At 63.0% G+C, this 57,671-nt stretch carries 49 protein-coding genes and 1 riboswitch (1 of these 50 cut by a window edge); of the genes, 24 read left to right on the forward strand and 25 right to left on the reverse strand.

Annotated elements, in window-relative coordinates; all coding sequences use genetic code 11:
• Window positions 1–121: 121 nt before the first annotated feature.
• On the reverse strand, window positions 122–910 hold the full coding sequence (locus B071_RS18190) for a competence/damage-inducible protein A (RefSeq protein ID WP_018525769.1): 789 nt from the start codon (window positions 908–910) through the stop codon (window positions 122–124).
• A gap of 74 nt (window positions 911–984) precedes the next feature.
• Here B071_RS18190 and B071_RS0103765 point away from each other — a divergent pair, with 74 nt between their 5' ends.
• The 3 genes from B071_RS0103765 (at window position 985) to B071_RS0103775 (ending at window position 4,437) form a co-directional block, all read left to right on the forward strand.
• Window positions 985–1,560, forward strand: a complete 576-nt coding sequence (locus B071_RS0103765; RefSeq protein ID WP_018525770.1) for a tetratricopeptide repeat protein — start codon at window positions 985–987, stop codon at window positions 1,558–1,560.
• Window positions 1,561–2,425: 865 nt separating this feature from the next.
• Window positions 2,426–3,901, forward strand: a complete 1,476-nt coding sequence (locus B071_RS0103770) for a cyclic nucleotide-binding domain-containing protein (RefSeq protein ID WP_438829553.1) — start codon at window positions 2,426–2,428, stop codon at window positions 3,899–3,901.
• Window positions 3,898–4,437 carry a gamma carbonic anhydrase family protein gene (locus B071_RS0103775; RefSeq protein ID WP_018525772.1) on the forward strand — a complete coding sequence of 180 codons (540 nt, stop codon included), beginning with the start codon at window positions 3,898–3,900 and terminating at the stop codon, window positions 4,435–4,437. Before B071_RS0103770 ends, B071_RS0103775 begins: the two co-directional genes overlap by 4 nt.
• Here the strand turns inward: B071_RS0103775 and B071_RS0103780 are convergent.
• Window positions 4,424–5,227: a class I SAM-dependent methyltransferase gene (locus B071_RS0103780; RefSeq protein WP_083914460.1), complete on the reverse strand. Its 804-nt coding sequence runs from the start codon at window positions 5,225–5,227 to the stop codon at window positions 4,424–4,426. The two genes, B071_RS0103775 and B071_RS0103780, sit on opposite strands and share 14 nt — an antisense overlap.
• Between B071_RS0103780 and zwf the strand changes: the two genes are divergently transcribed.
• Window positions 5,178–7,496, forward strand: a complete 2,319-nt coding sequence (zwf, locus tag B071_RS18195; RefSeq protein WP_215730274.1) for a glucose-6-phosphate dehydrogenase — start codon at window positions 5,178–5,180, stop codon at window positions 7,494–7,496. The two genes, B071_RS0103780 and zwf, sit on opposite strands and share 50 nt — an antisense overlap.
• 82 nt (window positions 7,497–7,578) lie before the next feature.
• Window positions 7,579–8,850: an NAD(P)-dependent malic enzyme gene (locus B071_RS0103790; protein ID WP_438829554.1), complete on the forward strand. Its 1,272-nt coding sequence runs from the start codon at window positions 7,579–7,581 to the stop codon at window positions 8,848–8,850.
• A gap of 26 nt (window positions 8,851–8,876) precedes the next feature.
• Here B071_RS0103790 and B071_RS15785 read toward each other — a convergent pair whose 3' ends face one another.
• Together B071_RS15785 and B071_RS0103800 are read right to left on the reverse strand one after the other, a co-directional pair.
• Entirely contained in the window at window positions 8,877–10,304 is a 1,428-nt protein-coding gene (locus tag B071_RS15785) for a sensor histidine kinase (protein ID WP_018525776.1), read from the reverse strand.
• Window positions 10,301–11,011: a winged helix-turn-helix domain-containing protein gene (locus tag B071_RS0103800; RefSeq protein WP_026244950.1), complete on the reverse strand. Its 711-nt coding sequence runs from the start codon at window positions 11,009–11,011 to the stop codon at window positions 10,301–10,303. The genes B071_RS15785 and B071_RS0103800 overlap by 4 nt, the downstream gene beginning before the upstream one ends.
• Before the next feature lie 24 nt (window positions 11,012–11,035).
• Here B071_RS0103800 and bcp point away from each other — a divergent pair, with 24 nt between their 5' ends.
• The 3 genes from bcp (at window position 11,036) to B071_RS0103820 (ending at window position 14,665) form a co-directional block, all read left to right on the forward strand.
• Window positions 11,036–11,503, forward strand: coding sequence for a thioredoxin-dependent thiol peroxidase (gene bcp, locus B071_RS0103805; RefSeq protein WP_040587275.1), 468 nt, complete (start codon window positions 11,036–11,038; stop codon window positions 11,501–11,503).
• Window positions 11,504–11,516: 13 nt separating this feature from the next.
• Window positions 11,517–12,674: an oxidoreductase gene (locus tag B071_RS15790; protein ID WP_018525779.1), complete on the forward strand. Its 1,158-nt coding sequence runs from the start codon at window positions 11,517–11,519 to the stop codon at window positions 12,672–12,674.
• Between the two features lie 146 nt (window positions 12,675–12,820).
• Window positions 12,821–14,665 carry an ATP-binding cassette domain-containing protein gene (locus B071_RS0103820; RefSeq protein ID WP_018525781.1) on the forward strand — a complete coding sequence of 615 codons (1,845 nt, stop codon included), beginning with the start codon at window positions 12,821–12,823 and terminating at the stop codon, window positions 14,663–14,665.
• Between the two features lie 18 nt (window positions 14,666–14,683).
• On the opposite strand, the gene B071_RS0103825 is transcribed toward B071_RS0103820, so the two are convergent.
• Window positions 14,684–15,061, reverse strand: coding sequence for an ArsR/SmtB family transcription factor (locus B071_RS0103825; RefSeq protein WP_018525782.1), 378 nt, complete (start codon window positions 15,059–15,061; stop codon window positions 14,684–14,686).
• A 71-nt stretch (window positions 15,062–15,132) separates the two neighbouring features.
• Entirely contained in the window at window positions 15,133–15,756 is a 624-nt protein-coding gene (locus B071_RS0103830; protein WP_018525783.1) for a Crp/Fnr family transcriptional regulator, read from the reverse strand.
• Window positions 15,757–15,888: 132 nt separating this feature from the next.
• Between B071_RS0103830 and hcp the strand changes: the two genes are divergently transcribed.
• A complete protein-coding gene (gene hcp, locus B071_RS0103835) occupies window positions 15,889–17,550 on the forward strand; it encodes a hydroxylamine reductase (RefSeq protein ID WP_018525784.1) in 1,662 nt (553 codons plus the stop codon).
• 98 nt (window positions 17,551–17,648) lie between these two features.
• On the opposite strand, the gene mmsB is transcribed toward hcp, so the two are convergent.
• From mmsB to B071_RS0103870, 7 genes are all read right to left on the reverse strand, one after another.
• Window positions 17,649–18,845, reverse strand: a complete 1,197-nt coding sequence (gene mmsB / locus B071_RS0103840; protein ID WP_026244954.1) for a multiple monosaccharide ABC transporter permease — start codon at window positions 18,843–18,845, stop codon at window positions 17,649–17,651.
• Between the two features lie 31 nt (window positions 18,846–18,876).
• A complete protein-coding gene (locus tag B071_RS0103845) occupies window positions 18,877–20,400 on the reverse strand; it encodes an ATP-binding cassette domain-containing protein (protein WP_018525786.1) in 1,524 nt (507 codons plus the stop codon).
• A gap of 153 nt (window positions 20,401–20,553) precedes the next feature.
• Window positions 20,554–21,654 carry a substrate-binding domain-containing protein gene (locus B071_RS0103850; RefSeq protein WP_018525787.1) on the reverse strand — a complete coding sequence of 367 codons (1,101 nt, stop codon included), beginning with the start codon at window positions 21,652–21,654 and terminating at the stop codon, window positions 20,554–20,556.
• Window positions 21,655–21,789: 135 nt separating this feature from the next.
• A complete protein-coding gene (locus tag B071_RS0103855) occupies window positions 21,790–22,965 on the reverse strand; it encodes a substrate-binding domain-containing protein (protein WP_018525788.1) in 1,176 nt (391 codons plus the stop codon).
• Complete coding sequence (locus B071_RS0103860) at window positions 22,962–24,500, reverse strand: response regulator transcription factor (protein ID WP_018525789.1); 1,539 nt, start codon at window positions 24,498–24,500, stop codon at window positions 22,962–22,964. The genes B071_RS0103855 and B071_RS0103860 overlap by 4 nt, the downstream gene beginning before the upstream one ends.
• A complete protein-coding gene (locus B071_RS0103865; protein WP_438829555.1) occupies window positions 24,479–25,897 on the reverse strand; it encodes a sensor histidine kinase in 1,419 nt (472 codons plus the stop codon). Before B071_RS0103865 ends, B071_RS0103860 begins: the two co-directional genes overlap by 22 nt.
• Before the next feature lie 74 nt (window positions 25,898–25,971).
• Window positions 25,972–26,925, reverse strand: coding sequence for a sugar ABC transporter substrate-binding protein (locus B071_RS0103870; protein ID WP_018525791.1), 954 nt, complete (start codon window positions 26,923–26,925; stop codon window positions 25,972–25,974).
• Between the two features lie 194 nt (window positions 26,926–27,119).
• Window positions 27,120–27,235: riboswitch (TPP riboswitch) on the forward strand.
• Window positions 27,236–27,366: 131 nt separating this feature from the next.
• On the opposite strand from B071_RS0103870, the gene B071_RS0103875 reads away from it, so the two are divergent.
• The 3 genes from B071_RS0103875 (at window position 27,367) to B071_RS0103885 (ending at window position 31,048) form a co-directional block, all read left to right on the forward strand.
• Window positions 27,367–28,485, forward strand: coding sequence for a thiamine ABC transporter substrate-binding protein (locus B071_RS0103875; protein ID WP_018525792.1), 1,119 nt, complete (start codon window positions 27,367–27,369; stop codon window positions 28,483–28,485).
• Window positions 28,464–30,095 (forward strand): ABC transporter permease, encoded by a 1,632-nt coding sequence (locus B071_RS0103880; RefSeq protein WP_018525793.1) that lies wholly within the window; start codon window positions 28,464–28,466, stop codon window positions 30,093–30,095. Before B071_RS0103875 ends, B071_RS0103880 begins: the two co-directional genes overlap by 22 nt.
• 59 nt (window positions 30,096–30,154) lie before the next feature.
• On the forward strand, window positions 30,155–31,048 hold the full coding sequence (locus B071_RS0103885; RefSeq protein WP_438829556.1) for an ABC transporter ATP-binding protein: 894 nt from the start codon (window positions 30,155–30,157) through the stop codon (window positions 31,046–31,048).
• Here the strand turns inward: B071_RS0103885 and B071_RS18200 are convergent.
• Window positions 30,990–31,724 carry a GNAT family N-acetyltransferase gene (locus tag B071_RS18200; RefSeq protein WP_438829557.1) on the reverse strand — a complete coding sequence of 245 codons (735 nt, stop codon included), beginning with the start codon at window positions 31,722–31,724 and terminating at the stop codon, window positions 30,990–30,992. The two genes, B071_RS0103885 and B071_RS18200, sit on opposite strands and share 59 nt — an antisense overlap.
• Window positions 31,725–31,878: 154 nt before the next feature.
• On the opposite strand from B071_RS18200, the gene B071_RS0103895 reads away from it, so the two are divergent.
• The 3 genes from B071_RS0103895 to B071_RS0103905 all read left to right on the forward strand — a co-directional run bounded on the left by B071_RS0103895 (window position 31,879) and on the right by B071_RS0103905 (window position 35,960).
• Window positions 31,879–32,358, forward strand: coding sequence for a protease complex subunit PrcB family protein (locus B071_RS0103895; RefSeq protein WP_026244956.1), 480 nt, complete (start codon window positions 31,879–31,881; stop codon window positions 32,356–32,358).
• 519 nt (window positions 32,359–32,877) lie between these two features.
• Window positions 32,878–34,260 carry a magnesium transporter gene (gene mgtE / locus B071_RS0103900; protein ID WP_018525797.1) on the forward strand — a complete coding sequence of 461 codons (1,383 nt, stop codon included), beginning with the start codon at window positions 32,878–32,880 and terminating at the stop codon, window positions 34,258–34,260.
• Window positions 34,261–34,373: 113 nt separating this feature from the next.
• A complete protein-coding gene (locus B071_RS0103905) occupies window positions 34,374–35,960 on the forward strand; it encodes a peptide chain release factor 3 (protein WP_018525798.1) in 1,587 nt (528 codons plus the stop codon).
• 8 nt (window positions 35,961–35,968) lie between these two features.
• On the opposite strand, the gene B071_RS15800 is transcribed toward B071_RS0103905, so the two are convergent.
• Window positions 35,969–36,814: an ATP-binding cassette domain-containing protein gene (locus B071_RS15800; protein ID WP_018525799.1), complete on the reverse strand. Its 846-nt coding sequence runs from the start codon at window positions 36,812–36,814 to the stop codon at window positions 35,969–35,971.
• Between the two features lie 160 nt (window positions 36,815–36,974).
• Between B071_RS15800 and B071_RS0103915 the strand changes: the two genes are divergently transcribed.
• Window positions 36,975–37,985, forward strand: a complete 1,011-nt coding sequence (locus B071_RS0103915; RefSeq protein WP_018525800.1) for a dihydroorotate dehydrogenase-like protein — start codon at window positions 36,975–36,977, stop codon at window positions 37,983–37,985.
• Between the two features lie 10 nt (window positions 37,986–37,995).
• Window positions 37,996–39,057 (forward strand): aldose epimerase family protein, encoded by a 1,062-nt coding sequence (locus B071_RS15805; RefSeq protein ID WP_018525801.1) that lies wholly within the window; start codon window positions 37,996–37,998, stop codon window positions 39,055–39,057.
• Here B071_RS15805 and B071_RS18205 read toward each other — a convergent pair whose 3' ends face one another.
• The 4 genes from B071_RS18205 to mnmA form a co-directional block, all read right to left on the reverse strand.
• A complete protein-coding gene (locus tag B071_RS18205; protein ID WP_018525802.1) occupies window positions 39,058–39,579 on the reverse strand; it encodes a hypothetical protein in 522 nt (173 codons plus the stop codon).
• A gap of 1 nt (window position 39,580) precedes the next feature.
• On the reverse strand, window positions 39,581–41,347 hold the full coding sequence (locus tag B071_RS15815) for a methyl-accepting chemotaxis protein (protein ID WP_438829558.1): 1,767 nt from the start codon (window positions 41,345–41,347) through the stop codon (window positions 39,581–39,583).
• Between the two features lie 232 nt (window positions 41,348–41,579).
• Entirely contained in the window at window positions 41,580–42,611 is a 1,032-nt protein-coding gene (gene dusA / locus B071_RS0103935; protein ID WP_438829552.1) for a tRNA dihydrouridine(20/20a) synthase DusA, read from the reverse strand.
• Window positions 42,566–43,651, reverse strand: a complete 1,086-nt coding sequence (gene mnmA / locus B071_RS0103940) for a tRNA 2-thiouridine(34) synthase MnmA (RefSeq protein ID WP_018525805.1) — start codon at window positions 43,649–43,651, stop codon at window positions 42,566–42,568. The genes dusA and mnmA overlap by 46 nt, the downstream gene beginning before the upstream one ends.
• A gap of 272 nt (window positions 43,652–43,923) precedes the next feature.
• On the opposite strand from mnmA, the gene B071_RS0103945 reads away from it, so the two are divergent.
• From B071_RS0103945 to mvk, 7 genes are all read left to right on the forward strand, one after another.
• Window positions 43,924–44,433, forward strand: coding sequence for a type 1 glutamine amidotransferase domain-containing protein (locus tag B071_RS0103945; RefSeq protein ID WP_018525806.1), 510 nt, complete (start codon window positions 43,924–43,926; stop codon window positions 44,431–44,433).
• Between the two features lie 103 nt (window positions 44,434–44,536).
• Window positions 44,537–45,811, forward strand: coding sequence for a hydroxymethylglutaryl-CoA synthase family protein (locus tag B071_RS0103950; protein WP_018525807.1), 1,275 nt, complete (start codon window positions 44,537–44,539; stop codon window positions 45,809–45,811).
• Entirely contained in the window at window positions 45,796–46,956 is a 1,161-nt protein-coding gene (gene fni, locus B071_RS15820) for a type 2 isopentenyl-diphosphate Delta-isomerase (RefSeq protein ID WP_018525808.1), read from the forward strand. The genes B071_RS0103950 and fni overlap by 16 nt, the downstream gene beginning before the upstream one ends.
• Window positions 46,957–46,977: 21 nt before the next feature.
• A complete protein-coding gene (locus B071_RS15825) occupies window positions 46,978–48,372 on the forward strand; it encodes a hydroxymethylglutaryl-CoA reductase, degradative (protein WP_018525809.1) in 1,395 nt (464 codons plus the stop codon).
• Window positions 48,362–49,456, forward strand: a complete 1,095-nt coding sequence (mvaD, locus tag B071_RS15830; RefSeq protein WP_018525810.1) for a diphosphomevalonate decarboxylase — start codon at window positions 48,362–48,364, stop codon at window positions 49,454–49,456. Before B071_RS15825 ends, mvaD begins: the two co-directional genes overlap by 11 nt.
• 486 nt (window positions 49,457–49,942) lie before the next feature.
• Window positions 49,943–50,689: a GHMP family kinase ATP-binding protein gene (locus tag B071_RS0103970; RefSeq protein ID WP_018525811.1), complete on the forward strand. Its 747-nt coding sequence runs from the start codon at window positions 49,943–49,945 to the stop codon at window positions 50,687–50,689.
• Window positions 50,677–51,687 (forward strand): mevalonate kinase, encoded by a 1,011-nt coding sequence (gene mvk / locus B071_RS0103975; protein WP_018525812.1) that lies wholly within the window; start codon window positions 50,677–50,679, stop codon window positions 51,685–51,687. Before B071_RS0103970 ends, mvk begins: the two co-directional genes overlap by 13 nt.
• On the opposite strand, the gene B071_RS0103980 is transcribed toward mvk, so the two are convergent.
• The 6 genes from B071_RS0103980 to B071_RS0104005 all read right to left on the reverse strand — a co-directional run.
• Window positions 51,684–52,367 (reverse strand): DUF6320 domain-containing protein, encoded by a 684-nt coding sequence (locus B071_RS0103980; protein ID WP_018525813.1) that lies wholly within the window; start codon window positions 52,365–52,367, stop codon window positions 51,684–51,686. The two genes, mvk and B071_RS0103980, sit on opposite strands and share 4 nt — an antisense overlap.
• Window positions 52,368–52,373: 6 nt before the next feature.
• Entirely contained in the window at window positions 52,374–53,696 is a 1,323-nt protein-coding gene (locus B071_RS0103985; RefSeq protein WP_018525814.1) for a hypothetical protein, read from the reverse strand.
• Between the two features lie 12 nt (window positions 53,697–53,708).
• Window positions 53,709–54,788, reverse strand: a complete 1,080-nt coding sequence (fbaA, locus tag B071_RS0103990; RefSeq protein ID WP_026244959.1) for a class II fructose-bisphosphate aldolase — start codon at window positions 54,786–54,788, stop codon at window positions 53,709–53,711.
• A gap of 199 nt (window positions 54,789–54,987) precedes the next feature.
• Window positions 54,988–55,779, reverse strand: a complete 792-nt coding sequence (locus tag B071_RS15835) for an SDR family NAD(P)-dependent oxidoreductase (RefSeq protein WP_018525816.1) — start codon at window positions 55,777–55,779, stop codon at window positions 54,988–54,990.
• Window positions 55,776–56,915: a toxic anion resistance protein gene (locus B071_RS15840; RefSeq protein WP_018525817.1), complete on the reverse strand. Its 1,140-nt coding sequence runs from the start codon at window positions 56,913–56,915 to the stop codon at window positions 55,776–55,778. Before B071_RS15840 ends, B071_RS15835 begins: the two co-directional genes overlap by 4 nt.
• Before the next feature lie 248 nt (window positions 56,916–57,163).
• A protein-coding gene (locus B071_RS0104005; protein ID WP_018525818.1) for a 5-bromo-4-chloroindolyl phosphate hydrolysis family protein crosses the window boundary here: on the reverse strand, window positions 57,164–57,671 show its 3' portion. 176 nt of this gene lie beyond the right edge of the window; only the last 508 of its 684 coding nucleotides appear in the window; its start codon lies off the right edge, out of view; the stop codon is at window positions 57,164–57,166.

The raw sequence follows: 57,671 nt of genomic DNA on the forward strand, positions 1-57,671 counted from the left end.
TTCTCCCGGCGCACCCTGTTGTACTGTGTTCTCTGTTGTATTTTCTCCGGTCATGATCATCCCTCCCGGGGTGTGGTATTGTACGGTATAGTTCCGGAGCGAGCCGCTCCTGAGCCCCGGCTCAACTCCCTGTAATCTCTCCGGCGTCGCCGCCCGTCCGAACCAGCCACCCCTGGTGCTGCATCCAGCGGGCGATCTCCCGGGCCTCCTCGAGAACATCTTCCCGGAGCACCCCCCGCAGGACCAGCCTCACCCGNTAGTCCTGGTCGTCGGCCACGGGATAGCTTCCGATGGAGACGGCCGGGCAGCGGTCCTGCCTGGCAGCCAGCCACCGGGCGAAGAGGCTCTCGTCGGCCCCCAGGAAGATTTCTGCAGTCCAGAGCCGATCCCGGGGCGGAAGNAGCGCCAGCATGCGCTCGATCTTGTCTTCCAGNGCCCGGGGCAGACCGGGGAGAACAAAGAGATTCCCCCGCCGGACAAGGGGCCACCACCCCTGNTCACAGCCCAGTACTTCCGCCCCCCGGGGAAGGAGAGCCATTTTTGCCACGGCGGGAGAGAANCGGTCCCGGTAACGNTCTTTCAGAAAGGCTANCATGCGATCGTTCTGCTCCAGGGGAACCGCGAGAGCCTGCGCCAGNGCTTCCAGGGTTATGTCATCGTGGGTGGGTCCAACACCCCCCACCGTTACCAGATATTCCGAACGCTCCTGAAGATCGCGCACAGCCCCAACGATCGCGGGAATCTGGTCGGGCACGATGCGAACCTCCCCGACCTGATAACCAACCCTGCGAAACCCCGAGAGGAGCGGGTGGAGATTACGCTCCTGCACNTGGGCCGAGAGGATTTCGTCACCGATCAGGACAATCGATACCGTGGGCTCCNGTAATGCCGTGGGCGCCAGTAATGCCATGGGGGCCAGTATAGGACAGGACTGGTTCGGGGAACAAGATTGACGATCCGCTCCTTCCTTCGTACATTCACGACATGGACCTGAAAAACCTGATCGAGGAATCGGAATCACTCATCCGGTCGGGAGATTATGACGAAGCGATCACGACTCTCACGGGTGTCCTGGCCGAAGAGCCCGANAACAGGGCCGCTCTTCTGGCCCTGGGTATCGCCTACACCGAGAGTGGCTCCAGCCAGAAGGCGCTGAAGACGCTTCACTTTTATCTGACCCGCGATCAGGAGAGCGACCTTGCCTGGGAAGCNTTGGGGTGCGCCCTTCTGAGGCTGAACCGGAACGCCGAAGCCGAAGAGGCTCTCATGAAGGCACGGGNGCTGAACCCCCAGAACGCCACGGTCCTGCGAAATCTGAGCGTTCTCATGAGCAAGACCAATCGGGGCCACGAAGCCTACAAACTCCTGAAACGGTCCTACGAGATCGACAACGAAGACTATCTCACCATGTACGCCATGGCCTGCGCCTACCGGCAGCTGGGGCGTTTTGACAAGGCCCTTCCTCTTTTCGGGACGCTCCGGGCGATCCCCTCCCTTCCGGGAGAACTCCGGGAGGATTCGGCCCTGCAGCACCTGGAGCTCTCCCTGGGCTGGGGATAGGTCCCGATCTGCCCGGTTCGGGCGCCTCCCTCCCCGCAAGGGGGCCCGAAGACAACGCTCTGTATCGAGGGTTTTAAATCGGAGGGTGTAAAAAAGTGGAAAACTCGGGACCCACCGGATACATTGTAGTATGGAGGGTCGTCTCTTGAAAAAAACACGCGTTTCCAGTGGTGTCTTCTGGGTCGAGATACCGGAACATGATCTCCGCATCCTNTGTGGGTGCCCGGCAGACACAGTGAAGCACCTGATGCAGCGTGGCTTCATCAACACCCTGGAAGAGGGGGGCGTCACCTTCGAGTCAGGGCCCAACGCGATTCTCCTCTCCGATGTGAGTGTCCAGAACGGGGAGTTTGCAAACCTCTCGGAGTTTCCTGTGCTGCAGATGCTCTACCGCCAGGGAATGATCATCCAGGGGCACCCCAACAACAAGGGGCAGAAACCGCTGATCATGGGGACCGCCGAGCAGGTGGCAGCCCAGCGGGAGTATATCTACCGGGGAAACTACGGCCTTATATCGGAAGAAGAGATGATCGCCGCAGGGCTCGCCCCCGAGACCGCCGCCGAGTATATGCGGATCAAGAAGATCTTCGCCTTCGGCACGATCAGGAGCCCCGAAGAACTGATCGATTTCCGCGTGATCCCCACAGGGCCTNCGCCGATCGTGGAAGGGGTGGAAATAGAGCGGGTGAATACCAACTCCTACCGGATCTCCTGCGATGGGGAGTCCCTGGAGGTTTCCCTGAACNTGGGGAGCTCCGACCAGTACACGCCGCCCTATCTCCTGAGCCCCCACAAGATAAAGCCCGCCTATTTTTCCGTAGTCCATACCGGAGAGGGCGACGGGTGGGATCCCAGCCGTCCCTGCATGGCCAGCATCATCACTTTCCAGAGAGATATCTACCTGATCGACGCGGGCCCGGGGGTCCTGCATTCCCTGAACGCCCTGGGAATCAGCGTGAACGAGATCGCCGGTATCTTTCACACCCACGCCCACGACGATCACTTTGCGGGGCTCACCTCGCTCGTTCGGGCCGATCACCGGTTGCGCTACTACGCGACTCCCCTGGTCCGCGCCTCGGTCACAAAAAAACTGGCCGCCCTGATGTCCTTCCCCGAGGAAGATTTCAGCAATTACTTCGACCCCTGCGACCTGAAGGAGGGGGAGTGGAACTCGATCGGGGGACTCGAGGTCCGCCCTGTTTTCTCGCCCCACCCCGTGGAGACGACGGTTATGTTTTTCCGGGCGCTCTGGGANGAGGGGTACCGGAGCTACGCCCACTTTGCCGATATCTGTTCAATGAAACGCCTGGAGACTTTTCATGAGGGAGCTTCCCCCGAGGGAACGGCCCTGGCAGAGCGGGTACGGAGGGAATACCTCACCCCGGTGAACGTGAAGAAGCTCGATATCGGNGGAGGGCTCATCCATGGCGAGGCCGAAGACTTNCGGGATGATCTCTCGGAACGTCTCGTCCTGGCCCACAANACAGGCCCCCTGACGGACCGGGAGAAGGAGATAGGGACCGACACATCCTTCGGAATGCAGGATATTCTGATTCCNGCTTCGGAAAACGCCGACGAACGGCGCATCAGGAAACAGCTGCGCCATAACTTCCCCGGGGCCTGCGAGCACGACCTGGCGATGCTCGCCAACTGTCCAGCCAGAACCCTCAGCATCGGGTCCATTCTCTACCGCAAGGAGAACCATCCCGAACAGATCTACCTTCTTCTGGACGGTCTTGTGGAGATTCTTGGCCCCGAGGATCAGCCGAACAACATTCTGACGCCCGGATCCATGATCGGCGAGATCAACTGCCTCACCAACACCTGTCTGGAACAGACCTACCGCGCAGCCAGTTTTATCTACGTTCTGGAAATTCGTCCTGCCATGTACCTCCACGTGATCGAACAGAACAACCTTCGCCACTCCATACGGNATTATCTGGAGCGGAAGCAGTTCCTCATGCGGACCGATCTCCTGGGTGACCGTATATCGGGGGTGACGCTGAACGAAATAGCCCGGACCATGGAGGAGGTNCAGCTTTCACGGGGAGAAACGGCCTGTCTGGACCAGGCGATGCTTCTGGTCGCTGCGGGAGAACTGGAGGTCCGCTGCGGTGACCGCACCATCGACAGGGTCATGCCGGGCGGCCCGGCAATTTCCTTCGCCTCGCCCTTGACCGAGAAACACCCCCTGAAGTACGTTGCCGTCGGCGACGTGGTGGCCTACGGGATTCCCCGGCAGACCATCGACGCGATCCCCATTGCACGATGGAAGTTACTGGAGCGGTTTAACCGTCTCTGCAGAAACTGCTGCACCCTTTTTCAGGAGGATTCCCCGTGAGCCCCCATACCGGAACAACTATCCGTCCCTACCGGGACAAGCATCCCCGGATCGACCGAACCGCTATCGTACTGGACGGGGTGCGCATCATCGGCGATGTCACCCTCGGACCGGGATCATCGCTCTGGTACAATACCGTTGTGCGGGGCGACGTTCACTGGGTACGGATCGGCAGCGACACCAACGTCCAGGACGGATCAATCCTCCACGTGACTCGCGAAGATTTTCCTCTCTCCCTGGGCTCACGGGTCACCGTTGGCCACGGCGTGTGCCTCCACGGCTGCACCATCCACGACGAAGCACTGATTGGCATGGGGTCCACCGTTCTGGATGGGGCCGTGGTCGAATCCAGGTCCATGGTCGCTGCCGGAGCACTGGTGCCCCCCGGCATGGTAGTAAGAGAAGGAACCCTCGTGGGAGGCGTTCCCGCCAGGGTCCTCCGCCCTCTGCGGGAAGAGGAGATTCTGGATCTGCCCGAGAGCGCCCGCCGCTACTGCGGCTACGCCCGGGATCACGCAGCGGTCATGCCCTGGTAGCCACCAGGATCTGCGTTCCGCTCTCCCCGGTCAGGGGTGCACCGTCGTACCAGCCAAAGCGATCCCGAATGCAGAACCCCGCGGACTCGAGAAGTACCATCAGCTCTTCGGGGAAAAACATCCGCAGGGAAAAGTCAAAGGGCTCGAGACTGTCCTCCCCCTCGGCCCACCACCGTACCGAAAGAACCTGAGCCAGGGGATCGTAGCGGCTGCTCTCGAAAATTGGCACCTCCTGGCCGGCCATGGTCACCGGNAAAAGCCCCTCGGGGTCTCTGGCGAGCAGAGCCGGGTCGGGGACATGCACCGCCAGCGCCAGCGCCCCTCCCGGAGAGAGGGCCCCCTGGATGTTCTCCAGGCACCGGCGAACCCGGGCCGTCTCCGTGAGGTGCGAGAGGCTGTGGAGAGGAACGATCACCAGGGAGAAGGTTCCCGGCAGGGGATCGCTCATGTCACCCGTANAAAAGGAGGGGTTCCCCNGACCGAGCCCCGCCCGGGNAGCGCGGAGCCGGGCTGCCTCGATCATGGCGGGCTCCAGGTCGATCCCGGTAACGGTCACGCCCGCCTCTGCCAGGGGAACGGTGANACGGCCGCTCCCGCAGGCCAGCTCGCAGACCGGCCCCTCCGATTCCCGGGCCAGCTTCAGGTAGAAGGGAATATCCTCAGTAAAATTGTCGTATAATTCATCGTAGATGCGGGGATGGCTGTACAACATTGGTTCACCTCGTTCTGTAGCCCGTGGTATGATCGGTACTGTGAACAGACCAACCACTCCCACAAGCATTGTAATCATCGGCGCCTCGGGAGACCTGGCGCGCAAGAAGTTGATCCCCGCGCTCTTTCATCTCTTCTGCAACGGCTTTCTGCCGGAACGGTTCCGGGTGGTGGGGTTTGCCAGATCCCCCCTGGATGATGAGAGCTTCCGCCGGGAGGTGGCCGAGACACTCACGACCCGGTTCCAGCCGGAACCGGAGGAGTGCGATCTCGCCGTGGGGCACTTTCTCAAGCGCTGCCACTATCACCAGGGCCAGTATACCAGGGCCGATGATTTTCGGACACTGGGTCGACGGATCGAGGGACTCACCGGCCCCCGGTCGGGGCTTCTCCTGTATATGGCAATTCCGCCCGATGTNTTCCTCGATACGGCCCGCTCTCTCCGGGCTGCCGGGCTGGCCGATGAGGAGGANCGNCCCTGGTCCAGGGTGGTGATCGAGAAACCCTTCGGCCGTGATACCNCCAGCAGTAACGAGCTCACGGCGGCGCTGGGCAGGATTTTCTCCGAAAACCAGACCTANCGGATAGATCACTACCTGGGGAANGAGGCGATCCAGAATCTTCTGGCCCTGCGGTTCGGGAACCGCATCCTGGAGCCGGTCTGGAACCGCGAACAGATCGAATCGGTGGAGATCTGCTTTTCCGAAGATATCGGCACCCAGGGGCGGGCCGGGTATTTTGACCGCTTCGGCATTATTCGTGACGTGGTCCAGAATCACCTTCTTCAGGCCCTCGCTCTGGTAGCGATGGAGCAGCCCATTCGACTCACCCCCGGGGAGATAGCCCGGGAGAAGGACCGGGTCCTGCGGGCCACCAGGCCCATGACCGCCGAGGCAACCCAGGTGGGACAGTACGAGGGGTATCGTCAGGAACCTGGCGTTCCCCGGGATTCCATCACCGAGACCTTCGTCCGCACCACCCTCTACGTGGATACGCCTCGCTGGTACGGGGTGCCCTTCCGCATCACCGCCGGCAAGGCCCTGGCAGAGCGAAAGACCGAGATTCTCCTCCGCTTCCGGGATCTGCCGGTCAGCCTCTTCCCCGGGATGGCGGCGAACACCCTGCGAATCCGGGTGCAACCCGATGAGGCGATCGAACTGCAGCTGAACAACAAGGTTCCCGGCATGAACATGACGGTCACGCCCGTGGGCCTGAACATGCTCTATCAGCAGGAGTTCGCCACCACCCTCCCCGAGGCCTACGAGCGGCTGCTCCTGGACGTACTGAGAGGCGACAGGTCCCTCTTTATCCAGCAGCAGGAGCTGGCTGCGGCCTGGGAGGTGGTAACACCCTACCTGCGGGAGCGGGAACGGCTCCGGGAGATTCCCCCCGAGTACCCCTACGGGAGCCAGATCTCCCGGCTTGTGCTCCGCTCCGGCGGGGAGGTTCACGACGAAGATTCTTCCGGGGAGTCTGCTTCCAGGGAATCACCTTCCGGTTTCAGGAGATCACCTTCCGGGAAGCTCTCTCCCGGGGAATCCTCCTCCGGGAATCGTCCTTCGGGGCCGGGGGCTTCTCTGGAGTCTCCCCTGGGGGGGCAACGCATCCGGTCCTTCCCCACAGAGGCTGCGGCCAGGGCAGAGCTGATGGCGGAGCTCCACCGCGCTCTCGTGCAGGACAAGGAGCAGGTTCTCATGCTGGCCGGGGGTTCTACCCCCCTGGATATCTACCGGCGCCTCGCCGATGCCGCTCCAGGAGCCGATCTGGAGAAGATCCGCTTCCTCCTCTCCGATGACCGCCACGTTCCCCGTGACGACGAGCGGTCGAATCTGGGAACGATCCTCCCCCTCATCTCCCGCTGGGGTTCTCCCGACCCCCGGGTTCTTCATCCCGACCCATCGCTGACCCCGGAGAAGGCGGCCCGGGTGCTGGGGGCAGAGATCGCCCGGCTGGGTCAGAGCGGGGCGTCCTTCGAGCTGGGCATACTGGGGGTCGGCAGCGACGGTCACACGGCAAGCCTCTTTGATTCGGCTCTGGTCCCCCTCCTGCCCCCCCACGAGGTTGGCCAGGGGCAGATTCCTCCCCACGCTCGTGCCGGGGAAACCCCTCTGGCGGTACCCGCCGGGGTCAGGTTGGGGGTCGAGCGGGTCTCTCTGGCCGCACCGGTTCTCCTGGCCTTCCGGCGTCTCGTCTTTTTTGTCCTGGGCGAGAGCAAGCGGGATATCATCGAACATATCCTTCGGGAACCCCGGGAGACCCCGGCAGGGCGAATCCTGATGCAACACCCCCAGGCCCAAATCTGGACAGACATAACTCTCACCGATGGAGGACCCCATGGCTCACAGTAAGACCCCCGGAGAAGACCGGGAAGCCCAGGCAAACCGCTGGGATCGGCTCGCCGTGCCCTGGCACCGGCATTATCTGGGAAAGATGGAAACCGTACCGCGCTGCGTGGTGCGCGGCATGGATGATTTCTCCGTCTGGTACTCACCGGGCGTGGCCGAGGCCTGCCAGGCTATCGTCCGGGAACCGGGGCTGGTGGACGAACTCACCAGCCGGGGAAANACCGTGGCGGTTGTCTCCGACGGCTCCCGCGTTCTGGGCCTGGGAGATATCGGCCCCAAGGCGGGGTTTCCCGTGATGGAGGGCAAGGCCCTGCTCTACAAGTACCTGGGCGGGGTAGATAGTGTGCCGATCATGCTCAACGATCCCGACCCGGACAGTATCATCCGGACCGTGCTGAACCTCCAACCCAGCTTTGGCGGCATCAACCTGGAGGATATCGCCCAGCCCAAATGTTTCCGCATTCTCGACACCCTCCGAAAAGAGGCAGAAATTCCCGTTTGGCACGACGACCAGCAGGGCACGGCCACGGTCACCCTGGCGGGGCTTCTCAACGCCCTGGACCTGGTGGGGAAACGGATCGAGGACGTGCGAATCGCTTTCATCGGTGCGGGAGCAGCCAACGTGGCCTGTGCGCGCCTCATCTTCGGGCGCGGTGCCGACCCCGGCCTGTGCACNGTCAGCGACCGTCACGGCATTCTCACACCGGACCGNAGCGATCTGAGAGAGCGCCGCCAGGAGTACCCCGAGAAGTGGGAGCTGGCCGAGATGACCAACCGCGAGAGACGCACTGGCGGGACTCCCCAGGCTATGGAGGGGGCCGATGTGGTGATCGCCCTCTCCCAACCGGGACCGGGGGGAATCCTCCCCGAATGGGTACGGACCATGGCCGAGAAGCCCATCGTCTTTCCCGAGGCAAACCCCGTTCCCGAGATATGGCCCTGGGAGGCCCAGGAGGCGGGAGCAGCCGTGGTTGCCACAGGACGCAGCGACTTTCCCAACCAGGTGAACAACTCCCTCTGCTTTCCCGGCATCTTCCGGGGAGCCCTGGACGTGGGAGCCTCCACGATCAGCGACGGCATGTGTTTTGCTGCCGCCGAGGCCATAGCCCGGCGGGCACGGGAACACCGGGACTACGGCCCCCAGCGGATCATGCCAACCATGGAGGAATGGGATCTCTTTGGTGATATCGCTGCCGCCGTGGGACTCACGGCTCAGAAGGAGGGGATCACCAGATTGCACCGATCGGGCGAAGAGCTTCGGGAGATGGCGCTCACCCGGATCACCCGGAGTCGGCGTATCACGGAGGTGATGATGGAACAGGGACTGATTCCGCCACCCCCGGAAGGAGACTCCTGAACCGGCGTTATCCGATGGGTCCCTGACTATGCCCGGCCCTGCGGGGCCGGGCGGTCCTGCGGGGCCGGGCGGTCCTGCGGGGCCGGGAGCTCCACCGTGAAGGTGGTCCCCTGCCCCCGATCGGACTCGGCCCGGACCCGCCCCCCGTGGGCACTCACCACAGCGCGAACCAGACTGAGCCCCAGCCCCAGACCGGTCTGCTCGGGCTGAACGGGCCCCCGGTACATCCGGTCCCAGACCCGTTCGAGCTCCTCCCTGGCCAGGCCAACCCCGGTGTCGGTCACGCCCAGACGAACCGCCCCCCCCTCGGGGAGCGCTTCACCACTGATCCTGACCTCACCCCGGCGACGGCAATACTTGACGGCGTTATCCACCAGATTTGCCAGAACCTGACGCAATCGCACGGGGTCGCCCAGGACAATCAGTTCTTCGGGACACTGCGTCACCAGGGAGACCTCCCGCTCCTCGGCTGCCAGCTCGTAGAGATCTACCACATCCCGGATCAGCGAGCGGAGCGAGAGGGCCTCCTTTTTCAGGGGCATCACCCCNCTCTCGGCCTCGGTTATGTCCAGCAGGGTGTTCACAAGGCGAAGGATCTCGTCGCTTTGCTCCACCGTCTCTACCAGAGCCTGTTCGGCCTGATCCGATCCGCCCTCACGCAGGGCAAGCTCCGCCCGGGCCCGAAGCCGCGTCAGGGGCGTCCTCAGGTCGTGGGCGACGGTATCCACGGTATTCCGGAGGCCATCCACAAGCCGCGCGATACGGGTGAGCATGGCGTTGATCACCCCCACCAGCTCCTCCAGCTCCCGCCCCCGGGCCCGTTCCTCCACCCGGCCATCGAGTCTGCCGGTCTCCACAATGTGCCTCGCCACCGCCGTGACCCGATCGATCGGCCTCAGGGTACGATCGGCGATAAAGAGCCCCACCAGAAAACCCAGCCCCGCCACGGCCAGGGAGATTCCCAGAAAACTGCGTTCAAAAACCCGCAGAAGCCGCACCCGATTGCGCGAGGAGACCCCCAGCTGCAGGTGATAGTCATCGGAGAGCCAGATTCCTGCCACATCAAGCTCGTAATCGTGGTTGGGAGACTGGAGGGTATAGAGTGTACGCGCGTCCAGGGGAAGCACCTCCAGACGCCCCACTTCGAAACCGTCCCAGGTATCGGGCCAGGAGAAGAAGATCGTCTGGTTGAGCCTGTCCGCTACGCGGACCACGGCCAGGCGCTCTCCCACCAGAAAGGTCTCTCTGTTGATGTCCTCCTTGAGGGCCTCGAGACCTCCCGTCTGAAACTGGGCCCAGTAGCCGAGCATGCGGTTTTGCATGTCCCGGAGGTCGTCCTGCTGGAGCGTCCGGTAGAGGGTAAAAAAGGTGAAGCCGAAGATTCCCGCCACCCCCACCACCGTTACCAGGGTATACAGGAGCGTCACCCGAACCCGGGCAGAGAGATTTTTCATTGCCGCCCCTCCCCCCCGGAAGCGGGCCGGCAGGAATAGCCCACGCCCCGCACGGTATGGATCACCTTGGGGTCAAAATCCCGGTCCACCTTGGCCCGGAGCCGGGAAACCAGCACATCCACCACGTTGGTCTGGGGATCAAAATCATAGCTCCAGACGTGTTCCAGAATCATGGTCTTGGTGAGCACCTGACCGGGATGGCGGAGAAAGAGCTCCAGCAGCGAGAACTCCCGAGGCTGGAGATCCAGGGAGCGGCCCTGGCGCGAGACCTCCCGGGACAGAAGGTCCATGGTGATGTCTCCCTCACTCAGGGTTGTGCTCTGACCGGCACCGGCGGTCCCCGCCATGCGGGAACGCCGGATGAGCGCCTCTACCCGCACGTGAAGCTCGCTGAACGAGAAAGGTTTGGTGAGGTAATCGTCCCCGCCGGCCCGAATGCCGGCAACCCGGTCGTCCACGGTCTGGCGNGCGCTCAGAATGAGGATGGGCGTGGCCACCCCCCGCCCCCGCAGCTCGCCGATCAGCCAGAGGCCNTCCTTTCCGGGAAGCATCAGATCAACCACCAGAACATCGTACTCGTTGAGACTGGCCGCTCCCAGGGCGTGTTCTGCCGATTCCATGTGGTCCACCCGATACCCCGCCTCGCCCAGCCCCTTGCGGAGGTACCCGGCTATCTTTGCATCGTCTTCTACTACCAATATTCGCACGATCCCCAGTATAGTACAGAGATCATGATCGAAACAGGACAGACAGCACCGGATTTCACCCTTTCCGACGCGCAGGGGAATCCCGTAACACTCTCCCGATTCCGGGGAACACCCGTGGTGGTCTACTTCTATCCCAAAGACGCCACCCCGGGGTGCACCAGGGAGGCCTGCAGCTTCCGCGACAACTGGGAAGCCCTGCAAGCGGCGGGAATTCAGGTACTGGGCATCAGCGCCGACACCCGGGAAAGCCACCAGGCCTTCTCCGAGGCTCACAGCCTGCCCTTTCCCCTTCTGGCGGATCCGGAGAAGACCGTGATCGTCCCCTGGGGAGCCTGGGGCACCAAGGCGATGTTCGGGAAGAAATACCAGGGCATCCTGCGCTACACCTTCATTATCGACCGGGAAGGGGTGGTCAGAAAGATCTTCAAGAAAGTGAAAACGGCCCTCCACGCCCAGGAAGTTCTGGAGGCAGTACAGGAACTGAATCTGTAGAACAGGAGGCTCCATGCCAGGAATCAGCATCTACTCCCCCCTGGACCTTCCCCGGGGACAGACCCTGCAGAACCGGCTGGTGATGCCCCCTCTGGTGATCTGGAAGGCCGGTCAGGACGGCCTGGTCACCGAGGCCCACCTGCGCCACTACAGCCAGACCGCGCCCGGCTGTGGACTGGTGATCGTGGAGGCCACGGCCGTGAGCCCCGAGGGGCGCCTGGCCGCCACGCAGCTCGGGCTCTTCTCGGACAGCCAGATTCCGGGCATGCGCCGTCTGGCCCGAAGGATCCGCGAGGCCGGCGCGCTTCCGGGAATACAGCTCCACCACGCAGGCGCACGGACAAATCTCGAGAAAACCTGGGGAGCCACCCCCGTGAGCCCCTCGCCCGTGCCCGATCGGGACGACCTCCGGGTTCTGGAGGAGGAAGAAATTCACCGAATCCTCGATGATTTCAGGAGATCCGCCGAACGGGCGGTAGAAGCGGGGTTCGCGGTCCTGGAAGTACACGGAGCCCACGGGTTTCTGGGCTCCCAGTTCCTCTCACCCCGGACAAATCACCGCACCGATCGCTGGGGGGGCTCCCCCGGGGGACGGCTCCGCTTCCTCGGCGAGGTCCTGGCCGGACTCCGCGCCACCGTGGGGGACGCGGCCCTGGTCTCGTGCCGCCTGGGTGTCGCCGAGGCCGACCCCGGCGAGGGGCCCTTTCTGACGCAGGCCGAGGGGCTGGCTGCGGCGCAGGAACTCGCCCGGCAGGGACTGGAGATGATTCACGTCTCTCACGGCGGGAGCCTGCCCCGGGATCTGCCTCGAGACCTGCCCCCCGAAGGCAACTCCGCCCNGAAATCNNGGNCCNTGCCGGGGCCGGGTCTGGCCGNCCCCCTGCTGCAACTGGCAAAACCGGTCAAGGCAGCCCTGTCGATTCCCGTTATCGCCATCGGCGGGATCACCCTCCCCGAGGCAGCCCGGAACGCGCTGGATCAGGGCTACGGCGACCTGATCGCTGCGGGGAGGGCCCTGCTGGCCGACCCCGGCTGGGCACAAAAGAGCAGAGATGGAACAGACCGATCCATCCAGGTCTGTCGGCAGTGCCAGCCCCGCTGCTTCCACTACACCGACCCTCCCCGCTGCCCGGCCCGAAAGGCCGCAGGGATCGCCCCTCCCGGGGAGTAACCGAACCGGGAGTGCACCCCCTCATGGTTCTGCACCGGAANCAGCGCCTCCCGGGAGGCCTTCTCTCCCGGGGGCCTTCTCTCCCGGAGAGCTACCTCTCCCGGGGGGAATAGCCGAGATGGAGTTCCTGTGGTAGCTTCTGCGCCGTGGCGATACTGAGTATACATAATCTGGACCTGAGTTTTGGCGGGGAGCCCCTCCTGAAAAACGTTCATCTTCACATAAACCCCGGTGAACGAATTTGTCTCATGGGGCGAAACGGGACGGGGAAATCCACCCTCCTCAAGATAATCGCCGGGCAGGTACTCCCTGACCGGGGCGCGGTGCGTCTGGAGCANGAGGCCAGGGCCACTTTCCTGAATCAGGACCTCCCCGCAGACCTCACCGGCAGCGCCCTGGCTGTCGCCAGCCAGGGGGAACCTTCCCGGGAGCAGGAGGCCCGACAGCTTCTCACGCGTCTGGCCGTGTCTCCCGAGGCAGCCGTGGAAACCCTCTCGGGAGGAGCCCTGCGGAGGGTNCTCCTGGCCCGGACCCTGGCAACCCCGGCAGAAATTCTCCTCCTGGACGAGCCCACAAACCACCTGGACCTGGATACCGTCGTCTGGCTTGAAAACTATCTGGAACGGCTCTGCAAAAGCAGGTCCGCAGCGATCGTCTTTGTCACCCACGACCGGGCCTTCGCGCGTCGCCTGGCCCAAAACGTGGCAGAACTGGACCGGGGCACCCTCTACCACCATACCTGCGGCTACGACGAGTTCCTGGAGCGCCGCGACAAGCGCCTTGCCGACGAGGAAGCCCGGTGGGAACAGTTCGACAAGGATCTGGCCAGGGAAGAAGCCTGGCTCCGGCGAGGCGTGAAAGCCCGCCGCACCCGCGATGAGGGCCGGGTTCGCCGACTCCTNGATATGCGGGAACGCTACCGGCAGCGCCGGGAACGGGTCGGGTCGGTGGACCTCTCCCTGGAGGAGGCCCGGCGTTCGGGCGATCTGGTGATCACCACCAAAAACCTCTCCTTCGCCTACAGCCCCGAGGGCGAACCGATCATAGACAACCTCTCGACCCTGATCATGCGGGGAGACCGGGTCGGCATCGTGGGCCCCAACGGATCGGGCAAGACAACCCTGATCAAGCTCCTTCTGGGAGAACTCGCCCCCCGGGATGGCACCGTTCGTCGGGGNGCCAACCTCCACCCGATCTACTTCGACCAGCTTCGCACCTCCCTGGACCCGGAAAAAACCCTCTGGGAGAACCTGGGAGACGGCTACGATACGGTAACGATCAACGGAAGAACCCGGCATCTCCTGGCCTATATGGAGGACTTTCTCTTCTCCCGCGAGGAGGTCAACAAACCGGTACGTATCCTCTCGGGGGGAGAGCGGAACCGCCTGCTGCTGGCCAAGTTTTTTGCCCGTCCCTCGAACCTGCTTGTTCTGGACGAACCGACAAACGATCTGGACGGCGAGACCCTGGAGCTGCTGGAACAGATCCTCCTGGATTACCAGGGAACGATCCTCCTGGTCAGCCACGACAGGGCCTTCCTCGACAACGTGGTTACGGACTGCCTCGTTCTCTCCGGGGACGGCACCGTTCAGGAATACGCCGGAGGCTACGGGGACTGGCNGGACCGCCAGAACCACCGGGCAGACCAGGAGACGCAAAACCGGGACAAAACCGCCGGAAGGGGGAATCCCTCCCCTGCCGGGGAGCGGCAAAAACCACGCCGCACCGGGACACGACTACGTTACAAGGAACACCAGGAACTGGAAGCGCTCCCCGGGGCGATCGCCGCCCTGGAAGAGGAAGAAGCCGATATCCACCGGCNACTCTCGGACCCGGACCTCTACCGCACCGTGGCCCGCCAGGAGACACCGGGGGGAAGCAATCAGGACCCGGGCCAGCTCTCGCGACGGCTTGAGGAAATTGGCCAGGAACTTGCCCGGGCCTACGAGCGGTGGGAAGAACTCGAAGCGCGACGCGGGGACTCTCCCTAGCNCCCCCACGACGCCGGACTACCCCGGGCAGGAGGAATGGCTGGCGTGGGCCACGGCCTCCCTCACCAGCTGCAGCACGTGGTCGTCCTCCAGGGAATAGACCATATGACGCCCCCGNCGNCGGGCCGATACCAACCGGAGTTCCCTCAGCAGGCGGAGCTGGTGCGAGACAGCAGACTGCTCCAGGGAGAGCAGGAGACAGAGATCGCCCACGCAGGTCGGTTCCTGGGCCAGGGCCACCAGTATCCGCAACCGGGTCTGATCCGCCATNCCCCGGAAGAACCGCGCCGCCCCGGCCGTCACCTCGGGTGAAGGCAGTTGTCCCCGCCGCTCCCGCAGGGCTCGCGTCTCCCGATGTTCCCGGTTTGTCTCCCCGGCCCTCGCGATCTCTCTCATATCGGGATCAAGCCTAGCGCGAAGTCACGCCCCGGGGCAAGTTCCCCCACCCCATCCCCCATTCCGCAGCCCTAGAGATCCTCCCAGAACCGGGGATCCACGGTGATGGTCTTGCCGGACCAGCGTAGCAACCCCTGCTCCTTCAGGGAAGTCAGGGCACGGGAGAGCGTTTCGGGACGAACCGAGATCGCGGCGGCGGTTTCCTGCTTGTTCAGATCCAGGGTGATCAACGGGACCTGACCGAACCGGACCGCCAGAAACCGGGCCAGCCGCTGCCGCACGTCCATGGTGGCGAGAACGTAGAGCTGTTGAGAGAGAAAGCGCATCTTGCCAACCAGGTTCCTGATGAACTCCTCCCGCAGGGGCGCCTCGGCGAGGAGCCCCAGGAGCCGCCCCCGGGGGACCGCCCGGACCAGGGAATCCTCCACAGCCACAGCACTGGCCGGATAGGTGTCGCGCTCAAAAAGGACGATCTCGGCAAAGAGATCCCCCGCTTCCACCATATGAAGCGTCACCTCCCGACCATCGCCGGTGGAACGAAAGAGCCGGACCTGCCCCCGGAGGAGACAAAAGAAGTGGTCTCCCTCCTGGCCCTCCACGAAGAGGATCGTCCCCCGGGGAATTTCCCTCGCCGGGAGCCCCTCTCCCAGGCGCTCCAGGAAATCTTCCCCAAGATGCGTAAAAAGATCACTCATTCTTGACCTCCGTCAATTACCGCCGGCTCCAGCGAGCCTATCCTGTCATCAGGTGATGCCACAGAAGGATTCCTGCGGAAACGCACCGGATCATCGCCGGACAGATCATATCAGGAGGAGCGGTTTATGAGTATGTATTGTTTTCAGTGCCAGGAAGCAGCGGGTAACAAGGGATGCACCGTCAGGGGTGTCTGCGGAAAGACCGGGGAGACAGCCACTCTCCAGGATCTGCTGGTCTACGCAGCCCGGGGTCTTGCCACCGTGGCCGACGCCCTTCCCCCGGCCCAAACACCCGGAGACGATCGAACCCTGCTGGAGACGGGACGATTGGCGCTGGAGGCCCTCTTCACTACGGTCACCAACGTCAGTTTTGACGACGCCCGGATAACACAGACGATCTTCGAGGTCCTGCGCCACAAGGAGGAACTCCTCGCATCCGCTCTTCGGGAAGGAACGGTGAGAGAGGAGGCCCTCACCGAGGCAGCCCGGTGGAAGGCCCGAACCCCGGCAGAGCTCCACGCCCGGGCCGCCCTGGCCTCGGTCATGGCCGAGGCAGATCCCGACAAACGCGCTCTGGGAGAACTGGCCATCTACGGTCTCAAGGGAATCGCCGCCTACGCTGACCACGCCCGGGTTCTGGGATACGAGGATCAGGACCTGTACCGGGAGATCCTGCGTCTCCTGGCAGCGGTTGACCGGGGCGAGGCATCNGCAGAGATAGTAATAGCCACCGGTCACGCAGCGGTCACGGCCATGGCGCTTCTNGATCGGGCCAACACCGAGACCTACGGGAATCCCGAGATCACCCAGGTGGAGCTGGGAGTCCGGAAAAATCCCGGGATACTTATCTCCGGCCACGACCTCAAGGATCTTCACGAGCTTCTCGAACAGACCCGGGGAAGCGGTGTAGATGTCTACACCCACGGGGAGATGCTNCCTGCCCACTACTACCCGACCTTCAAGCAGTATTCCCATTTCGTGGGGAACTACGGGAGCTCCTGGTGGGCCCAGGACAGCGAGTTCGAATCCTTTCACGGCCCCATCGTGATGACCACCAACTGCCTTACTCCCCCGAAGGCGAGCTATCGGGACCGGATCTTTACCACTGGCCTCGTGGCCTTTCCCGAGGTTGCCCATATTCCCGACCGGAGCGCCGACTCCCCGGTAAAGGATTTTTCCCGGGTGATCGAACTCGCCAAAACCTGCCCGCCCCCCCGGGAACTCGAAACGGGGTCCATCACTGGAGGATTTGCCCACGCCCAGGTGACGGCCCTGGCCGACACGGTGGTGGAGGCCGTCAAGACGGGGGCTATCAGCAAGTTTATCGTTATGGGGGGCTGCGACGGACGCCAGAAGGGGCGCAGTTACTTCACGGACATGGCAAAAGCCCTTCCGCCCGATACGGTGATCCTCACGGCAGGCTGTGCAAAATACCGGTACAACAAGCTCGACCTGGGAAGCATCGGGGGAATCCCCCGGGTCCTGGACGCGGGCCAGTGCAACGACAGCTATTCCCTGGCAGTGATAGCCCTGAAGCTGAAGGAGGCCTTTGGTCTGGAGAGTCTGGAAGATCTTCCTCTGGACTTCGATATCGCCTGGTACGAGCAGAAGGCAATCACCGTGCTCCTGGCGCTTCTCGCCCTGGGCTTCAAGGGTGTCAGGATCGGCCCCACCCTGCCGGCCTTCNTGAGCCCCGCCGTGGCGGAGACCCTGGTCTCGACCTTCGGGCTGAAGGTTACCACCACGGTGGAGGCGGACCTGGCTGAAATTATGGGCGCAGCCGCCGGGGCCTGAGCTCCCTGAAGGGACCCGCGCAGGGCCCCGCAACTCGCCCTGAAGGGAGCACTCGTCCCGAAAATTCCCTTCAGGGCGAGTGCTCTCTCATCTCCGGTTCAGGCGAGCCCGGCCTTGCGCCGCGTATAGATGTCGTAGAAAACGGCAAGAAGCAGCACCAGGGCCTTCACCACGTACTGCCAGTCAGCGCCGATATTCATGAGAGACATCCCGTTATTGATCACTCCCATGACGAGCCCCCCGATGATCGCACCCACAATAGTGCCGATACCACCCGAGGCCGAGGCACCCCCGATAAAACAGGCAGCGATTGCATCGAGCTCGAAAAGTTGTCCCGCCTGGGGAAGCGCCGAGTTCATGTACCCGGCAAAAACCAGCCCCGCCAGCCCCGAGAGCATCCCCATGATAGTGTGAACCACAAAGATGACCATCTCCGAGTTTATACCCGAGAGCTTTGCTGATTTTGCGTTGCCTCCCACGGCGTAGATGTACCGGCCGATCACGGTCCGCCTGGTAATAAAGGTGAAGACCCCCACAACCACGGCCAGAACAACCACGATCACCGGAACGCCCCGAAACTCGGCGAACTTCCAGGAGAGAAGCAGGATCATTCCCACCACGAAGAAGCTCTTCATGAAGAAGATCGGCAGGGGCAAGATCTCGAAACCCTTCTTGATCTTGCCTCGGCGCTCGCCCAGGGCCATCAGAACCCACACCAGCGAGCAGATCCCCCCCAGGAGCCAGGCAAAGTAGTGAACTCTCCCTATGTGCAGCGCCTCGAGGGTGATAAACCCCGAGGTGATCTGGCGGAAGCCGTCATCGCGCAACGCGATGGGACTCACGTTGGTTATCACATAGGTAAGCCCCCGGAAAAGCAGCATCCCCGCCAGGGTCACAATAAAGGCGGGAATCTTTGCAAAGGCGATCCAGAACCCCTGGAAAAACCCGATCCCCACACCGACAGCCATGGTACCNATCACNGTGAGGGGAAGCCCCACGCCGGTATTATAAATCATGGCAGCGATCGCGCCCGTAAAGGCCGCGATGGATCCCACCGAGAGGTCGATGTTCCCCACGATGATAACAAGCACCATTCCCGCCGCGAGGATGAGAATGTAGCTATTCTGCATGAAAATATTCGAGATGTTCCGGGGCGAGAAATTAACCCCTCCCGTAAGAATCGAAAAGACAACAAAAATCAGTCCCAGCATGATAAACATGGAATAACTGCGAATGTTCTCCTTTATCAGCTGGTGCAGGGAAACTCTTGGCGATCTGTTCCTGGTATCCGACATATCTCTATCTCTCCGCTGATTCGGCCGCTGATCAGGTCAAGGCCATATGCATGATTTTTTCCTGCGTTGCTTCGTCCCGGNCGAGGCAACCCTTTATACGCCCCTCGTTCATGACGTAGATCCTGTCGGCCATCCCGATTGCCTCGGGAAGTTCCGAGGTGACCATGATGATGCTCTTTCCCGCAGCGGCCAGTTCATTGAGAATCGTATAGATCTCGAACTTTGCCCCCACATCGATTCCCCGGGTTGGTTCATCGACGATGAAGATTTCAGGCTCTGCCAGGAGACACCGGCTCAGGACCACCTTCTGCTGGTTTCCTCCGCTCAGGTTCCGCACCAGCTGGGTAATCGAGGGTGTCTTTATGTTCAGGGACCGGCGATACCCCTCGGCGGACTCCACCTCGGCATCGGCGTCGACCACTCCCCAGCGAGAGATCTTGTTGAGGCTCGAGTTTGAAATGTTGGTCTTCACATCCTGGATCAGGATAAGCCCCAGACTCTTTCTGTCCTCNGAGACGTATCCAAGACCACGGCGTATCGCCTCACGGGGAGAGGAGAAATCGACGGGCTCCCCCGAGATGAAGGCCTCGCCTCTGCAGCTGGAGCCGTAGGACTTGCCGAAGAGACTCATCATGAGTTCGGTTCGTCCGGCCCCCATGGGCCCGCAAAAGGCCAGAATTTCCCCTCGTCTGAGTTCGAACGAGGCGTCGTCCACGACCTTCATGTGGTGGTACTCCGGGTGGAAGACGGTCCAGTGCTTTACCTCGAAGACCACATCCCCCAGGCGAGCGGTCTTTTCAGGATACATGTGGGTCATGTCCCGGCCCACCATCCCCGAGATAATCATCGACTGGGTCACCCCGTCAGCCTTCGTATCGTAGGTTTTGATCGATTTTCCGTCGCGCATGACCGTGATCGAGTCGGCCACACGCAAAACCTCGTTCAGTTTGTGGGAGATGATGATACAGGTCAGCCCTTCCCGCTTGAGCTCGAGAATCAGCTCCAGGAGTTTTTCGCTTTCGTCGTCGTTCAGCGATGCCGTGGGCTCGTCGAGAATCAGAATATCCGTATTTTTCGAGAGCGCCCGGGCGATCTCCACGAGTTGCTGCTTTCCCACTCCCATCTTGCTCACCACCGTCTCGGGAGGGTCCTTCAGACCGACCCTCTCAAGAAAGGGTCGTGACCTGCTCAGCAGATCATCCCAGTCGATGACCCCCCACCTGGCCCCGGCGTGGCCAAGAAAGATGTTTTCATAAATCGACAAATAGGGGCTCAGGGCGAGTTCCTGATGCATGATGGTGAGACCGACTTTTTCGCTGTCGCGAACGCTGCGAAAGCTGGTCTCCTCACCCTTGACACGGACCGTACCCTGGTAGCTTCCCCGGGGGTGGACCCCGCTCACGACTCCCATGAGTGTAGATTTTCCCGCCCCGTTCTCACCGCAGATACCGTGGACCTCTCCCCGTTTCACGCGAAATGACACGTCGTCCAGGGCGCGCACCCCGGGGAACTCCTTGGTTACATTTTCTACTTCGAGGATATAATCGCTCTTCATCTGTACATCCTGGGCATTCCTGTGTTCGAAGGCTCCCCCGAGGGAACCCGGAGGAGAGAAACCCTCCCCTGGCTATCGCCGGGAGGCCCCCCTCCGTCGCGCCGGAGGGGGACCTCTCGGGAAGTTTCAGCGGGTTTCCCCCGGCATCACCCTCTAGCGGAGAGCACTCTCGGAGTAGTATCCGCTGTCGATCAAGACCTCCCGGTAGTTTTCGCGGGTCACGTTGATCGGCTCCAGCAGGTAGGACCGAACNACTTTCATTCCCGTGTCGTAGGTCTCGGTATCCAGGCGGGCACCGGGGATCGAGGGGGTCCGGCCCGAGAGCAACGCGTCGGCCAGCTTGATGGCACCTTCTGCGAGCTGGCGCGTATCCTTGAAGACGGTCATGTACTGCCGTCCGTCGCGGATCGACTGAACCGAGGCGATCTCGGCGTCCTGACCGGTCACTACGGGAAGCTTCGCCGTAGTATCGTACTTTGCGTCAGCTGCGAGAGCCTCGATGATGGCCCGGGCCAGGGTGTCGTTGGGAGCCAGCACGGCGTCGAGGGTAACATCGCGAGCGTCGTTGCTCAGGAGGTTTTCCATCCGCGATTTGGCAACCTCGGCGCGCCAGTTCTCCGTGGCGATCCGCGTGAAGGCTCCGTCGGAGGAGCGCAAGGGAGCGGGGCCCACCACGCTCAGGGCNCCCCGCTCGATGTGGGGCCTCAGCACGGACATGGCGCCGTCAAAGAAAAAGTTCGCGTTGTTGTCCGTGGGAGATCCGGCAAAGAGGGTAATATATTTGGGGCTGTCGGGACTCACCGCGTCCAGGTTCAGCCTGTCCACGATCGCCTGCCCCTGAAACTGCCCCACCTTGAAGTTGTCGAAAGTTATGTAGTAGTCGTAGGCGTCAGAACCGGTGATCAGCCGGTCGTAGGCGATCACGATGATGTCTTCGTAGGCGGCCTCTCTCACTACGGCGTTCACCCCCTCGTTGATGTTTCCTACAATCAGGAGGCGGGCACCCTTGGTGATAAAGTCCTGGATCTGCTGGTTCTGGCGTCCCTGATCGGCATCACCGTAGGCAACCTCGGCAGAATACCCCAGCGCCTGGGCTCCGGCGAGGAGAGCGGCTCCATCCTGCTGCCACCGTTCCACGTGAGTCTCGGGCATGGCGATCCCGATATCAAGACCCTTACCCTCTCTCTGACCTCCGGCAAAAGAAACCGACGCCACCAGGGCCAGCGTCAAAAGTACAAGACCAATCCGTTTCATACACACTCCTTTGTGTTNAGATTGATCTCATTGTGGTGGGGGAGCAGAACTTCCCGCTATCGGAAAAACACACCATGAGCCGGACAAAGAACACACCCTGCCGGAGAGCTCTCTCTGATCAGGACAGGGATGACATCATTTTTGTCCTGTTGCCGTACGATAGACCGCTTCCCTGCTGTGAAACCCGTCCCGAATGACCGTCTCGTCCATGTTGTGACGGAAAACGGCCNGGGGCATCTCCACGAAGAAGGGAATCTCCTGGCCGCTTCCGTTGTCCATATANCGGTCCGGCTCGGGGAGGACGCCCCCGGCAAGGTCCACCGCCAGGGCAGCTGCCCGCGTGGCGAGCTTCTGGATCGGTTTATAGACCGTCATGAGCTGGAGCCCTTCCACCACCCGCTGGCAGGAGAGGAGATCCGCGTCCTGACCGACCACGGCTACGCGTCCGGCCATGCGCCGTTCCGCCAGAAGCTGAATGGCAGCGTTCGCAACCTGATCGTTTCCCGCTGCTATGGCGTCGATATCGGTGGTTCGNTCCAGGACCTGGCGAATCCGTTCTGTCGCCTCGTCGGAACTCCAGGCCTGAAGCCAGATTTCGTCGACCACGGAGATCTCCCCTGCCGCACGGGGCCCTTCCAGAATCTGGAAGAGCCCTTTGTTCAGCAGATAGCTGTTATTGTCGGTCTCGGCGCCGTTCACAACCAGGTAGTTTCCCCGGGGGACGGCCTCCACCAGCGCCCTGCCGAAGAGACGCCCCACCTCCTCGTTGTCGAAGGATACGTAGGCGCTCACGGGAACCCCCTGAATCAGCCGGTCGTAGGAGATGACCGGTATCCGCCGCTCGTTGGCGATCCGCACCACCCCGGCCAGCATGGCCGTATCGTGNGGGAGNACCACCAGGACATCGATATCCTGGTCCAGGAGGTACCGGATCTGGCTGATCTGGGCCTGGGCACCACCTGCGGAGGTTTGCAGTAACACCTCCGCACCGAGACGCCCGGCGGCGCTGGAAAAGATCTTGATGTCCTTGTTCCANCGCTCGATGACAAAGGTNTCGGTGGCCACGGAAAAACCGATGGTAACACCCCCGTCGGCACGGGAAGGGTGCTTCTCCTGCGAATCACGGCACCCCCCAAGGAAGAAAACCACCAGAAAGACGAGCCCCACCGTGGGGATACCCCCGAGAAAGGCCTTGTCCACGGCCACGCGACCTGCAGCTGTGATGGTCCCGGCTGCACCGCCTGCAGTCACGCTCTTCGTGATCGCCCTGGTCGTAATCGCCCTGTTCGTGCTCATGCTGCTTGTGATCATACCATCCCCCCGGAAGATCCGTAGGCAGAGGGAGCAACGCCCTTATACCGCTTGAAGATTCGCCCGAAATAGTTTGGATCCTGATATCCCACAGTAAAGGCAATTTCCTTCACCGACAAGCGATTTTCCCGCAGCAACTCCTCGGCAGCGTTCAGACGGCAACGGTTGAGATAATCATTGAAGGTCGTTCCCAGCCAGTCCGAGAAGAGCCGGCTCAGATGGCCCGTGGAAACTCCGGCGAGTTCTGCCAGCAGGGCCAGCGAGAGCGGTCGGGCGTAGTCTGCCTCGATGTACTGAACCGCCCGTTGCAGAGGCTGGGGGAGATTCTGCAACGCCGGGTCCCGCCCCAGCCTGATAATCAACCCCAGGGCCCGGGCCGCCCAGGCGTCCCACTCCTGACGGGTCTCGATGGAGCAGATCTCTTCCGCAGGATCTCCCACCTGCCGGGAAACTTCGAGATTTCCCGTGCGCCGTTCCAGATCATCCAGCAGAAGCATAAAGAACCCCGCCAGACGAATCCGTACCTGGGGAAAGGGAAAGCGGCCGAACTGCTGATCCCAGCACCGGCTCGCCCGGGAGTGAATTTCCTCGAGCGATCGGGCCCTGCCGACTGCTCGCCTCAACTCCCGCAGTTCTTCGTCCCGGGCGGCGAGGGAATCCTCAGCCTCCCCCTCCTTCCGGGCGCACCCCCTTCTGGCCTCGTCGCAGGAGACAAAGAGCCGGTCGAAGGGCTGCANACTTCCCCGCCCAATCAGAAAGGTTGCTCCCGGAGGAAGTTCCTCCTGGAGGATCGTCCGGAGGTACCCCTCGGAAGAGTCCTGGCCGCCGCATTCCGGCACAAAGAGAAGGAACAGCCCTGTATACTCAGTCCAGAGGCACCGGCACCGGCGGGCAAACTTTTCAGCAACCCGCGCCAGCTCGTCCCGTCCCGGTCGCCAGGGCTCCCATCCCTCCAGCCCGCCCCGGCTCCCCCTGCCGAAGCGAACGGCCAGGAGGTATCCCGAGTCTGCGTGGAACCGGAAGAGTTGCCTGTAGCGGTCCCACTCGCTCCGGTCGAGGGATTTCCAGGTCAGCAGGAGCAGAAAGTTCTGCTCTTCCCGCACCAGGGCCTCGGCACCGATCTGGACCGCCTCGATGCGCTGTTCCAGAGAATGGGTGCGCGCCTCGAGATGCTGGCAGGCATCGTCCAGCGTCCGGAAAAAAGTCTGTTTTGAGACCGGTTTCACCAGATAGGCAAAGACCTGGAGGGGGATCGCCCGCCGGGCCATATCGAACCGCTCGTAGGCCGTGGAGAGGATATAGACGCTCTCGGGCAGAAGGCGCTGCATTTCCCGGATCGTATCGAGACCGTCTATACCCGGCATGGCGATGTCCATCACAACGATGTCGGGCGATCGCTTCCGTGCCAGGACCAGGGCCTCCGCCCCGGACTGCACAGCACCACAGAGCGTAAAGTCCTGGCTACGCTGGGAGATCATGTAGGAGTAACTCTCGAGGACCGGGGCCTCGTCGTCTACCACGAGGACGGAATACATGGTTCCTCCCGGGGGTCAATACGGATACGGATCGCCGTGCCCTCGCCGGGGGTACTTTCCAGAGAGATCACGTCCTGCCGGTTCGGGTAAAAGAAATAGAGCCGCTGGATCACATTCTCGAGTCCCATGACGCGGGACCGCCGATCCCGATCCTGGGGCTTTCGCTGGAGCAGCTCCTCTGCCACATCGGGGTCGATTCCCACCCCGTTATCCTCCACGGTGACCTCCAGGATCTCCCCGTCCTGACGGGCGCGTATCGCCACAAGGCCCTGTCGGGAGATCCCCTTGAAGGCGTGGATCACGGCGTTTTCAACCAGAGGCTGCAGAACCAGGGCGGGCACACGGCAGCGCTCTGCAAGATCACGGGGGATATCCACNTCGAAGGAGAGGACCGAACCAAAACGAATGCGGAGTATGTAGAGATAGGAGTCGAGCCCCGCCACCTCCTGGGAGAGGGGAATAATCAGATTGCGATCGCGCACGTTGTTTCGAAAGAACCGCGCCAGATGCTCCATGTAGTCCGCTGTCCGGTCGGCGTTCTCCGTAATGGCCAGCTGAACACCGGTGTTCAGGGTGTTGAAAAGAAAGTGGGGATTCATCTGGGCCTGCATGGTGTAGAGTTCCATCCGTTTCAGGAGCTCTTCCATCTTCATATTCCGGAGCTTTTCNGCCAGATAGCCCTGCTCGATCTGCTTCTGCTTGTTGATCTCGGCGATGTACCGGCGGATATCGTGCTTCATGGTGTTGAAGGCATCCACCACAACGGCGACCTCCCGAACGGCCGGCACGGTGATATCCTCTCCCTCGAAGTTNCCCGAGGACAATTCCCCCGCCATGCGGGCCAGGCGGTCCATGGGTTCGGTCACCCGCTGGATCACCGAGAGTATCCAGAAGAGGGAGCCCAGAAAGGCGAAGGTGATCACCAGGAGGTTCCAGAAGAAGAGCCTCCGCGATGTGGCGATCACNACCTCGTAATTGGCCAGCTCCCGCCGCAGGCCGGAGAGGCTGATCCTGTCGATCTGATCGGAGATGTGCTGGTTCAGCTCCTCCATGGTTTCGTAGAGCCGGGTATATTCCTCGATCACCCGTCCCCGCTTCAGGAAGACGATCTCCTGGATCATGTCGATATACGCAGCGAGATGGGAAAAGAGTTCTCTCATTTCCACCTCCAGGGGGTCATCGGTCGGAGGGACCTCCCGGGGGAGCAGTTCGCGAAGTCGTTGCTCCTCTACCAGCAGCGCCGCCAGGGCCTGGGAGGAGCGGCTGGACAGATAGTCCAGCAGGGGCTGACGGGAGCCGACGACCTGCTGCTGCAGCTCCTGAAACGAGAGTTCCCGCTGGAACTGCTCGTTCACGATCTGCTGAAGCCGCAGGGTGACCCCCAGGACGTAGGTCATGGAGAGAATGATAAAGGCCAGCCCCGCAAAGACGGAGACCACCAGGTGCGTCCTGAGAGAGTTCCTGATCAGACTCACGGCCGCCCCCTGATCATCTCCACACCCGTATCGACATACCCCGCGGAATAGCCCTCCCTGAGGTGCCCCAAGAGCACCCGGACGGCGTCATAGCCGATCCGGTAAGGGTTCACCACGATCACCCCTGCCAGGATACCCCGGTCGAGATAGTCCGAGATCGCCCTGTTCATACCCATTCCGATGATCTGGACGCTTCCTACCAGGTTCAGATCGATCACCACCTGCACCGCCGCCAGGGTATCGTTGGTGTCGGTAAAGACCAGGAGGTCCACCTCCGGTCCCTGGTGGAGCAGATTGTAGACCAGGTGTTCCGCATCCAGGGGGTTCAGGCCGGTGCGTTTCCTGACGATGGGCCGCGCCAGGTGATCGCCCAGAGCGGTATGTATCCCAAGCTCTACCAAATCTTTTTCCGATTCGATCCCCGGAGATTTCTCGCTGTACACCAGAGCCATCCCCAGGGCCTCCCGGGAGAGCTCCCGGGCCAGTTCCCCGATCTTCCGTCCCACATCGAAGGTGTTGGTCCCCACCAGCGACCAGGGCATATCATCGGTTACTCCGTGCTCGATGAGAACCAGGGGGATCCCCGCCCGGTTCAGCCGGTCCAGGGAGATTCGCATTTCTTCCTGATCGGGGCCGGGATAGATGATCGCCCCGTCGATACCGGAATACCTCGCCAGCCGGTAGGATCTGCTGCCGGTCCCGCCGTGATGAACCGAGAGAGCCGCGCCCAGGGTGCGGGCCGCACGGGACGCCCCGCTCAGAACTTCCTCAAAAAAACGGGAGGGCGAATCGGGAATAAAGAGCGCCAGATGATACTCCCGGGGCTCCCCGGAACTTTCGGCCCGCGAGATCGTTCCGGAGAGGGAGACCACGGTGGTCACGGAAAAATAGAGTGCCACGGAGAAGAGAACCCCGAAGAAGAGCGTCAGAAGGAGAGGATAGCGCTGCATAGGACGATTCCGCCGGGAACTGTACCACACTTTCACGCTGCTGACGACCTCTCCCCATAGCCAGAGTGGGGACATAATGCACGAGTCCGGAGCGGGGACATTTCAATCGAGTCCTGGCAGAATCTGTCTTGACCGGAGGAGGGGCGGGAGGGCCTGCGGTTGACGGAATCGCGGGGGCCTCCTATAGTGAGGCGGTAATTCCGAAGGGGTGCTGTTGCACCGGTCTCGTTGGGACGGTGCAGTGGCTGAGATCACACCCTGAAAACCTGATCCAGGTAATGCTGGCGGAGGGAACGTGTCCAGAGTATCANACCCTGTCTGTTGTACCCCCTTCACCTGTACCTTGTCAGATATGCCCTGTCGGGTGTGCTCCATCGCACGGCGCCGGCCATACCCGGCGGTGCGTCTCCACGATACCCTGCACAACACAAGGAAGGCCCCATGCACACAAAAAGACTCACCACCCGTCTGACCTCCCTGACCGTTCTGACCGCGTTGGCCCTGGCAGGTCTTGCCGTTCCCGCACCGGTTTCCGCCCGGGGAGGGCAGGAAAAATCACTGATCCCCCTGGAGGAACGACGCCAGGAGACGGACTCCCTGGTTATCTACAGCTACGATTCCCTCCCGGGGACCCTGCGGAGAGCTATCGTCACGCACTTTGCCGAAGANTACGGGGTGGAGGTCGACCTGCAACGGCTGGGCGACACCGGAGCGGTCTATACCCAGCTTTTNCTGGAACGGGATGCGCCCCGGGCTGATGCGGTGATCGGCCTCGATTCCACCTTCCTGCCCCGGTTGCACCGGGACCGCCTCCTGGAACCCTACAAACCGGAGAACCTGGAACAGATCCCCCGGGATCTGCTGATAGACCCGGAACACTACCTGATTCCCTACGATTTCGGGTATATCAGCCTGAACTACGACACCGAATCCCCCCTGGCACGGCCCGGGAGCTGGGAAGATCTCCTGGATTCGCGTTTTGCCCGGCAGATTATCATGCTCAACCCCGCCACAAGCTCGCCGGGGCGCAACTTTCTGCTCCTCACNGTGGCTGAGTTCGGCGACGACGAAGCGGGCATAGCGGGGCAGAACAGCTCCTTTCCGGGGGACTACCGCGATTTCTGGAAGGCCCTGCGGCCCAATATCCTCACCGTNACGGGGGGGTGGTCCGACGGGTACGGCCTCTACACCCAGGGGGAAGCGCCTCTGGTGGTAAGTTACGAGACCAGCCCCGCCTACCACCGTCACTTCGAGGAGACCCNCCGCTACGAGAGCNTCCTCCTCGACGGGGGGGCCTATCTCCAGATAGAGGCAGCGGGGATCGTCCGGGGAGCCCCGAACCGGCTGAACGCCGAGCGACTCCTGGAGTTCCTCCTGTCCCTGCCCTTCCAGGAGCTGATTCCCCTCTCCCAGATCATGTATCCCGTCCATCCCGAGGCAGAACTCCCCCGGGCCTTTACCGCTGGAGATCCCGTGGAACGCCCCCTCTTCCTGGAAAACCACCTCATCGAGGCCCATTTTGACCGCTGGCTTGAGACATGGGAAGACGTCCTGCGCTGACCCTCCTGGTCTTCCTGNCCCTCCTGGTTCCGCCCGTGGTGGCGGTCCTGGGGGCGGGGGTGCTCGACCGGGGGNTCTCCTCCTGGNCAACGGAGGCGCTGCGGGTCCTTTCGCGCCCCTCGACCTGGCGGAGCCTGCGCTTCGGCCTCGTCCAGGCGGCGCTCTCGGCGACGATTTCTCTGGGTCTGGCCCTTCCGGGAGCATACTTTCTGGCGAACCTTCGCTTTCCCGGCCGGAGGGTCGCCGAGAGTCTCACCCTGCTTCCTTTTGTGCTTCCCGGCCTGGTGGTCATTCTGGCGGTGATCAGCTTCTACGGGCGCCAGGGGGTGGTAAACCGCATCCTCGGNACCGATCTCACCCTGGTCTATAGCGCAGCGGGAATTATCATCGCCCACGTGATGTTCAACTACGCCGTGGCTCTGAGAACGCTCGCCGGGGGGTGGCGGAACCTGGACGAACGGCTGAGAGAGGTCTCGCTCAGTCTGGGCGAGANCTCCTTCGGCCGGGGGGTGCGCCTCTACGCACCGCTCCTGATGCCCTCGTTCCTCTCGGCCTGGGCCGTGGTTTTTCTCTACTGCTTTGTGAGTTTCGGCGTGGTTCTGGTCTTTGGAGGGGTCCGTTACGCCACACTGGAAGTGCGGATCTTTCAGGANATGTTNACCAACCTGAATCTGGGGGCCGCCGGTGTTCTGGCTTTTTTACAGCTTCTTCTCTGCGCTGCCGTGGTTCTTCTGCTCCAGCTCCTGGCCGACCGTCATGTNCGCCCTCCCCGGGAGGGCCGGACCCGGACCATCGGCCNCTGGANCGATGCATCCCGGACCCGGANGCTGGTCTGCTCGCTCTACTGGGGATTTNTGGGGTTCTTTCTTTTCGGGCCCCTGGCGGCGATTCTGGTCCGGTCTCTCCGGCCGGGAGGGATATCCCCTTCCTGGTCGCTCGAGGCGTTTCGGGCGCTCCGCACGGGGAGGATCGGCGAACGGGAGGTCTACGAGATTATCCGGGCCACCTTTNCCGAGGTGGTGGCCACCAGCCTCGCCATAGCTGCCCTCTCGGCCCTGGCCACGGTCCTGGTTTCTCTGGCGGCGGCCCGCAGTCTGCGCGGTCTCCGGGCTCCCTGGGTGGACACCATGACCAAGATGCCCCTGGCCGTATCGAGCGTTACCTTCAGCCTGGGCATGCGCCTGCTCTGGCGGGGGATGATTCCCCCGGGTCCGCTCATCGTGATCACCCAGACGGTGATGGCCTTTCCCCTGGTCTTTACAACGGTCCGGGGAGCCCTGGAAGCGATTCCCCTGCGCTATCTGGAGACCGCCCGAAGCCTGGGGGCATCCAGGTGGAGTCGCATAACCACGGTGGAGCTCCCCCTGCTGCGCCGGGGGCTGGTCAACGCCTATACCTTCGCCTTTGCCCTGAGCCTTGCCGATTTCACGGCCGTGCTCACCATCGGCCGCGGCGAGGTTGTCACCTTTCCCGTGGCTATGTACCGCCTGATCGGGTTCCAGAGCTTCGATGTGGCCCTCGCCCTGGGTGTCTGGTATATTCTCGTCGTGGCAGCGGCCTTCCTGGTGATCGACGCTACCTCGGCATCCCGGTCCAAGGAGTGGTTGTGATTCATCTGTCGGAAATCGTCCGGGAGTATCCCGGTTTTCGCCTTGCCCTGGATCTTTCGGTGGCCCGGGAAGAGCTTGTCACCCTCCTCGGACACAGCGGGAGCGGAAAGACCACGACCCTGCGAATCCTGGCGGGGTTCGAAAAGGCCCATCGGGGGGCGATCATTCTGAACGGCCGCGATGTCACGGGCCTCCCGCCGGAAGAGCGCGGCCTGGGCTACGTTTTCCAGGACTATACGCTCTTCCCTCATCTCGATGTGGGCCAGAATATNGCCTACGGCCTCAGAGTCCAGGGGCGCCCCCGGCCGGAGCGCCGTCGCCGCGTGGAGGAGCTCCTGGAACTGGTCGGGTTGGGAGGATTCGGGAAGCGCCCNGTTCACACCCTCTCGGGCGGCGAACAGCAGCGCGTGGCCGTGGCGCGAGCCCTTGCTCCGGGACCGGAGGCCCTGCTCCTGGACGAGCCCTTCTCGGCGATCGATCCGGAGCGACGNGCCTCGCTGCGGCAGCATCTCCTGCGGGTGCAGCGGGAGTTGCGCATTCCCACGGTCTTTGTCACCCACAGCAGGACCGAGGCGCTCTACCTCTCGGACCGGATTTTTCTGCTCCACCAGGGGGGTCTGGAGGACCAGGGCACGCCCCGGGAGCTCTATGAACGGCCCCGCACGGAGTACGCCGCCCGTTTTCTGGGAGAGGCCAATATTATTCCCGGATCGGCCACGGACAGGCGCCCCCACATGATCCGGCCCGAACACCTGCGACTGAACAGCGAGGGATCTCTTCCCGGCCGCGTGACCGAACAGGGCTATTTCGGGGCCTGGTGGGAATACAAGGTGGAGACATCCCTGGGGCAGCTGACCCTCACCACGCGGGAGAACCTCTCTCCGGGGGAGGCGATCAGACTCGATCTTCCCCGGGAACACCTGGTTCCCCTGGAACCGTCGCCCCGGATCTGACCTGCCGGGGAACCCCGGAAGNATCGNAGGCGACCACGGGGCTCTTCCCCTCCAGAAGGACATCTGCAGCCCACTCCCCCCGGGGAAGGGGTGCCGGGNCCTCCCGGGCGGCCTCTTCGTATCTCCCGAGGAAGNCCGACCGCTCNTGGGGGCGCGCCCCCAGCTGGTATTTATAGTCTATCGCCATGCCCAGATCCCAGAAACGGAACCCCTGGCGCTCCAGNAACCGGGCCAGGGANGCGATCTGAACCGACCCGGCTCCGGGGCGATCATGAAACCCCGAGAGGCTCGTATAGGCCGAGCCACAACGGTACCCNACCTCGCCCGCCACAANCTGGCCATCACCGGTGCGGAGGGCCACCCCGTGCAGGGAGACCCCCTTCAGGGGAGTNCGGTGCAGCTCCAGCAACGCCTCCTGAAAGACCGGGATGAGCCAGTTTTCCCGATGCTGCCGGGCGATCCCCCGGAAGATAGCGGGAAGGTCCCGATCCACCGAGAGGAAGAGCTCTTCCCGCCGTGCCCGCCGGCGGGTACTGCGCGAAANATGAAGGTCCCTGAAGTCCAGGACCATACGCTGCCGGTGGCACTTTATCAGGAGCAGCGGCCTCCCTCCCGGACGTATGGCCATGGGAAGATAGCCCCGGGAGCAGCAGGCGGCGATCATTTCGGCGTCCATGCGGGAGGAGAGACAGAACTCGCCTCCCTCCAGGTCGAGAATGCGGGGAACCTCGGGGAGGAACTCCTCCCGATNGAGGAGAAACAGCGGTGTCACGGCGATACTATAGAGACGAAGCGGGCCTGTGGCCAGCCGATGTGATATATTTGTCCCTATGAAAGATACCAGAACAGTGAAAACGCTACCGCTTCTCCTCTCGGGAGCCCTGGCCCTGGCGGCCCTCCTGGTGCTCCCCTGGCCCGCCTCGGCCGGAGGGCAGAAGGAAAACGCACCCTCCGAGNGGGTGGTCTCCACCGGCAACGACGGGGCCCGGCGCGCAGCCATTCACATTATCCGGTCCCGGGNGGATCTGGAGCAGGCCGAATTTTCCCGGGAGCTGACGCGCGAGATATCCCGTTCCNTGAGCTTNCCCGAAGAGGCGGCGATCGTCTTCTTTGCCGGGACCCGCACCTCCGGAGGGTATCGGCTCGAGCTGGCAGAGGTCTCGCGCACATCCCGGGAACTGACGATTCATATCTCCGAAAAGGCGCCCGGTCCTGACCAGGTGGTGACCCAGGCCCTCACCTTTCCCCATATCGTGATCGCCGTGAAGGACCCGCCCCCGGCCATAGCGGTTCAGGGCCCCCGGCGGTAGCCCTTCCGCGAAGCGGCGCGCCAGCAAACGCCTTCTGTTCCGGAGCTACCCGGGTTCCCCCGGCCACGACCAGAGCGGAAAGCCCCGAAAAGCCTTTTTTTCTGGCGCCAGCGCAAAAANCGGTTTATACTTTACGGTACACCCGCCATAGGGGTCCCTGATCCGCACCTGGTTCACGGGACCCCTCACCCTTCTTTCCCGGTTTTCTGTGGCGGGTTTTCTGCGCCCCGGTTTTCTGTACCCGGGCTCCTCTTTTTTTACCGCCCCTCGTGACAGACCGCAGGAGTCTGTATTATTATTTCCCCGTGATCCTGTCGTTGGCAGATTTCCACCCCGCCCCCCTGAGGAGAACCCGTGAGCGATAGCGAAGGCAGTACTAGACGCTTGCGAGCAGCAGGAGGGTTTGGAAGGGCAGAAGCCCGGCGCTGATCTCCCCCCACCTCCTGGTGCCCGCAGCATCTGTAATGGTTGCTTCTTCATNTTGGGTCCTTTTTTATTTTTCTTTCCTGGAGGTGAACCGTGACAGCAGAAGAGCTGGAAACCCTGGATATCGCTGAGCTCCTTTCAGCAGGTGACGAGACAAGCCTTCGCCTGTTCTGTGCGAGCACCCAGCCCGTGATCATCGCCGACCATATCGCGTCCCTCCCCCCGGAGGACACCCGCTTTGTCCTGCGCCACTCCTCTCCGGAAATCCGGGCCGAGGTCTTCAGCCATCTCCACCCGGAAACGCAGCTCGAACTGGTGGATATTCTCTCCCGGGACGAGATGATCAGCCTCTTTACACACCTCCCTCCCGATGACAGGGCCGATCTCTACAAGCGGCTCCCCGACGAGCGAACCGATGCGATCCTGCCCGCCCTGGCCCAGGCCGAACGGGAGGATATCCGGCGGCTCACCTCCTACGAAGAGGGCACNGCCGGGTCCGTGATGACTTCCGACTACGCATCGGTCCCTCCGGATCTCACGGCAGAGCAATCGATCGAATACTTGCGGACCATCGCACCCGACCGGGAGACGATCTACTACGCCTACGTGGTGGACCAGGAGCGGAAGCTCATGGGCTTTGTCTCGCTGAAAGACCTCATCCTGGCACCCCGGCACCGCAAGATCTCGGAGATTATGCGCCAGGATGTGATCTCCATCGCCGTTGATGCCGACCAGGAGAAGGCGGCCCGGAAGATCCAGAAATACGATCTTCTGGCGCTCCCCGTGATCGACCAGAGCGAAGCTCTGGTGGGAATCATAACCCACGACGACGCCATCGACGTTATCACCCAGGAACAGACCGAGGACATGGAAAAGCTCATGGCCATCGGCGGGAGTCACGAGGCCGGTGTCTATATGAGGACCTCCGCCTGGGGGCATTTCCGGAACCGCTCCCTCTGGGTAGCGGGTCTGGCCGTGCTGGGCCTGGCCTCGGGGTTCATTGTCCAGAACTTCGAGAGCTTTCTTCTGCAGTTTGCCATCTTTGCAGCCTTCATGCCCATGCTGGCAGACACGGGAGGAAACACCGGAAGCCAGTCGGCCTCTCTGGTGATTCGGGCCCTGGCGCTGAACGAGATAACCCCCCGGGACGCCTTTCGCGTAATCCTCAAGGAGGTTCACGTGGGGTTCTACCTGGGGATACTGCTGGCTCTTCTGGCCTTCGGCAGGGTAATGCTCATGGGAGCTGGATCGACCATCCCCGAAGATTATCTGCTCATCCAGATCGCTGTAGCGATCGCCGCTGCTTTGGGGATTCAGGTAGTCTCGGCGACCTTGATCGGGGCCATGCTTCCCCTGGTTGTGGCCCGCTTCAACAAGGACCCCGCCGTGATCGCCAGCCCCGCCCTGACAACGATCGTTGACATCACCGGTCTTTTGATATATTTCTACACAGCCCAGTTTATTCTGAGCATCTAGCCCGGGAATCGGTCCCGAAGCTCCGGGACCGGTCGGCGTGGCGGGCAGACAACAGAGCACAGCACAGGCACCGGACCTCCGGGCCCGCAGAACAATCCCCGGGAAAGACCCCTATGGAACAGACAGAAGAAATACAACGACGAAGAACCTTTGCGATCATCAGCCACCCCGATGCGGGAAAGACCACTCTCACGGAAAAGCTCCTCCTCTTCGGGGGGGGGATCCGCACGGCGGGAGCGGTCAAATCGAACAAGATCACCCAGACCGCAGCATCGGACTTTATGGAGATCGAAAAACAGCGGGGGATCTCCGTTGCCACAGCGGTGATGTCTTTCCCCTACAAGGGAAAGCTGATCAACATCCTCGATACCCCGGGCCATAAGGACTTCTCCGAAGATACCTACCGGACCCTCACCGCCGTGGACAGTGTTATCCTGGTGGTGGACAGCGTAAAAGGTGTAGAGGAGCAGACAGAACGGCTTATGCAGGTCTGCCGGATGCGGGACACGCCGGTGATGATCTTTATCAACAAGATGGACCGGGAGGGGCGCCCTCCTTTTGAACTGCTGGATGAGCTGGAGGAGAAACTCCGGATCGGTCTCCGTCCTCTCTCGTGGCCCATCAGTTCCGGCCAGGATTTTCGCGGGGTCTACAACCTCCACGAAAAAAACCTCCATCTCTTTCGCCCGGGAAAGACCGTGGTCGAGGAGGAACGCCTCCTGGTGGAAGATCTGAACGACCCCGTGCTGGATCAGCAGACGGGGAGCAACGCCCAACGGCTTCGCGATGACGTGGCCCTGATAGAGGGGGTCTACGACCCCTTCTCCCGGGAAGAGTATCTGGCAGGGCGACTCGCGCCGGTCTTCTTCGGCAGCGCCCTGAACAACTTCGGCGTCCGGGAACTTCTGGAAACCTTCGTGGAGATCGCGCCGCCGCCCCTGCACCGGGAGGCCCACGTCAGAACCGTGGACCCCCGGGAGCCGACCTTCACGGGGTTTGTCTTCAAGATCCACGCGAATCTGGACCCCCGCCATCGGGACCGGATAGCTTTTCTGCGAATTTGCTCGGGTACCTTCGAGCGGTCGAAATCGTTCCTCCACGTTCGCCAGGGCAAGCAGGTGCGGTTCACAAACCCCTACAGCTTCATGGCGGAGAAAAAGCAGGTCATCGACCAGGCCTTTCCCGGCGATGTGGTGGGTCTCTACGACCGGGGCGACCTCAAGATCGGAGACACCCTCACCGAGGGGGAGATCCTGGAGTTTCAGGGAATTCCCAGCTTCTCACCGGCCATCTTCAAGGAGGTGATCAACGCCGATCCCATGCGGTCGAAACAGTTCCACAAGGGGATCAGCCAGCTCACCGAAGAGGGGGTGGCCCAGATGTTCACCCAGGGCAAGAACAAGCTCATCGTGGGAACCGTGGGGGAACTGCAGTACGAGGTCATCTCCTACCGGCTGGAACACGAATACGGCGCGGCCTGCCGGTTCGAACCGCTCCCCTATAGCCGGGCCCGGTGGGTTACCTCCCCGGACGCCCGGGCGCTGGAGGAGTTTCTGCGCTTCCGGGACAGGAATATCGTCCACGACAAGGACGACAAACCGGTCTACCTGGCCGAATCGGAGTGGATACTGAACTCCAATATAGAGAAGTACCCCAAGGTGGTGTTTCACACCAACTCCGATTTCAAGCTGGCCCAGTAGCTCCCCGATCAGGGTTCGAGGCGGTTCAGCATATCCCGGTAGAGGGTCTGGCGCTGGTAGAGGGTATCCCAGGGGGCCTTGAAGGCCTTCTCCAGGCGCTCCCGGGTCAGCAGTTCCCGGGGATCTCCCGCTTCTACCAGACCATCGCTGTGGAAGAGGACCACGCCCTGGGCGAACTTCCGGGCCAGTTCGACATCGTGCACGCTTGCGTAGATCGATGTTCCCTGCCCGGTGCAGTACTCCCGGAGATAGGCAAAGATCCGCTCTGCCCGCTCGGGCTCCACGGCGAAGACCGGTTCATCCATCATGAGCACGGGAGCACCGTAGAGGAGCCCCATGGCGATGATCGCCCGCTGCATCTCGCCCTTGCTGAGCTCCTGCATGCGCGCTCCCAGAAAGCCCCCTGTCCCGGTTGCCTCGAGCACCTCCTGGCGATGCAACGCCGCCGAGGCGGGATCGGGACTGTTGGCCGATACCGCATCAAGAAGATCNCCCAGGGGGTTCTCCGTCTCGAACTCCATATTCTGGTAGATAAACGAAGCGAGGCGGTTTCGTCGTTCCTCGCACTCCGGGTCCGACTGGGCAGTCAGGAAGTTCTCCGTGGAGGCTCCCAGGAGGGTGATCTGGCCCTGGGAGGGGAAGAGCCGCGCCGCACCCAGGAGCATGAGGGTGCTTTTGCCGATTCCATTGGGCCCTACCAGAAAGGTGAGCCCCCGGGGCATGGTCAGGGTCAGTCCGGACAAGACCGGCTCCTGATCGGGAGCGTAGGAGAAGGAAACGGTGTCGAACGAGACGGGGCCCTGCCCGTGGGCACTGCTGAAATCGGTACTGCTGGAGTTTGAGTGATTCGCCATGGCCTAACCATACCCTGTAAAAACTCCCTCTTACCAGTCCGGGTCGTGCCGGAAAAAGAGAGAATCCTCGGAATGATTCTCGTTGACGTTGTTACCCCCGGGAACTACACTAGGTAAAGCGGTTTTCCGCATAAACGAAACGATGCGAAGGAGCAAGGGTATGGCAAATCTGAAATCTACCTACATGGGGTTACCCCTGAAGAACCCCTTTATCGCGGGTGCCTGCAGCATGACCGCACACATGGACTCAATCAAGCGAATCGCCGACGCCGGAGCGGGGGCACTGGTCATTCAGTCCCTTTTCGAGGAGCAGATCCAGCTCCAGAAGGCCCGCCTCGAGGAAGAACTGACCATAAACGACAACCTGGACGCCGAGATTCAGGATCTTTTCCCCGACATAAAGCACAGTGGCCCCGATGAACACCTCATGTGGGTCCGGAAGGCAAAAGAGGCCGTGGATATTCCCGTGATTGGAAGTCTCAACTGCGTAAATCCCGAGACCTGGGCGGAATGGGCGGTCAAACTGGCCGAGACCGGCGTGGATGCCCTGGAGCTGAACCTCTTTGCCATTCCTCTGGATCCCTCACGGAGCGCCGCTTCCATAGAAGACGAGCAACTCGATACCCTCCGCCAGGTAAAGGCGAAGGTTCAGATTCCCGTGTCGGTAAAGCTGAGCCCCTTCTACACCAGTCCCCTGGAGCTTATCCACCGCATGGACACGGCCGGTGTGGACGGCTTCGTTCTCTTTAACCGCCTCTTTCACCCCAGCTTCAATATCGAGAAAGAAACGGGGAAATATCCCTTCAACCTGAGTTCCTCCAGCGACCACCGCCTGGCCCTGCGCTTTGCCGGGCTCCTCCACGGAGAGGTCCAGGGATCTATCTGCGCCTCCAACGGCATCCATACCGGTGAAGACGCCCTGGAGGTTCTGCTCGCCGGAGCCGATGTCTTCCAGGCTGTGAGCACCCTCTACAAGAACCGCATCACCGTTATCGAGAGCGTCCTGGGAGAGATCTCCGCCTGGATGGACCGCAAGGGCTATTCCTCGATCGATGATTTCCGGGGCAAGCTCAGCGTGAAAAAGACTCCCGACCAGTGGACCTACCGGCGGGCCCAGTACGTAAAAATGCTCCTCAAGGCCGACGACTACGTGGCCCGTCCCCCCGTGTGAGGTTCTCTCGATGAATGTATCAGTCACCGAGAGTGATTTTGGCCGCCTTCCCGACGGGAGGGCGGTCTCTCTTTTTACGCTTCGCAACGACTCGGGCATGAGCGTCTCCGTCTCCTCCTGGGGCGCCCTGATAACCAGNGTGACCGCCCCCGACNGATCGGGCCGGAGCGCAGAGGTCACCCTGGCCCGCAACACCCTGGAGGAATACCTGGAGGGNCACCCCTACTACGGGGCCCTGGTCGGGCGGGTGTGCAACCGGATCTCCTCGGGAGGGTTCTCCCTGGGNGGNGTCCGCCACACCCTGGCTGCCAATCTCGGGGATATCCACCTCCACGGGGGCNTCCAGGGATTTGACAAGCACCTCTACGAGGCCGAGACGGTTCAGGAGGAGTCCCGGAGCACGGTCCGTTTTCGCCGCCTCAGCCCTTCCGGTGAGGAGGGGTACCCGGGGAACCTGGAGGTCTGCCACGCCGTGACGCTCACCGGAGACAACCGTCTTGTCCTGGACTTTGAGGCCCGGACCGACGCGCCCACGGTGGTGAACATGACAAACCACTGCTACTGGAACCTCTCCGGGGAGGCTACCATTCTGGACCAGGAGGTGCAGGTGATGGCCGATGCGGTTATGGAGGTCGACCGGGACTTCGTGCCCACGGGCAGGCTCGTGCCCGTCGAGGGGACGCCCTTCGATCTGAACAGCCCCCGGCTGATCAGGCAGGGCCTGGAAGAGCTGAGCGCCCAGGGGNTAGGGGGCTACGATCACTCCCTGGCGGTACGGGGATGGGAACCGGGAGCCCCCCTCCTGCGGAACGCGGCGGTACTGCGCGATCCTGCAACGGGCCGGGCCATGGAGGTATCCACCACCTACCCGGCGGTGCACGTCTATTCGGGGAACAACCTGACAGACGAACGGGGGAGATCCGGGGAGACCCTCTCGGGGCAGGAGGCGATCTGCTTCGAGTGTCAGTTTTTCCCCGATTCGCCCAACCGCCCCGAGTTCCCCCCGATCACCCTGGTACCGGGAGAACTCTACCGGCACCAGACGGTGCACCGGTTCTTCCTCTTTTCCTGATCACTCCGGAACGCCCGGACCCTCTGAAGGGGCCGGGCCGTCGAGGGTCCCCGGGCCGTCGAGGGTCCCCGAGCCAAGGGTGGCGGCGAGATCATCGAGCAGAGACGAACCCTCCTGCTCCACCGAAAAGACAAAGGGACGGTCCCGGCCCGTGGGGTCCGTGAGGCAGGAGGGATTCCCCCGGGAACCGAGAAGACGGGCAAGTGGCCCCGGGGTGTCCCCGCGATCCAGCACAAGCTCCTCCGAGAGAGGAACCTCGATCACCACCTCCTGCGATGAAGGGGAACCACCCCTGCCCGCCCCCCCCCCTCCGAGGGCAGAAATCCAGTTTTGCTGGGGAAAATGGTGAAAGAAAAACCGTTCTTCCGTGAGGTAGAGCAACCCCCAGAGGGGCCCGGCAACCTCCCGCCCCGAGAGATACCGACCCAAGGCAAAGGAGCGAACGGGACTCCCCAGCTCCTCCTCCCGGGCACGCCAGAAGGCGTGCCGCTCCTGATTGATATCGTCGGTACAACCGGCCATGTCACGCCTCTCGGGAGGAGACCGGTTCCCCAGCCTTCATCAGGCCCACACCGGTCTCGGTCGCTCCGTTTTCTATCGTTCTGTTCTCTTCCCCCGCACCGGGAGAATCCNCAGCGCCTTCGGATGAATCCTGGGACCCTATCTTGAAGGTCTCTACCAGCTCCGAGAGGACCTGGGTCCGGCCGCGACTCTCGTCGGACAACCGGGAGATATCCGTGAGAGCGCCCAGCACCTCCCGGGCCCCGTGGTCGATCTCCTCGAGCCCGTTGGCGATTGTCCCTGACATCGTCTCGGCCTGGTCCATGACAGCGGCGATCTCCCGGGTGTTTTGGGCGATCGTCCCGGCCGAGTCGTTCACCGTCTCGGTTATCCCGGCGATCTCCCGGGTGGTCTCCACGATGGAGGCGCTCCCCGTGCTGAGCTGCACCATGTTGGTGCTGATCTCTTCCAGGGCCGTGCGAAAGAGGTTCACGTCCTTGCTGATCACGTCGAAGGTATCGGCGCCGACCTGGCTGGCCTCCAGGGCGTTTCTGATCTTACCGGTGATCGATTTCAGCAGCGAATCGATCTGGTAGGCGTTATCGCTGGTACTCTCTGCGAGCTTGCGGATCTCCTCGGCCACCACGGCGAAACCCCGTCCGGCGTCACCGGCGTGGGCGCTCTCGATGGCGGCGTTCATGGAGAGGAGGTTGGTCTGCTCAGCCACGGCGTTGATGATCTCGATGATCTCCAGGATATCGTCGATCTCGGCCGTGACCGATCCGATAATATCCTTGGTGTTGTTTATCTTCTCCCCGCCCTGGAGGATAACCTGCACCAGTTTTTCGGCGGCCTCCTTGCGGTCCTGGGAGAGGCGCGTCACGTCCTGGATGGAACCGTTCATGACATCGATGGCGGTGCTGCTGCGCTGGACACTCTCGGCCTGGCGCTGGATGCTCTCGCGCAGAGACTGGATCCGCTGGTCTATGTCGGTAACCGCCGTGGTGCTGTTGTCGATACCCGAATCGAGGTTCCGGAACTGGGCCGTCAGGCTGGCGATGTTCTGGCTGATCTCGTGGAGCGCCGAGGCGCTCTGGGAAGACCCCGCGGCGAGCCCGTTGGTGAGTTCCTCCGTGGCGTCCACGGCATCACGAACGGAGACGATAAACTCCTCGATCACCTCCAGGGTCTGGTTCAGGTTGCCCCCCAGACGCGAGAGCTCGTCGTTCCCCGCGAGGGTCGAGCGGACCGTGACGTCCCGGGTGGCAACCCGGCTCATGGCCGTCTCCAGGGCGTAGACCCGCCGGGTGATTCCCCGGGTAAAATAATAGACTGCCACCACCGAGACGATGGTAACCACCGTGGCGAGGATCGCGATCGCCCGATGGATGATCAGCCTGATCGCGTCGGCCTGGCGCTCCACCGCTCCGGCGACGTTCAGGAGGTTGCCCTCCACCAGATCCCTCGCGGCCAGGTCGAAGGATCGGAGTTCCGAGATGAGGCGGCTCAACTGGAACTGGATAAAGGGGTAGGAGCCGTCCTCCATCAGGTACTGGTTCAGAAGAAGCAGCCCCCGCTTGCGGAACATGGGAATCGTCTCGTCGTCGAGGATCTCCTGAAGCTGATTCCGGGCCCCGGCAAAGCGCTCCCGCGAGCCCGCCCAGACAAACTGGGTCCGTTCCAGGGAGTCCGCCAGAGTCTGGGGCACATAGGCAAGCGCCGGATGATCACCCAGCTCCGCCAGGGCCTGGTCGAACTGCTGGAACCGGCTGTCCCACTGATCCACCATGCGGTCCACGGTGCGCTCCGAGACCAGCAGCTCCTTGTTGATATCGGTGAGCCGGTAGACGTGGCGGAGCACGATGTTCGTTTGGAGGTTGAAATCATCAATCTGGTTGACGATCCGGTAGGCCACCAGAATCCCCCCCGCCACCAGAGCAAAGGCGACCAGGAGAGAAATAACGATAATGTTTATTTGTGATCGAATTTTCACAGTTGCTAGTGTAGTACGACCATCTGTATCAGGCAAGAGGTTCTTTTTGAATATCCTCGGGCACCGCCGCCAGGGCGTTCCGGAGGATTTTTTCCGGAGGAAGGTCCGGCAGGGCACCACTGAGCCCCCGTTTCCAGCCCCGCGCCCCGGGGCACCCGGCAAAGAGCCCCAGCAGGGGGGTAAAGACCCAGCGGGGTGATCCTCCCCGGGAACAGAGGTTCTCCAGGTAGGGCACCATCTCTTCTATCACCCCCGCCCGGGTGAGCCCCCGGTCCTGAAGCCGTCTGTCTCCGAAGATGGCTCCGTCCAGTTGCGCCAGCACGGCAGGGGTGGCAAAGGCGGCCCGCCCGATCATGACCGCGTCCAGNTGCTGCAGGTGGTCCTGTATNTCCTGGAGCGATCGCACCTGACCGTTGAGCTCGATCTCCAGGTGGGGACGATCGTGCTTGAGGCGGTAGACATCGCTNTAGCGCAGGGGCGGCACCGAGCGGTTCTGCTTCGGCGAGAGCCCCCGGAGGATCGCGATTCTGGCGTGAACGGTAAACCGTTGAACCCCCGCCTCGGCCAGGGTGTCCACGAAGGAGAGCATNTCCTCGTACCGGGGAGATTCCTCGAGNCCGATCCGGTGCTTTACCGTCACGGGCTTCTCCGTAACCGAGCGCATCGCCTGGACAAGGCGGGCCACCAGGGGAGGGTCTGCCATGAGACAGGCGCCGAAGTTTCCCTTCTGGACGCGCTCACTGGGACAGCCCACGTTGAGGTTGTACTCGTCGTATCCAAAAGGTTCGGCCAGTTCCACCGCCCGGGCCAGTTCCCCGGGATCGTCCCCGGCCAGCTGGAGGCTCAGGGGGTGCTCGTCGGGGTGAAACGCCAGGAGCGCTTCCCGGTCCCCGTGGATCACGGCAGCCGAGGTGACCATCTCCGTATACAAGAGGGTCCGCAGGGTGAGGCGCCGGGCAAAGTACCGGTAATGGCGGGTGGTCCAGTCCAGCATGGGGGCCACACTCACGGGAATCACGGAAGGTCCTCCCGGGGCAGAATCATGGCCGAGCCGAGACACTCCGGTGGATCGTAGAACACGGCAAATTGTCCCGGCGCAACGCCCCGGTCGGCCCGGTCCATGGTAACCCTGAACCCCCGGGCCGAGGGCTCGAGCCGGCAGGGAATGAGATCGGGGCCGTGACGAAGTTTCAGTTGCAACGACCCTGACCCGACCCACCCACGGGGGGGATCGGCCAGGGCGTGCACGGCGCCCACCTCGAAGGTCTCCCGGGCCTGATGAAGGACCCGTTCGGCGTGGGAGACCCTGACCAGGTTGGTCTCGATGTTCCGGTCCGTCACGTACCAGGGACCGTTGCCGAGGCCCAGCCCCTGGCGCTGACCCACGGTAAAGAACCAGGCGCCCCGGTGGCGACCCAGTTCCCGCCCCGTCTCGTGCTCCACAATGGGGCCCTCCTGCTCACCCAGGTAGTGACGGACAAAATCGCTGTACCGTATTTTTCCAAGAAAACAGATGCCCTGGCTGTCGGGCCGGTCCCGGTTGGAGAGGTTCAGTTCTGCAGCCCGCTCGCGAACCTGGGCCTTTGTGAGCGTTCCCAGAGGGAACTCGGCCCGGGAGAGTTGTTCCTGGGAAAGATGGGAGAGAAAATAGGTCTGGTCTTTCACGGGATCCGGCGCCATGGCCAGACGGGCTGGCCCGCCTCCTTCATCGCGGGATACCCGGGCGTAGTGGCCCGTAACGATACGATCGGCCTCTCCCCGAAGGGCGTCAAAAAAGGCCCCGAACTTGATCCGCTGGTTACAGAATATGTCCGGCGAGGGGGTCCGCCCTGCCCGAAGCTCATCCAGGGTATAGCTTACCACCCGCTGGTAGTACTCCTCCTGCAAGGGTACTACCTCCAGGGGAACCCCCGCCGAGGCGCAGACCGCCCGGGCGTGGTGCAGGTCTTCTTCCCAGGGGCAGGAGCCCAGAAAGGAGAGCTCCTCCTCGAGCCAGATTTTCAGATAATAGGCCCGGACCTGCCCCGGAGCCTGACGCGCTACCTGATGAAGCGCCACGGCGCTGTCCACACCGCCCGAGACCAGCGCGGCGTACCTCACGACGCGGCCCCCGCACCGCCTGTTTCAGAAAAGAGATTCATAGCCCCTCATGGTTGCAAATTTACGGAGCCGGGGCAAGTTATTGCCGGATTATTCTCTGTGGCAGGAACCCGCAGGGCCTCTTTTTTTGTATCTTTTTTTCAGGAGATGCCGACTCCATGGTACGGTAGAGACCGNCAACCGGATAAACCGGCACCGAATGAACCGGCACAGGCATAAACTGCCAGGCTGGATACGCCNATGGCCGGANAAAAGNAAGCGAGGAGTGTTTCATGGTAGTTGCAAGTCTGATTCACCACGATTTCGAGGACCTGGAGTTCTGGTACCCCACCCTGCGCCTGCAGGAGGCGGGCCATACCGTGCATATTCTGGGAGAGCGGCCCCGCGAGACCTGGCGGGGGAAGTACGGCGTCCCCGCCGAGAGCACCCACAGTTTTGAAGAGGTCTCGGCCGACGATTACGATATGCTCCTCGTTCCCGGGGGGTGGGCACCGGACAAGCTCCGCCGGTTTCCCGCTGTACTGGATCTGGTGCGTGCCATGAATGATTCGGGAAAGATCATCGGCCAGATCTGCCACGCCGGGTGGGTTCTGGCCTCGGCGGGGATCCTTCAGGGGCGAACCGTCACGAGCACCCCCGGTATTCGCGACGATATGACCAACGCCGGGGCGATCTGGGTTGACAAACCGGTGGTGGTAGAGGGAAATCTTGTCTCCAGCCGACGCCCTCCCGATCTTCCCCACTACGGGAAGGCGCTGGTCGAGGCCCTTTCCGGCCGTTGAACCGCCAGACGGGGATCGGTATATTTGAGGAGGCCCCGCNAAGCCGGGCTGGCAGCCAAGAGGCGAACTGACCAGGAAGCAAGCGACCGAGAAAGGACATCGAATGACTGGAAAACCGGTGGGAATCAGCGATATGGCCCTCTTTGTGCCGACCCCGAAGATAGATCTCTCTACGCTCCTTACGACCCGCGCCGCTGCGGATCCCCGCTTCGAGCGGCGGTTGCGCCTGGCCATCGAATCGACAAACCAGGTATCGATGCGCTTTCCCGCTCCCTGGGAAGACCCCGTTACCCTGGCTGCCCAGGCTGCGGACGAGCTCCTGCGCCGGGGCACGACGGAACAGGACCGGGCCCGGTCGCTGCGGTTTCTCGTCACGGGAACGGAGACATCGGTGGATATGTCCAAGCCGATCTCCGCCTACGTTCAGGGCGCGCTCCAGCGAAACGGTCTGGATCTGCCCCAGACCCTCTCGACCTTNCAGGTTCAGCACGCCTGCGCCGGCGGAACCCTGGCATTGATGAGCGTGGCCTCCCTTCTCGGGACAACGGGGCGCCCGGGGGATCGGGGGCTGGTGATGTGCACCGATATTGCCCGCTANGAGACCCCTTCCACGGCAGAGATCACCCAGGGAGCGGGTGCCGTGGCCATGCTGGTGGAGGAAAACCCCCGCCTGCTGGAGCTGAATCTGGCCTCCACGGGGTTCTCCTCGAGCGATGTGGATGATTTTTTCCGTCCCCTGGGGTCCGTCACGGCCCGGGTGAAGGGGCGCTACTCCGTGGACTGCTACAACGAGGCCCTGGAAACGGCTTTTCTGGACCACTGCGCCAGAGCCGGAACCGATCCCGCCCAAACCCTGAAAGAGACGGACCTTTTTGTGGTACACGTGCCTTTCCATAAAATGGCCCTCATGGGGATGTCCCGCCTGGTGGAGCGACACCTGGGGACGAGCCCGGCCGAGACAAAAGAGTTCCTCCNGGAGCGGCACTTTCAGTCGGGGATCGAGGCGATCCGCCATATCGGCAACACCTACTCTGCCTCGGCCTTCGTCTCCCTGATGTTCACCCTCGCCGAACGTCACCGGGAAGAGGGCGATGCCCTGGTGGGCAGGAAAATTCTTCTGGCCTCCTACGGGTCGGGGAACACCATGTCGGTCTTTTCCCTCACCGTGGCCCCCGAGGCGCCCCGGGTCCTGGCCACCTGGGACATGGAGCGGGTCCTCCAGGAGGCTCGTCCCGCCAGTTTCGCCGAATACCAGTCCTTTGTGGGTGAAGTCCCCCCGGAAGAGCAGGCCCAGGCCGCCCCGATACCTCCGGGACGGTACTACCTCAAGGAGATCAGGGACGACCAGTACCGGATCTACGAATGCACAGCTCCCTGAGTTCCACCGAGGANGGCGGGCTGGCCCGGCGCAAGGCGCAGCACCTGGAGATATGCCTGGACCAGGAGCGGTTCGGCGTGGAGACCAGCAGCACCCGCCTCGACGAGGTCCGGCTGATCCACCGGGCCCTCCCCGAGGTCGATGCCTCCCGGGTCGATACGGGAATGTCCTTTTTGGGGATTCCCTGCCGACTGCCGATTTTCATCTCTTCCATGACCGGTGGCTCGCGCCAGGCCTACCAGATGAACAAGGATCTGGCCACCCTGGCATCGGAACTGGGTATTCCCGTGGGGATGGGGTCCATCCGCATCCTTCTGCGAAAGCCCCAGGTGATAGACGATTTCCGTCTGAAGCGGTTCGCCCCCTCGGTGCCGGTCTTTGCCAATATCGGGGGGGTCCAGTTGCCCCGCACATCCCACGATTCGCTGTACCGGCTCCTGGAAACGCTCCAGGCAGACGGCATCGCCATCCACCTCAACCCCGGGCAGGAGCTCTTCCAGCCCGAGGGGGANCGGGACTTCCGGGGTGTCCTGGAGGCGATCTCCCGGTTCATCGAAAGATCTCCCGTACCGGTCATGGTGAAAGAGACGGGGTTCGGTATAGCTCCCCGGGAGGTGAACCAGCTCTTTGCTGCCGGAGCCTCCTACGTGGACCTGGCCGGGGCAGGGGGCACCAACTGGGTTCGGGTGGAGTCCTTCCGCAGCGATGACCCCCTGGATCAGCCTGTGGCTGGCGAGTTCGACACCTGGGGCATTCCCACGGGACTCGCCCTGGCAGCCCTGGGCAGGAACCGGCGGGGAATCCTGGCCTCGGGAGGTATCCGCACGGGCCTGGAAGTGGTAACCTCCCTTGCCCTGGGTGCCGAGGCCGCGGGAATGGCGCTGCCCTTTGTCCGCGAGCTCTCCCGGGGAGGGATTCCCCGGGCGCTGGCCCTGGGAGAGGAGCTGGCCCGGGTNATCAGGAACGCCCTGGTGCTCACGGGATGCACCGGGGTAGCGGAGTTGCGCCGGGTTCCCCTCCTGATGGGCGAGGCGCTCCTGCGGGATGCGGCGTCGCTCCGGGCCGATTCCGGTGATAACCGATCCGATTCCGGTGATAACCGGGCCGATTCGCTGGAAAAAGACCGGCCCGACCCCCCAGAATAAAGATTAAAGAGCAGGTATCTCATGGCTGACAGAATTGACGATAGACAGGATGATTTTTTCTCCCGGACCTTTCAGACGGTCTCTCCCNCCCTGCCCCGGAACTTCCGGAAGCTGCCGGTGCGGCGAAAACGCGAGCTCCTGAGGCACCTTCTGGAACTCGACCCCGGGGAGATGGAGTCCTCGGGGGGAGACTTGCTGGACCTGGCAGACGTGATGGTGGAATCCGCCTTGGGCGTTATGCCCGTGCCCCTGGGAGTGGCCCCGGGATTTCTTGTCGACGACCATATCGTTAACATCCCCCTGGCCGTGGAGGAGCCTTCGGTGATCGCCGCGGCCTCCTTTGCGGGGCAGCTGATNGCCAGACGGGGCGGCGGGTTCACCACCACCGGAACGGGCCAGGTCATGACCGCCCAGATCGCCCTGGACCAGCCCCTGCCAGGGGCGGAGGAGGCTATCTCAGGAGCCGAGCGGGAGCTTCACAAGACCCTCCAGGGAATTCTGGCCCCCATGACGCAGCGGGGCGGGGGCTACCGGGGGATCGAGGTATCCCGTCTTCCCGAGGAAGATATGCTGGTGGTCTACCTTCACGTGGATACCTGCGACGCCATGGGAGCGAACATCATTAACACGGCCGCCGAGGCGTTGCGGGCTCCCCTGGAACGGTTGAGCGGCGGCTCGGTGCTCATGGCGATTCTCACCAACGCCGCGCCCCGGCGCCGGGCCCGGGCCTCCTTCTCGATCCCCCTGCGCCACCTGGCCCGGTCTCCCTTCGACGGCCCCCTCATGGGAGAGCGNATTGTCCGGGCAAACCAGTTTGCCCGGGCCGACCGGCTGCGAGCCGTGACCCACAACAAGGGAATCATGAACGGCATCAGCGCCCTGGCAACGGCTACAGGAAACGACACCCGGGCCGTGGAGGCTGCGGCCCACGCCTACGCGTCCCGAAGCGGCGCCTATCGGGCCCTCACGGAATACCGGATCTCCGGAGACCACCTGGAGGGAGAGCTGGAACTGCCCCTCGCCCTGGGAACAGTGGGGGGGGCCACGGGCCTGCATCCCGTGAGCAGTCTCTCGCTCAAGATCCTCTTTATGGACCCCTCGATGGAGCGCTCTGCCAGCCGTCTGGGACGAATTGCCGTTGCCCTGGGTCTTGCCCAGAACCTGGCGGCCCTGATGGCCCTGGTCAGCGAGGGGATCCAGAAGGGCCACATGCGCCAGCACGCCCGGCGTCTGGCCTGGGCAAGCGGCGCCCGTCACGAAGAGATCCCGCTCCTCGCCGAGGACCTCTGGAAACAGGGCGTGTTCAACCTCGATGCGGCCCACCGGCTCCTTCAGACCCTGCGGNCCGACNATCAGAACCGGGGCACCGCCTCGCCCGGTCCCGGCAGGACCCCGGGAGACNACCATGCGTCATGACCAGCCCCCTCACGCCCGCCCCCTTCCCGGGACGATTACCGCCACGGCGCATCCCTCCCTGGCCGTGGCAAAATANTGGGGGAAACAACCGGGGGCGATCAACACGGCGGCTACTCCCAGCGTGGCCATAACCCTGGGAGCCATCGCCGCCCGGACCACCCTCACCGTAGACTGCGGGGATGGTGGCGACCAGCCCCTCCGGGACCAGGTNATCCTCAACGGGGTGACCCAGGACCCCCGGCGGTTCAGGCCCTTCTTCGACGCGGTGCGGGAGGCAATCGCCCGGGCCCGCCCCGACGGGGTCACCGATCCCGGGCAGGGAGGCACGGGAGGCCCGAGGGCGCAGGATCTGTACTTTTCGGTCCGCTCGGACAATGATTTTCCCACCGCTGCGGGGCTTGCCAGTTCCGCTGCGGGGTTTGCAGCCCTGGCTGCCAGCGCCCTCACGGCTACCCTGGGNGCGCGCCCCTCCGAGGAGATATCCCGGCTGGCGCGGATCGGCTCCGGCTCGGCGTGCCGGAGCGTCTACGGCGGTTTTACCCAGTGGGCTGCGGGAGCCCCCGCAGCGGAGCAGCTCTACCCCGANACCTGGTGGCCCGATCTGCGGGTGGTGGTTCTGCCCGTGAGCACCGCCGAGAAGCCCCTTTCCTCGCGGGATGCCATGAACCGGACCAGGGATACCTCTCCCTTTTACGAGGCCTGGGTTGCCGACGCGCCCTCCCTGGCCCGGGAGACCCGGGAGGCGATCTCCCGACGGGATCTGGAGCGGCTGGGTGAGGCGGCCCGCCTGAGCTACCTGCGGATGTTCAGCACCATGTTCGGGGCGAACCCGCCGATCCTCTACTGGCTGCCCCAGTCCCTCGATATCATCCGGGGGCTGGAGGAACTCCGCCGCATGGGGCTCCCCGTGTGGGAAACCATGGACGCGGGNCCCCAGGTGAAGGTTATCACCGATGCCTCCCACGCCCGTCAGGTTGCNGACGAGTTCCGGGACCTCCTGGTATCCCCGGCGATCATCAGCGAGGTGGGTCCGGGCGTGACGATCGATCCCCCCCCAGACGGCACCGGAGAAGACCCGGCGTGACCTACAGTGTTCCTGCATCGCTGCTCCTGGCGGGAGAATACGCCCTGACCCGTCCCGGNGGGGAGGGAATCGCCCTGGCCGTTGCACCCCGGGCCCGTGCCTCCTTTCAGGACGATGGGGGGCCTCGGGAAACAGCTGCCTTCCGACGGGATATCCTTCGGGGGACCCCGCCCCTGCGNGTGCGTGCGCTCCAGGGTTCGGCGGGGACCGCCCTCTGGCCCCAGGACCACCTGCCCGTGGTCCAGTGCGTCCTGACCGCCCTGATGGAACTGCTTCCNCGGGAGGGACAGGCGACAGCCCCTGTCCGGGACGATTGCCCCGTCCGGGACGATTCTCCCCCCCGGACCGTCACGGTGGACACGAGTTGCTTCTTTTCTGCCCGGGGAGGGGTCAAACAGGGGCTGGGCTCCAGTGCCGCCGCAACGGTTCTGCTCGTGGCAGCCCTGCTTCACCTGATCGGCCAGGAAAAAAAATCGGACCGTCACGGTGGACACGAGTTGCTTCTTTTCTGCCCGGGGAGGGGTCAAACAGGGGCTGGGCTCCAGCGCCGCCGCAACGGTTCTGCTCGTGGCAGCCCTGCTTCACCTGATCGGCCTGAACCCGCTGAAAGAGATCCCCCTGCTCTTCCGGATCGCCCACAGGGCGCACCGGGTGCTCCAGGGGGGGCGTGGCAGCGGCTACGACCTGGCCTGCTCTATCACAGGAGGCACCATTCGCTTCAGGGGAGGCGATCCTCCCGGCTGGACCTCCCTGGATCTCCATACCCGCTGGGAAGCCGGGGGGATATCCCTCTTCTCCTCGGCTTCGGGGTCCCCCGTGAAGAGTGGCCCCGCCGTGGAGGCCTTCNCCAGGGCNTTCCCTCGGGGTTCTGTCGAGGCAGAGCGGTTTCTGGAACGGAATAACNCGATCGTGGGGAGTCTGGGCCGCGCAGAATCGCGGGAAACCCTCTTCTCTGCCCTGGCCGAGGCCAGGGAGCTCTCGCAGCAACTGGGGGAACGGATCGGGGTCCCCGCTGTGGCGCCCCTCGCCGGGGCCGACGATCTCTGGCGGGCCAAGACCAGCGGGGCCGGAGACGAGCAGATCATTCTCTTTGTCGCAGCCGCTTCGGGCGGAGATGCTTCCCCGGGAGGTCCCCGCCGGGAGGCCCTCCCCGGGGCCTGTCCCCGGGAGATGGTCCCCCTGACGGTGGAACCCCGGGGGCTGATCCGGGAGGAGGTTTCGTGCGAGAGATAACCCTGGAAACCCCGGGAAAACTCCTCCTCTTTGGGGAACACGCAGCGGTCTACGGATTTCCTGCCCTGGGGATTCCCCTGGACCGGGGAGTCCGCCTTACCTACCGCCCCGGTTCGGACTGGACCTTCCGGATCTTCACGGGCGCGCTTCCCGGGACCCCTCTCCAGACCGGGGATACCGCCCACGATACCCGAGAGATCCCCCTCCCCCCGGGTGTGGAAGGCTTTTTCCCTCATCTCCAGGAGGTCCTGTCCCGAGCGCTGCCCCGCCTGGGTGCCACGGGAGGGCTCCCGCCGGGGACGCTGGAACTCCAGGCACGGCTCCCTCTGGGGAGCGGTTTTGGCTCCAGTGCCGCCCTCTGCACAGCCCTGGCGCGCCTGGGAACGGGCTGGGCCCGGGAGGCAGAGCAGGAACCGGCACCGCCCCGCCAGGTCTGGCACATAGCCCACGAGCTGGAACGGTTCTTCCACGGCACCCCCAGCGGGATCGACACGGGCCTGAGCACCCTGGAAAGCCCCCGGGCCTTCTTCTTCTCCCCGGAAGCAGAACTGCCCCGGGCAGAACCCCTGGCAGTACCACGGCTGAACCTGGTGGCAGGCTCCATCCCCCGCCGCAGGAAGACAGCCGAGCTGATCGCCGCCGTGGCGGAGCGACGCCGGACCAGCCCCACCGAGACCGATGCACTCCTGCACAACCTGGGAGAGATCGCACAGAGGGTCCTCACCAAGGGCTCACCCCTCCCCCCCGAAGCCTGGGGACAGGCAGCAGAGGAGGCCCAGGAGGCCCTGCGGAGCCTGGATCTCTCGACACCCGAGCTGGATCACCTGCTTCGGGAGGGACGCCGGGCGGGAGCCCTGGGGGGAAAGCTCAGCGGGGCCGGTGGCGGAGGAGCCTTCTTTCTGGTATGCCCTCCGGGAGAGGGCGGGGACACCCCCGTCCTGCGCGCNCTGGCTCCCCACATCCCACCNGGAGGAACACTCTTCCCGGTCCGGACCTAGAGGTGCAGGCGCCGCCGCAGATCGACGTACCGCAAGACCGTGACGTGAAAAATCAGGAAAAAGAGCGCCGCCGGAAGCGCCGTGAGAAGGACCAGCCCGGACCACCCCGGGTACAGAGGCTGTCCCCGGTAATTTCTGATCACCAGGTCGACCCCCACGCACACCAGCCCGGACATGGCCAGGGAAACGGCGAGTCGAACACCTCCCCGGACACGGCTTGCAACCACCACCGAGGCGGCGATCACCAGGCTGCTCACGGCGAGAATGGGCAGGGCCACATCGGGATACCAGCTCCGGACCCCTCCCGTGGCGCGGGCGATCCCGTAGAGGAGCGCCGCCACGGCCGAAACATCGAGCAGATAGGCCCCCCAGGGATGAATCCCCGTAAAGGGAAGCGCCAGAAAAACCCAGGCCGTGGCCAGACTGTATACCACCAGAGGTGACCAGGAGAGGCCCGTTCCCGTAACACCGTCGATCGCCAGAACGATCACCCCCACCGTGGCCAGAAGAAGCGTGATAAACCGGAAAACGATCCTGCGATCCGAGGGAACCTCGCCGATACGGGGAGCTTCGGGGTACTCCGCCAGCTCGGGAGGCCGTTTCTGTTGCTCTCCGCCGCCGCAGAGCGGACAGATCTCCCGATGGGGTTCGAGCCTGACCCCGCAATGTGTACAGAACATTCTGCGCTACCTCCTGATTTCCTCTGCCGGAGCGGACCAGTTTGTCACGAGGTCCCCCTGAATGCCCAGAGATGCCAGAGTCTGAAAAAAGATCTTCTCCACCCGGGGATCACGGCGAAGACTCCCGAAACTCACCGAGACGGTCCCCCGAAAGGAAACCAGGGTCATGTTCGGCCCCGTCACCGCCGAGGGGGGCGCGATGAAATCCAGATCCAGCACCCGGTCCCCACCCTCCCGGGAGAGGGAAACCTCGCCCAGATTCGAGAAACTCGCCGTATTGACGGCCTCGCCCTGAAATCGATAGACCCCGCGAAGAATCAGATCTTTCAGGAACACCGGGATTGACCGGTTGAACCAGTTTCTCCGGGCCGCCACGTTCCGCGCCACCTGTTTTCGCAAACTGCGGGGATCCAGTTGTGCCCGGAGCTGGTGATGAACGTTGCGGGCGATCTCGTCGAGCTGATAGATTCCCAGCCGCTGATCGAGTTCGACCATGGCGTAGACAAAAAAGTTCCGCATGGTTTGCAGCCCCGTGCCGGGCCTCATATCCACGGGAACAAGAATCCGCAGGGGACGCCGGTGCCGGCGCGGTCGCGGTTCCTGGCGGTAACAGAGCTGGAGCGCGTAGATAAAGAGAGCCAGAAAGAGGTCGGTCATGGAAACGCCCATGGCCCGGGCCCTCTCCCGAAGCGGCTCCAGGGGATACCTTCCGGTGGTCACGTGATACCGCCCCTGCCCGAGCAGGGGGCCGGGCACGTGCCAGGCCGGAGCATAGGATGGAGGCAGGGGCTGTCCGGGCCGATAAAAGAGCCTGCTGGCGTAGCGGGTTTCCCACGATTCGGGCTCGCCGGGCCGCAGAATATCCGCAACTTCTCCGGGAGAATCACCGCGACCCAGAGCGGTATACATCTCCAGCAGGGTTCGCAGGAAGAGGAGCGCGCCCCTTCCATCGGTGAGAACGTGGGAGACCTCCAGCGCCACCCGGTTCCCCCGGGCCCGAATCACCAGAAGTGGCCGGGCACTGCCGCGACGGGGCAAGTCCATACAGGGGAAGCCGTCGTCCCGCAACACCCCCGAGGGAGGGCACTCCTCCAGATAGTACCAGAAGAACCCCTGCCGGAGGCGTACACAGAAATAGGGCGCACGACGGTAAAGCTCGGCCGTTACCCGCTCCAGCACAGGGAGATCCACGGGCTCCTTCAGGCGCGCCGAGATTCTGAATACCGTAGTAAAGCGGGCAGAGAGGGCGGGAGGAAAGATGATCGCCGTAGTATCCAGCGGATACCAGCGCAGGGAGTGTTCTCCCCGCGCTGCACCGAAAGATATCACGGGCCGACCCGATCAGCCAAGGTCGAACTGGTCGAAGGCGTTCAGGTCCCGGAAGGCCTGAACCAGGCGCTCGGCAAAGCCCTTCTCGCCCGCCACCATCCAGGCCCGGGGATCGATGTACTTCTTGTTGGGCTTGTCCTCGCCCTCGGGGTTTCCGATCTGGGCCATCAGGTAGTCGTGGTGTTCATCCATGTACTCCCTGATCGGACGCGTGAAGGCCCACTGCGTATCGGTGTCGATGTTCATCTTCACCACACCGTACTCGATCGCCTCGGTGATCTTGGCCTGTTCCGAACCGGACCCGCCGTGGAAAACCAGATCCAGGGGCTTCTCCTCGCTGCGACCCCGCTCCTGCCGGATCATGGCCTGGGAGTGCTTGAGAATCTCGGGACGGAGGACCACGTTACCCGGCTTGTATACCCCGTGGGTATTTCCAAAAGCGGCAGCCACGGTAAATTTCCCCAGGGGGTTCAGGGCATCGTAGGCCTGAAGAACCTCTTCGGGCTGGGTGTAGAGCCGGGAAGAATCGATGTGACTGTTATCCACGCCGTCCTCTTCACCACCGGTAACGCCCAGCTCGATCTCCAGGGTCATATTGATTTTTGCCATGCGCTCCAGGTACTCGGCGCAGGTCTTGATGTTCGCATCCAGATCCTCTTCCGAGAGGTCCAGCATGTGGGAGCTGTACAGGGGCTCTCCCGTGGACTTGAAGTACTCTTCGCCCGCCTCGAGCATACCGTCCACCCAGGGAAGGAGCTTCCGTGCGCAGTGATCGGTGTGGAGGATTACGGGAACCCCGTAGAGCTTGGAGAGCATCCGGATATGGTGTGCCCCCGCCACAGCTCCTGCCACAGCCGCCCGCTGGTTGGTGTTGTCCAGATATTTTCCGGCGTTAAAGACCGCACCGCCGTTGGAAAACTGGATGATGATGGGACTATTGGCCTGCTTTGCCGCGTACATGGCCGCGTTGATCGTGGAAGAACCGATTACGTTTACCGCAGGGAGGGCGCACCTGGTCTCCTTACAGTAGGCAAAGACCTCCTGCAGTTCGTTGCCCGTAAGAACTCCCGATCGTACTTTCATTTTAGACATACCGTCTCTCCTTCATGGAAACTGGAATTGTGATGATCCGAGGCGTCTGCAGGCCCCTCCGGCGAGGATCCCCGGACCGCAGGGTTTTTACAAACACCTCGCGTATTGTAGACCAATGAGGACAACCGTTCAAGAACGTCGCTTCAAGAAGACAGTTTCAGCACGATCACTTCAGGAACACCCTTTCAGGAACACCACCTCACGAACGCCGTCGCTGAAGGGCGTGCATAATCCGGCGCGCTGCCCACCGGGGCAACCGGGGCCCCGCCAGGGCCCACAGCCAGGCCCCGCCCCCCACGGGCACCACAGCACTCCCCCGTCGAACCGCCGCCATCACCCGCCCGGCCACAGCATCGGCCGTGGGCAAGCGCCCTCCCGAACCGATTCCCGCAGCAGCGTGAAACCCGCTCTGAAAGGGACCGGGACACACCGCCACAAAACGGACCCCCCTGGGGCGGTACTCCTCGGCCAGAGACTCCGACAGACTCAGGGCGTAGGCCTTGCTCGCGTAGTAGACGGCCATGAGCGGGCCCGGTGTGAAAGCAGCCACCGACGCCACGGTGCAGACCGTACTCCCCCGCTTCATCCGGGGAAGAAAACGGTGAATCGCCTGGGTGACAACGCAGACATTCAGGGCGATGGTCTGCTCAATCCGCTCGCGGGAGAGTTCGTGAAAGCACCCGTGATCACCCACACCGGCGTTATTGATGAGCAGGCCGATCTCCCCGGGATCTACCCCCTGGTCCGCCAGGCTTCGCTCCAGCACATCCACGGCGGAGGGCACCGAGAGATCCAAGCACACCAGCCGTATCCGCCGCGAGGTACAGCGCTCGACCAGCTCGCGGGTTATCTCCCGCTCCAGTTCCTGCAGCAGGGCATCACGCCGGGCCACCAGCACCAGATCCCACCCCGCCAGGGCGCATCTCCGGGCCAGGGCCCGGCCGAGACCGGAAGTGGCTCCCGTGATCAGGGCCCACCCCGGAGCGGTCACGATTCGCCGACCTCCCGGGAGCTCTCGTCCTCTCCGGCGGTGATCCGCTGGAGCCGTCGCGAGAGATCGCTCTCCATCTCGGCCAGAGCCTCCTCGGCGCGGGCCCGTTTTTCCCGCCCCTCCTGCTGAATCTGCAGGGTCTCCTCGATCGTGGCGATCAGTTCATCGTTCACCGTCTTGAGGGTCTCTATTTCTACAATAGCCCGCTCGCTCTCCCGGGCAACCCCGGCCGAGCTCTCGCGCAGCATCCGGGCGTTCTTCTCCAGAAGCTCGTTGGTGGTATCCGTGACCTGGCGCTGCAACTCCAGGGCCTTTTTCTGGCGCACCAGCCCCAGGGCGATCACCACCTGGCTCTTCCAGAGGGGAATCGTGGTGAGGATCGAGTTCTGGATCTTCTCCACCAGGGTCTCGTTGTTCCCCTGGATGAGGCGGATCTGGGGAGCCGTCTGGATCGCAACCATACGGGAGAGCTGCATATCGTGAAGTTTTTTCTCGAACCGGGAAACGAGCTGGTTCATGTCCTGGAGCTGCTGACTCCGGGACGGGTCCCCCGAAAGACGGGCCTGCTCCTGGTACTCCGGAAGTACCCTGGTACGAACCTCCTCCAGCAGCAACGCCCCCGCCGCGATATGCACATCCAGTTCCTGGAGGTACTCGGTGTTTTTGGTGTAGAGCGTATCCAGAAGCGCGATGTCCCTGAGCAACCCCATGCGGGCCTGCTCGAGCTGGCTCACGATCCCGTCGATCCGGGAGGCGATCGTCTCGTAGCGCTGGAGAAAGGCGTTAATCCGGCGTTTTGCCCCCCCGAAGAGCCTCCCCAGACCGGAGGGTTCTGCGGCGAGACTCCCCACGTCGGCAGAACGAATCGCGGAGACCAGCCCGCCCAGAACCTCTCCTGCCTCGCCGCCGTCCCGGGCCCGGACCTCGGAGAGAATCTTCTCGGCGAACTCCGAGATACGCCGCTGGGGACCCACCCCGAACTGGACAACGCTCTGGCGATCCCGAACATCCAGGCCGGCGGCGATCTGGCGCGCCCGTTCCCGGAGGTCCGGAGCGAGATCGTTCACACCGATCAGATCCTGTCCCGATGGCCCCGGTCCGTTCCCGGGCTGATCCCTTTCTGTCTCGTCTGTCATATCTTATTACCCTCCCGGCTCTATCATCTCTGCGGACCCGGCCTCCCGATGAGGCGGGGCACCACAGTGTGGCATACACACCCATGATATGCACATCCGTGACCTCCACGAGGCCGGCGCGCACAGGAACAGCCTGCACAGGTTCAGCCTGGACATCTCCCGACCTCGACAGTCCTGATCCTCAAGATACACCACTCCCCCATCACAAACCAGAAACAAGGCAGGACCGGAGAAGCGGGCAGCCACCGTCAGGACTCGCCGAGCCCCTCCATGCGGATCGTCTGCTCCAGAACTCGGACCTCCACATCCAGATTGAGCAGATCGTCCTCCACGAGCTGCAGCAGCTGTTTCTCGTAGGCCACCCGGATCGTATCGAGGCTCGCCTCGGCGCGCTGGAGGGAAGAATCCATCTCGGGGCTCCGCAGCCCCCGCTGTGCCAGCCCCCCGTAACGCTCCACCACCGTTATGGTGGCATCCAGGTAATAATCAAGGAATTTCCGGGCCTTCCGGAGGTTTTGCGGATCCTGGCGGATCTCGCTGAGGATCCGCGCCGCTGCGTCGCACACGGCCAGCGCCTTGGCGCGAACCCGCTGCTCCTCGATCACCCCCGCAGCCCGGCGCAGCTGTACCAGCTTGCGGCTCCCCAGAGCGAGCGCCTCCAGAAGCTCCGTGCCCGGCGGGGGCGCATCGGCCGAACCCTCCCGGGGGTGCTCCGGCCCGGTTCCGGTCCCGGGCCCGGAATCACGGGACGACCGC

It is taken from the genome of Alkalispirochaeta alkalica DSM 8900 (genome assembly GCF_000373545.1).
In the GTDB taxonomy this organism is placed as follows: Bacteria; Spirochaetota; Spirochaetia; order DSM-27196; family Alkalispirochaetaceae; genus Alkalispirochaeta; species Alkalispirochaeta alkalica.

What these genes read in the sequence shown, in the direction of transcription:
- bcp (WP_040587275.1), top strand. Translation starts at nt 11,036, where the DNA reads ATGATCGAAACAGGACAGACAGCACCGGATTTCACCCTTTCCGACGCG.
- B071_RS0103830 (WP_018525783.1), bottom strand. Translation starts at nt 15,756, where the DNA reads ATGAGTGATCTTTTTACGCATCTTGGGGAAGATTTCCTGGAGCGCCTG.
- B071_RS0103870 (WP_018525791.1), bottom strand. Translation starts at nt 26,925, where the DNA reads ATGCAGCGCTATCCTCTCCTTCTGACGCTCTTCTTCGGGGTTCTCTTC.
- B071_RS0103905 (WP_018525798.1), top strand. Translation starts at nt 34,374, where the DNA reads ATGGAACAGACAGAAGAAATACAACGACGAAGAACCTTTGCGATCATC.
- B071_RS0103915 (WP_018525800.1), top strand. Translation starts at nt 36,975, where the DNA reads ATGGCAAATCTGAAATCTACCTACATGGGGTTACCCCTGAAGAACCCC.
- B071_RS18205 (WP_018525802.1), bottom strand. Translation starts at nt 39,579, where the DNA reads ATGGCCGGTTGTACCGACGATATCAATCAGGAGCGGCACGCCTTCTGG.
- B071_RS0103945 (WP_018525806.1), top strand. Translation starts at nt 43,924, where the DNA reads ATGGTAGTTGCAAGTCTGATTCACCACGATTTCGAGGACCTGGAGTTC.
- B071_RS0103980 (WP_018525813.1), bottom strand. Translation starts at nt 52,367, where the DNA reads ATGTTCTGTACACATTGCGGGGTCAGGCTCGAACCCCATCGGGAGATC.
- fbaA (WP_026244959.1), bottom strand. Translation starts at nt 54,788, where the DNA reads ATGTCTAAAATGAAAGTACGATCGGGAGTTCTTACGGGCAACGAACTG.
- B071_RS15840 (WP_018525817.1), bottom strand. Translation starts at nt 56,915, where the DNA reads ATGACAGACGAGACAGAAAGGGATCAGCCCGGGAACGGACCGGGGCCA.